51 protein-coding genes (1 of these 51 running past the window's edge) are annotated in these 57,671 nt (G+C 70.4%); 26 read left to right on the top strand and 25 right to left on the bottom strand.

Annotation, left to right across the window (positions count from 1 at the left end; all coding sequences use genetic code 11):
• Nucleotides 1-1,787 carry the 3' portion of an aconitate hydratase gene (locus VHA73_07290; protein ID HVX17821.1) on the top strand. 493 nt of this gene lie to the left of the window's left edge, so the window shows 1,787 of its 2,280 coding nt (coding positions 494-2,280); its start codon lies off the left edge, out of view; the stop codon is at nt 1,785-1,787.
• A 24-nt stretch (nt 1,788-1,811) separates the two neighbouring features.
• Here VHA73_07290 and VHA73_07285 read toward each other — a convergent pair whose 3' ends face one another.
• Nucleotides 1,812-2,432, bottom strand: a complete 621-nt coding sequence (locus VHA73_07285) for a disulfide bond formation protein DsbA (protein HVX17820.1) — start codon at nt 2,430-2,432, stop codon at nt 1,812-1,814.
• A gap of 111 nt (nt 2,433-2,543) precedes the next feature.
• On the opposite strand from VHA73_07285, the gene VHA73_07280 reads away from it, so the two are divergent.
• A complete protein-coding gene (locus VHA73_07280; protein ID HVX17819.1) occupies nt 2,544-3,386 on the top strand; it encodes a mycofactocin-coupled SDR family oxidoreductase in 843 nt (280 codons plus the stop codon).
• A gap of 112 nt (nt 3,387-3,498) precedes the next feature.
• Here VHA73_07280 and VHA73_07275 read toward each other — a convergent pair whose 3' ends face one another.
• Complete coding sequence (locus VHA73_07275) at nt 3,499-4,929, bottom strand: HAD-IB family hydrolase (protein HVX17818.1); 1,431 nt, start codon at nt 4,927-4,929, stop codon at nt 3,499-3,501.
• A gap of 247 nt (nt 4,930-5,176) precedes the next feature.
• Between VHA73_07275 and VHA73_07270 the strand changes: the two genes are divergently transcribed.
• From VHA73_07270 to VHA73_07255, 4 genes are all read left to right on the top strand, one after another.
• Nucleotides 5,177-6,088: a LysR family transcriptional regulator gene (locus tag VHA73_07270; GenBank protein ID HVX17817.1), complete on the top strand. Its 912-nt coding sequence runs from the start codon at nt 5,177-5,179 to the stop codon at nt 6,086-6,088.
• A 130-nt stretch (nt 6,089-6,218) separates the two neighbouring features.
• On the top strand, nt 6,219-7,487 hold the full coding sequence (locus tag VHA73_07265) for a citrate synthase (GenBank protein HVX17816.1): 1,269 nt from the start codon (nt 6,219-6,221) through the stop codon (nt 7,485-7,487).
• Nucleotides 7,488-7,562: 75 nt separating this feature from the next.
• Nucleotides 7,563-8,645 (top strand): RDD family protein, encoded by a 1,083-nt coding sequence (locus tag VHA73_07260; protein HVX17815.1) that lies wholly within the window; start codon nt 7,563-7,565, stop codon nt 8,643-8,645.
• A 51-nt stretch (nt 8,646-8,696) separates the two neighbouring features.
• Entirely contained in the window at nt 8,697-9,440 is a 744-nt protein-coding gene (locus VHA73_07255) for a rhomboid family intramembrane serine protease (GenBank protein ID HVX17814.1), read from the top strand.
• A gap of 36 nt (nt 9,441-9,476) precedes the next feature.
• Here VHA73_07255 and VHA73_07250 read toward each other — a convergent pair whose 3' ends face one another.
• Together VHA73_07250 and VHA73_07245 are read right to left on the bottom strand one after the other, a co-directional pair.
• Complete coding sequence (locus tag VHA73_07250; GenBank protein HVX17813.1) at nt 9,477-10,499, bottom strand: NAD(P)H-quinone oxidoreductase; 1,023 nt, start codon at nt 10,497-10,499, stop codon at nt 9,477-9,479.
• A gap of 10 nt (nt 10,500-10,509) precedes the next feature.
• Nucleotides 10,510-11,337, bottom strand: a complete 828-nt coding sequence (locus tag VHA73_07245) for an acyl-CoA thioesterase domain-containing protein (GenBank protein HVX17812.1) — start codon at nt 11,335-11,337, stop codon at nt 10,510-10,512.
• Nucleotides 11,338-11,398: 61 nt separating this feature from the next.
• Here VHA73_07245 and VHA73_07240 point away from each other — a divergent pair, with 61 nt between their 5' ends.
• Nucleotides 11,399-12,511, top strand: a complete 1,113-nt coding sequence (locus VHA73_07240) for an acyl-CoA dehydrogenase family protein (GenBank protein HVX17811.1) — start codon at nt 11,399-11,401, stop codon at nt 12,509-12,511.
• 18 nt (nt 12,512-12,529) lie between these two features.
• On the opposite strand, the gene VHA73_07235 is transcribed toward VHA73_07240, so the two are convergent.
• Together VHA73_07235 and VHA73_07230 are read right to left on the bottom strand one after the other, a co-directional pair.
• The gene (locus VHA73_07235) at nt 12,530-15,295 is read right to left on the bottom strand and encodes a GNAT family N-acetyltransferase (protein ID HVX17810.1); all 2,766 of its coding nucleotides are present in this window, start codon (nt 15,293-15,295) and stop codon (nt 12,530-12,532) included.
• Nucleotides 15,296-15,519: 224 nt separating this feature from the next.
• Nucleotides 15,520-16,155 carry a hypothetical protein gene (locus tag VHA73_07230; protein ID HVX17809.1) on the bottom strand — a complete coding sequence of 212 codons (636 nt, stop codon included), beginning with the start codon at nt 16,153-16,155 and terminating at the stop codon, nt 15,520-15,522.
• A 25-nt stretch (nt 16,156-16,180) separates the two neighbouring features.
• Between VHA73_07230 and VHA73_07225 the strand changes: the two genes are divergently transcribed.
• Nucleotides 16,181-17,683: a hypothetical protein gene (locus VHA73_07225; protein ID HVX17808.1), complete on the top strand. Its 1,503-nt coding sequence runs from the start codon at nt 16,181-16,183 to the stop codon at nt 17,681-17,683.
• 124 nt (nt 17,684-17,807) lie between these two features.
• Here the strand turns inward: VHA73_07225 and VHA73_07220 are convergent, their stop codons facing one another.
• From VHA73_07220 to VHA73_07210, 3 genes are all read right to left on the bottom strand, one after another.
• Entirely contained in the window at nt 17,808-18,647 is an 840-nt protein-coding gene (locus VHA73_07220) for a vWA domain-containing protein (GenBank protein HVX17807.1), read from the bottom strand.
• A gap of 116 nt (nt 18,648-18,763) precedes the next feature.
• Nucleotides 18,764-19,744 carry a MoxR family ATPase gene (locus VHA73_07215; GenBank protein HVX17806.1) on the bottom strand — a complete coding sequence of 327 codons (981 nt, stop codon included), beginning with the start codon at nt 19,742-19,744 and terminating at the stop codon, nt 18,764-18,766.
• A gap of 10 nt (nt 19,745-19,754) precedes the next feature.
• Nucleotides 19,755-20,867, bottom strand: a complete 1,113-nt coding sequence (locus VHA73_07210; protein ID HVX17805.1) for an NDMA-dependent alcohol dehydrogenase — start codon at nt 20,865-20,867, stop codon at nt 19,755-19,757.
• Between the two features lie 341 nt (nt 20,868-21,208).
• Between VHA73_07210 and mftA the strand changes: the two genes are divergently transcribed.
• The 3 genes from mftA to mftC are packed head-to-tail and all read left to right on the top strand — an operon-like array spanning nt 21,209 to nt 22,839.
• Entirely contained in the window at nt 21,209-21,349 is a 141-nt protein-coding gene (mftA, locus tag VHA73_07205; protein ID HVX17804.1) for a mycofactocin precursor MftA, read from the top strand.
• 43 nt (nt 21,350-21,392) lie between these two features.
• Nucleotides 21,393-21,659: a mycofactocin biosynthesis chaperone MftB gene (gene mftB / locus VHA73_07200; GenBank protein ID HVX17803.1), complete on the top strand. Its 267-nt coding sequence runs from the start codon at nt 21,393-21,395 to the stop codon at nt 21,657-21,659.
• Nucleotides 21,649-22,839: a mycofactocin radical SAM maturase gene (gene mftC / locus VHA73_07195; GenBank protein HVX17802.1), complete on the top strand. Its 1,191-nt coding sequence runs from the start codon at nt 21,649-21,651 to the stop codon at nt 22,837-22,839. The genes mftB and mftC overlap by 11 nt, the downstream gene beginning before the upstream one ends.
• A gap of 118 nt (nt 22,840-22,957) precedes the next feature.
• Here the strand turns inward: mftC and mftD are convergent, their stop codons facing one another.
• Nucleotides 22,958-24,133 carry a pre-mycofactocin synthase MftD gene (gene mftD / locus VHA73_07190; protein ID HVX17801.1) on the bottom strand — a complete coding sequence of 392 codons (1,176 nt, stop codon included), beginning with the start codon at nt 24,131-24,133 and terminating at the stop codon, nt 22,958-22,960.
• Between the two features lie 22 nt (nt 24,134-24,155).
• Here mftD and mftE point away from each other — a divergent pair, with 22 nt between their 5' ends.
• From mftE to mftF, 4 genes are all read left to right on the top strand, one after another.
• On the top strand, nt 24,156-25,574 hold the full coding sequence (mftE, locus tag VHA73_07185) for a mycofactocin biosynthesis peptidyl-dipeptidase MftE (protein ID HVX17800.1): 1,419 nt from the start codon (nt 24,156-24,158) through the stop codon (nt 25,572-25,574).
• Nucleotides 25,571-26,518: an acyl-ACP desaturase gene (locus VHA73_07180; protein ID HVX17799.1), complete on the top strand. Its 948-nt coding sequence runs from the start codon at nt 25,571-25,573 to the stop codon at nt 26,516-26,518. Before mftE ends, VHA73_07180 begins: the two co-directional genes overlap by 4 nt.
• Before the next feature lie 49 nt (nt 26,519-26,567).
• Nucleotides 26,568-27,377, top strand: a complete 810-nt coding sequence (locus VHA73_07175) for a mycofactocin-coupled SDR family oxidoreductase (protein HVX17798.1) — start codon at nt 26,568-26,570, stop codon at nt 27,375-27,377.
• A 157-nt stretch (nt 27,378-27,534) separates the two neighbouring features.
• On the top strand, nt 27,535-29,169 hold the full coding sequence (gene mftF, locus VHA73_07170; GenBank protein HVX17797.1) for a mycofactocin biosynthesis glycosyltransferase MftF: 1,635 nt from the start codon (nt 27,535-27,537) through the stop codon (nt 29,167-29,169).
• Between the two features lie 46 nt (nt 29,170-29,215).
• Here the strand turns inward: mftF and VHA73_07165 are convergent, their stop codons facing one another.
• Nucleotides 29,216-29,758 carry a MarR family transcriptional regulator gene (locus VHA73_07165; protein ID HVX17796.1) on the bottom strand — a complete coding sequence of 181 codons (543 nt, stop codon included), beginning with the start codon at nt 29,756-29,758 and terminating at the stop codon, nt 29,216-29,218.
• Nucleotides 29,759-29,931: 173 nt separating this feature from the next.
• On the opposite strand from VHA73_07165, the gene VHA73_07160 reads away from it, so the two are divergent.
• From VHA73_07160 to VHA73_07140, 5 genes are all read left to right on the top strand, one after another.
• On the top strand, nt 29,932-31,368 hold the full coding sequence (locus VHA73_07160) for an aldehyde dehydrogenase (GenBank protein ID HVX17795.1): 1,437 nt from the start codon (nt 29,932-29,934) through the stop codon (nt 31,366-31,368).
• A gap of 84 nt (nt 31,369-31,452) precedes the next feature.
• A complete protein-coding gene (locus VHA73_07155) occupies nt 31,453-32,880 on the top strand; it encodes a hypothetical protein (GenBank protein ID HVX17794.1) in 1,428 nt (475 codons plus the stop codon).
• A gap of 19 nt (nt 32,881-32,899) precedes the next feature.
• A complete protein-coding gene (locus tag VHA73_07150; protein HVX17793.1) occupies nt 32,900-33,916 on the top strand; it encodes a branched-chain amino acid ABC transporter permease in 1,017 nt (338 codons plus the stop codon).
• The gene (locus tag VHA73_07145; GenBank protein HVX17792.1) at nt 33,909-34,841 is read left to right on the top strand and encodes an ABC transporter ATP-binding protein; all 933 of its coding nucleotides are present in this window, start codon (nt 33,909-33,911) and stop codon (nt 34,839-34,841) included. Before VHA73_07150 ends, VHA73_07145 begins: the two co-directional genes overlap by 8 nt.
• Nucleotides 34,841-35,605: an ABC transporter ATP-binding protein gene (locus tag VHA73_07140; GenBank protein HVX17791.1), complete on the top strand. Its 765-nt coding sequence runs from the start codon at nt 34,841-34,843 to the stop codon at nt 35,603-35,605. The genes VHA73_07145 and VHA73_07140 overlap by 1 nt, the downstream gene beginning before the upstream one ends.
• 124 nt (nt 35,606-35,729) lie before the next feature.
• Here VHA73_07140 and VHA73_07135 read toward each other — a convergent pair whose 3' ends face one another.
• From VHA73_07135 to VHA73_07120, 4 genes are all read right to left on the bottom strand, one after another.
• Nucleotides 35,730-37,055: an ABC transporter substrate-binding protein gene (locus VHA73_07135; protein HVX17790.1), complete on the bottom strand. Its 1,326-nt coding sequence runs from the start codon at nt 37,053-37,055 to the stop codon at nt 35,730-35,732.
• Between the two features lie 234 nt (nt 37,056-37,289).
• Entirely contained in the window at nt 37,290-38,447 is a 1,158-nt protein-coding gene (locus VHA73_07130; GenBank protein ID HVX17789.1) for a DEAD/DEAH box helicase, read from the bottom strand.
• 71 nt (nt 38,448-38,518) lie between these two features.
• Nucleotides 38,519-39,493 (bottom strand): bifunctional riboflavin kinase/FAD synthetase, encoded by a 975-nt coding sequence (locus VHA73_07125; protein ID HVX17788.1) that lies wholly within the window; start codon nt 39,491-39,493, stop codon nt 38,519-38,521.
• A 59-nt stretch (nt 39,494-39,552) separates the two neighbouring features.
• The gene (locus VHA73_07120; protein ID HVX17787.1) at nt 39,553-40,290 is read right to left on the bottom strand and encodes an alpha/beta hydrolase-fold protein; all 738 of its coding nucleotides are present in this window, start codon (nt 40,288-40,290) and stop codon (nt 39,553-39,555) included.
• 481 nt (nt 40,291-40,771) lie between these two features.
• On the opposite strand from VHA73_07120, the gene VHA73_07115 reads away from it, so the two are divergent.
• Nucleotides 40,772-41,368 (top strand): hypothetical protein, encoded by a 597-nt coding sequence (locus VHA73_07115; GenBank protein HVX17786.1) that lies wholly within the window; start codon nt 40,772-40,774, stop codon nt 41,366-41,368.
• Here the strand turns inward: VHA73_07115 and VHA73_07110 are convergent.
• Nucleotides 41,361-42,263: an ABC transporter permease gene (locus tag VHA73_07110; GenBank protein HVX17785.1), complete on the bottom strand. Its 903-nt coding sequence runs from the start codon at nt 42,261-42,263 to the stop codon at nt 41,361-41,363. The genes VHA73_07115 and VHA73_07110 overlap by 8 nt on opposite strands.
• Entirely contained in the window at nt 42,263-43,258 is a 996-nt protein-coding gene (locus VHA73_07105) for an ATP-binding cassette domain-containing protein (protein HVX17784.1), read from the bottom strand. The genes VHA73_07110 and VHA73_07105 overlap by 1 nt, the downstream gene beginning before the upstream one ends.
• Nucleotides 43,259-43,319: 61 nt before the next feature.
• Here VHA73_07105 and VHA73_07100 point away from each other — a divergent pair, with 61 nt between their 5' ends.
• Complete coding sequence (locus tag VHA73_07100; GenBank protein HVX17783.1) at nt 43,320-44,138, top strand: hypothetical protein; 819 nt, start codon at nt 43,320-43,322, stop codon at nt 44,136-44,138.
• Nucleotides 44,139-44,175: 37 nt separating this feature from the next.
• Here VHA73_07100 and VHA73_07095 read toward each other — a convergent pair whose 3' ends face one another.
• From VHA73_07095 to VHA73_07085, 3 genes are read right to left on the bottom strand one after another with little or no spacing between them, the layout of a single operon-like run.
• On the bottom strand, nt 44,176-45,462 hold the full coding sequence (locus tag VHA73_07095; protein ID HVX17782.1) for a cytochrome P450: 1,287 nt from the start codon (nt 45,460-45,462) through the stop codon (nt 44,176-44,178).
• 32 nt (nt 45,463-45,494) lie between these two features.
• Nucleotides 45,495-46,238, bottom strand: a complete 744-nt coding sequence (locus tag VHA73_07090) for an SDR family NAD(P)-dependent oxidoreductase (protein ID HVX17781.1) — start codon at nt 46,236-46,238, stop codon at nt 45,495-45,497.
• Entirely contained in the window at nt 46,235-47,521 is a 1,287-nt protein-coding gene (locus tag VHA73_07085) for a cytochrome P450 (GenBank protein HVX17780.1), read from the bottom strand. Before VHA73_07085 ends, VHA73_07090 begins: the two co-directional genes overlap by 4 nt.
• A gap of 91 nt (nt 47,522-47,612) precedes the next feature.
• On the opposite strand from VHA73_07085, the gene VHA73_07080 reads away from it, so the two are divergent.
• Nucleotides 47,613-47,933, top strand: coding sequence for a putative quinol monooxygenase (locus tag VHA73_07080; protein HVX17779.1), 321 nt, complete (start codon nt 47,613-47,615; stop codon nt 47,931-47,933).
• Here VHA73_07080 and VHA73_07075 read toward each other — a convergent pair.
• Nucleotides 47,925-49,481, bottom strand: coding sequence for a long-chain fatty acid--CoA ligase (locus VHA73_07075; protein ID HVX17778.1), 1,557 nt, complete (start codon nt 49,479-49,481; stop codon nt 47,925-47,927). The genes VHA73_07080 and VHA73_07075 overlap by 9 nt on opposite strands.
• Nucleotides 49,482-49,555: 74 nt before the next feature.
• On the opposite strand from VHA73_07075, the gene VHA73_07070 reads away from it, so the two are divergent.
• A complete protein-coding gene (locus tag VHA73_07070; GenBank protein ID HVX17777.1) occupies nt 49,556-50,176 on the top strand; it encodes a TetR/AcrR family transcriptional regulator in 621 nt (206 codons plus the stop codon).
• A gap of 15 nt (nt 50,177-50,191) precedes the next feature.
• Nucleotides 50,192-52,183, top strand: a complete 1,992-nt coding sequence (locus VHA73_07065; protein ID HVX17776.1) for a dehydrogenase E1 component subunit alpha/beta — start codon at nt 50,192-50,194, stop codon at nt 52,181-52,183.
• Between the two features lie 123 nt (nt 52,184-52,306).
• Here VHA73_07065 and VHA73_07060 read toward each other — a convergent pair whose 3' ends face one another.
• From VHA73_07060 to VHA73_07050, 3 genes are read right to left on the bottom strand one after another with little or no spacing between them, the layout of a single operon-like run.
• Entirely contained in the window at nt 52,307-53,455 is a 1,149-nt protein-coding gene (locus VHA73_07060) for an acyl-CoA dehydrogenase family protein (protein ID HVX17775.1), read from the bottom strand.
• Between the two features lie 2 nt (nt 53,456-53,457).
• Entirely contained in the window at nt 53,458-54,324 is an 867-nt protein-coding gene (locus VHA73_07055; GenBank protein ID HVX17774.1) for an SDR family NAD(P)-dependent oxidoreductase, read from the bottom strand.
• A gap of 32 nt (nt 54,325-54,356) precedes the next feature.
• Nucleotides 54,357-55,601: an amidohydrolase family protein gene (locus VHA73_07050; GenBank protein ID HVX17773.1), complete on the bottom strand. Its 1,245-nt coding sequence runs from the start codon at nt 55,599-55,601 to the stop codon at nt 54,357-54,359.
• Nucleotides 55,602-55,700: 99 nt separating this feature from the next.
• Between VHA73_07050 and VHA73_07045 the strand changes: the two genes are divergently transcribed.
• Complete coding sequence (locus tag VHA73_07045) at nt 55,701-56,759, top strand: cyclase family protein (protein HVX17772.1); 1,059 nt, start codon at nt 55,701-55,703, stop codon at nt 56,757-56,759.
• A 64-nt stretch (nt 56,760-56,823) separates the two neighbouring features.
• On the opposite strand, the gene VHA73_07040 is transcribed toward VHA73_07045, so the two are convergent.
• Nucleotides 56,824-57,671: hypothetical protein (locus VHA73_07040; GenBank protein ID HVX17771.1), on the bottom strand; the 848-nt coding region annotated here is incomplete at its 5' end.

The raw sequence follows: 57,671 nt of genomic DNA, 5'->3' as shown, positions 1-57,671 counted from the left end.
ACACGCCCAACGCCGGCGGGCTCGGCATGGTCGCGATCGGCGTCGGTGGGGCCGACGCGGTCGACGTGATGACCGGTTTCCCGTTCAACGTCCGCTTCCCCAAGGTCATCGGCGTCCACCTGACGGGGCGCCTCTCGGGTTGGAGCGCGCCGAAAGACATCATCTTGGAAGTCGCGCGCATCCTCACCGTCAAGGGCGGCACCGGCGCGATCGTCGAGTACTTCGGTCCCGGCGCGGAGTCCATCTCGGCCACCGGCAAGGGCACGATCTGCAACATGGGGGCCGAGATCGGCGCCACCTGCTCGCTGTTCGCGTACGACGACAACATGGCCGACTACTTGCGGGCCACCCGCCGCGAGGAGATCGCCGCCGCTGCCGACGCGGTCCGCGCCGACCTGCGACCCGACTCCGAGGTCTACGAGCGCCCGGCCGACTTCTACGACCAGGTCATCGAAATCGACCTCGACCAGCTCAAGCCGCTCATCAACGGGCCTCACTCCCCCGACTTGGCGCACTCGCTGGCAGAGGTGGCCGACGACGCCGAGCGCGAGGGCTGGCCCGTCGAGATCTCGGCTGCACTGATCGGGTCCTGCACGAACTCGAGCTATGAGGACATCACGCGGGCGGCGTCCATCGCCCGTCAAGCGTCCGCCAAAGGTCTGCGAGCCAAGACGAAGCTGCTGATCACACCGGGCTCCGAACAGGTGCGAGCAACGATCGAGCGCGACGGGCTGCTCGCCGACTTGGAGTCGATCGGCGGCGAAGTGCTCGCCAACGCGTGCGGGCCGTGCATCGGCCAGTGGGCCCGGCCGGACATGGACCCGAACACCAAGAACACGATCGTCAACAGCTACAACCGCAACTTCCCCAAGCGCAACGACGGCTCTGCGAACACGTTCGCCTTCGTCACCTCGCCCGACACGGTGATCGCGTTGGCGCTGGCCGGCACGCTCGACTTCGACCCGACCTCCGACGCGCTGACGACGGAGAGCGGTGAGGAAGTCCGCCTCGACGAGCCGGTCGGCGAGATGTTCCCCGAGCAGGGCTTCGACCCCGGCTCCAACACGTTCGAAGCGCCGCCGGCCGACGGGTCCGCCATCACCGTCGAGGTCTCGCCGACCTCCGACCGCTTGCAGCTCCTTGCCCCGTTCGCGCCGTGGGACGGCAACGACTATGTGGCGCTGCCCGTGCTGGTCAAGGCCAAGGGCAAGTGCACCACCGACCACATCTCGCCGGCCGGTCCGTGGCTGAAGTACCGCGGTCACCTCGAGAACATCTCGGGCAACTTGTTGAACGGGGCGATCAACTCCTTCACCGGTGCGGCCGGTGAAGGCAAGGACCCGCTCGACGGCGAGACCAGGCCGTTCCCCGACATCGCCAAGCGCCTCCACGAAGCGGGCGTCGCGTGGTGTGTCGTGGGTGACGAGAACTACGGCGAGGGCTCCTCGCGCGAGCACGCAGCGATGGAGCCACGGTTCCGGGGTGGCCTGGTGGTCCTGGTTCGGTCGTTCGCGCGCATCCACGAGACGAACCTGAAGAAGCAAGGCATGTTGCCCCTGACGTTCGCCGACCCGGCCACCTACGACCAGATCGACGAAGGCGACAAGCTCTCGTTCCTCGGCCTGGCCGAGCTGGCCCCCGGCAGGCCCGTGCAGTGCCAGATCGTCAAGGCCGATGGCTCGACGGTCGACTTCGAGGCCAACCACACCTTCTCCGACGAGCAGGTCAAGTGGTTCCGCGCGGGGAGCGCGCTGAACGTGATCCGCCAGGAACTGCAGGCCGGCTGAGCCGGCGGGTCGTCGGCCGCTCGGTCAGTCGAAGATCGGGCGGGAATCGCGGGTGCGCTTGAGCTCGTAGAAGCCAGGCGTACCCGCGACGAGCAACACGCCGTCCCACAGCCTTCCGGCTGCCTCGCCTTTGGGCGCGGGGGTGACGACGGGACCAAAGAATCCCACGCCGCTCACGGAGATCACCGGCGTGCCCACGTCGAGCCCCACCCGGCTCATGCCGTCCTCGTGCGAGGCGCGGAGCGCCTTGTCGAACTCGGTGGAGGTGGCCGCGTCGGCCAGCTCGGGCGGGAGGCCGACCTCGGCGAGCGCCTCGGCGATCACCGCTTCGAGATCCTTACGTTGGCCGGGGTGGATGCGGGTGCCCAGCGCCGTGTAGAGCGGCTCGAGGATGCCGAGTCCTTTGGCCTGCTCTGCCGCGATGCACACGCGGACCGGCCCCCACGCCCGCTTCATCAGGTCCTTGTACTGCTCGGGCAGGTCGTCCCGCCCCTCGTTCAGCACCGCGAGGCTCATCACGTGGAAGTGCGTGTCGACGTCGCGGACCTTCTCCACCTCCAGCATCCAGCGGGAGGTCATCCACGCCCATGGGCACATCGGGTCGAACCAGAAGTCAGCGGTCTCGCGGGCGGGTGTCTCGGCCACAGTGGTCTCCTTCGCAACGACAACGTCCGCCGCGCCACCCCACCACGCCGGACCGACCCATTGTGCCGGGCGTGATCGTGAACCACGCCTTCGCACTACCGTCGGCCTGCGATGACCGACGGATCCCCATCACACCCACGCAACCGCCCGGACCGCTTCACGGACCGGGTCGTCTTGATCACCGGCGCCGCCCGCGGCCAAGGCCGGGCGCACGCCGTTCGCCTGGCACGCGAGGGAGCCGATGTGGCGCTCATCGACGCGTGCGCCGGGTTCGAGACCACCGGCTACGAGGCGGCGACGCCGGACGATCTGGCCGAGACCGTGGCCGAAGTGGAAGCCACCGGGCGCCGCGCCATCGCCCACGTCGGCGACGTCCGTTCGGCCGCTGCGCTCGATGACCTGGTTGCCGAGACGTCCTCGACGTTCGGTCGCCTCGACGGGGTCGTGGCCAACGCCGCGATCTGCTCGTACGGGCGGCTGTGGGATCTGTCGCCCGAGCAGTGGCGCGAGATGATCGATGTCAACCTCACCGGCGTGTGGCACACCCTGCGCGCCACGGTGCCGGCGATGATCGAAGCGGGCAACGGCGGCTCGATCGTGCTCACCAGCTCCGGCGCCGGCCTGAAGGGCCTACCCCTCCTCGGCCACTACGGCGCCACCAAGTGGGCGCTCGTCGGCATGGCCCGCACGTTGGCGAACGAGGTGGCGGAGCATTCGATCCGGGTGAACACGATCCACCCGACCGCGGTCCGCACGCCGATGGGGCGCGACCCGGACCTTCGTGCGGCGTTCGACGCCTACCCGGGCTTCACCCGGTCGTTCGGCAACATGTTGCCGATCGGGTCGGTCGAGCCCGACGACATCAGCGACGCCGTGCTGTGGTTGCTGTCCGACGAGGCCAAGTGGGTGACTGCCGCGACCATCCCCGTCGACGCCGGCGCCGCCGAGGTCTGACCCCGCAGGAACTCTGAGGTTGGGCGGAAATGCGACCGGAACGGTGGGATCGTCGCCCAGCCGTGGAGAACGGGTGTGCCCACGCGGGCGGCGGCGGTACCGGGGCGGGCTCTCAGTCCGTGCCGGGGCGGCGGCCGACTTCGGCGTCGGGGTCGCCCTTGTAGCCGGGCGGGAAGGTGCGGGCGAGCTCCTCAGGGGTGGGCTCGTGCCGCTGGCGCGCCTCGGCGGGCAACAGGGCGGAGATCGCTTTCATCATCCGCTTGGTGTCGGCGTCGGGGGAGCGGTGCTTCACGTCGACCGATGGGCCCACTCGAACCCGAACCGTGGGGGGGTTGGCGAGGGCCAGCACGTTGGGCGTGCGGCTGCTCCTCGGCCATACCGCCTCGGTGTTCCACAGCCCCATCGGGATCACGGGCACCTCCGACAGCGCCGCCAAGCGCGCCGCCCCCCACCGCCCCTCGAGCTCCGGCTCGAAGAACGCCCGGCCCCGGGGGATGGTGCCCTGCGGCAAGATCACCACGATCTCGCCGCCCTCGAGCGCCCGAGCAGCCGCAGCGAGGGGCTCGTCAGAACCCGACCCTCGGTCGACCGCGATCCCGCCGATGGCGGCAGCGAGCTGGCCCACGACCGGCGCGTCGAACACTTCCTTCTTGCCGAGGAACCGCACCGACCGCTTTGCCCGCGCCATCGCGAAGCCGATCGCCAGCGGGTCGAAGTAGCTCCGATGGTTGGCGACCACGATCGCCGGGCCTTCGCGCGGGATGTGCTCGACGCCGTCGATGTCGAAGCGCACCCAAGGGAACAGCGCCGGCTGGGCGAAGAGCTGGAGCACGCGCTGGGTCTCGATCGGGCCGACCTTCACCACCCCTTCGGGCACGTCGAAGTGCTGGATCGGCCAGCGGCGCGCCAAGGCGACGAGCGTGAGTCGCGGGTCGGGGTTCACGGCGACTGCGCGGCCGACGGCCGACAGGAGCGGGACGTCGAACACGGAGTCGCTGTACGCCCAGCTGTCCGCCATCGACACGCCGTGGTCGGCGGACCAGTCCCGTACCGAGGCCAACTTCCCCGTGCCCCACACGAAGTTGCCGACGATGCCGCCCGTGTAACGCCCGCCCGATTCCGTGTAGCGCGTGGCGATCACGTCGTCGAGGCCGAGCGCGTCGGCCAGCGGCTTCACCAGGTCATACGGCGTGGTCGTCGCCATGACCACCCGGCGGCCGGCGGCCTGGTGCTGGGCGATCGCCATCTTGGCGAAGGTGGGCACTTGGTCGACCAGGTGCTCCGCGGCCTTCCGGCCGGCCTCTTGGACGGACGCTCGGTCCCAGCCATTGGCGGCGCGGGCCAGCTGCCGGGTCACGACCATCGCCGGCAACGTCTCTCCCACCGCGTCGAACACCCGGTACAGCAGCTGCTCACCCGGCACCGACTTGCCGCTGACCACCCCCACCGCGCGAAGCGCCTCGGAGATCACCGGGCCCGACGCCCCACGCAGCAAGGTGCGGTCGAGGTCGAAGAACGCCGCGCTGTTCGCTTCGCTGGCCACGAACGGAACCGTACCCTCGTCCACCGGGTTCGACCGCCGGGAAGGTGCGACGAAAACAAACGAAGCGGCCGGTGGGGGAACCGGCCGCTTCTCGGGTCTTCGGGGTGGGGGAACCCCTCGACCGGCGCTCGAGGGGCCAGCGGGGGAACCGGCATCTCCTCGGCGTTTTGTGTTGTGCCTCCCAGTATGCGGGCTGCTGCACAATCTGTCTAACAGTTTGTGGCGATAGGTGGCATCATGAACAGCGATGGACCTTCGACAGCTCGCGGCGCTCACCGCCGTTGCCGACCACGGCTCGTTCTCCGCCGCCGCCCGCGCCCTGCACACCGTCCAGTCCAACGTCTCCACCCACATCGCCCGGCTCGAGAAGGAACTGCGCGCCTCCCTGGTCGATCGCGCCACGGGCACGCTCACGGAGGTCGGCGAGATCGTGGTGGCCCGCGCCCGGATCGTCCAGGCCGAGCTCGATGCGCTCGCGGCCGATGTCGCCTCGGCGTTCGATGAGATCTCCGGCACGGTCCGCTTCGGCATCATCAGCACGACCGGCCGCTGGCTCGCTCCCCTGCTGCTCGAGACCATGGACGCGGCGCACCCCAACGTCCGCATGGTCCTGGTCGACGCCAGCACCACGTCGCTGCTCCCCCAAGTGGCGTCGGGCGCCCTCGATCTGGCGTTGGTCAACCTCCCGGTCGACGACCCCGACCTCGTCACCGAGCCGCTGTTCGACGAGGACCGCATGCTGGTGTGCCCGCGCGACCACCCCCTCCATGGCCGAGAGCACCTCACGCTCGGCGACTTGGCGGAGTTCCCGCTGATCCTCGAGCCGCCCGGCACGTCGTTTCGCGACGAGCTCGACATCGAGGCCGCGCGCGCGGGGGTGACCTTGCAGCCGCTCGCCGAAGTCGACGGCATGCGCCTGGTGGCCTCGCTCACGTTCGAGGGCGTCGGCCCCTCGGTGCTCCCGGCGAGCGCGTTCCGCCCCGACGCCGCGGTCTGGTCGGCCTCACTGGAGGATGTCGCGCCCCGCTCGGCCGGGATCGTGCAGCGACGGAGGGCGATCCTGTCCGCGCCGGCACGGGCCCTGCGGGAAGTGCTGGTCCGAGTGGTGCGCTCCGAGATCGGCCGCCTGCCCGGCCTGCACCTCACCCACGAGCCATGACGCGGAGCGCGGGCACACCGCCACCGTTCCCGACGAACGGCTCGTACCGGTACGCTCGGCTTGCACGTCTTGCCCCTGACCGCCACGGTTGCGGGTACATCACCGACACACGAGGGCTACGGGAGCAACGTTGGCCGAGAGCGTAACCATCACCGACAACCGCACAGGCGAGACGATCGAAGTGCCCATCGAGAACGGTGGGATCGACGCCGCCGCGGTGCGCAAGCTCGTCGGCAACACCTGGTTCTACGACCCCGGCTTCACGCAGACGGCGTGTACGAGCAGCTCGATCACCGAGATCGACGGTGACAACGGCATCTTGCGCTACCGCGGCTACCCGATCGAACAGCTCGCCGAGCAGTCGACGTATCTCGAGGTCGCCTACCTCCTCGTGCACGGCGAGCTTCCCACCGAGCAGGCCTACGAGCAGTGGGTGCACGACATCACGTACCACACGTTCATCCACGAGAACGTGCGCAAGCGCTTCATGGAGGGCTTCCATCACGACGCCCACCCCATGGGGATGTTGGTGTCGGCACTGGCCGCGCTGTCGACGTTCTATCCCGAAGCCAAGCAGATCTTCGACGAGGACGTTCGTGACAAGCAGATCGTCCGGCTGATCGCCAAGCTCCCCACGATCGCCGCCGGCGCGCACCGCTTCAGCGTCGGCCAGCCGTTCGTCTACCCCGACAACACGCTGCCGTTCGCCACGAACTTCCTGTCCATGATGTGGAAGGTCGCCGAGCCCCACTACGAAGCGGACCCAGTCCTGTCGCGGGCGCTCGACGTGTTGTTCATCCTCCATGCCGACCACGAGCAGAACTGCGGCACCGCCGCCATGCGCGTCATCGGCTCCTCCCACGCCGACCCCTACGTGTCGGCCGCCGGCGCCGCAGCCGCGCTGTACGGACCCCGCCACGGCGGCGCCAACGAAGCGGTCATCCGCATGCTCGGCGACATCGGCTCACTCGACGCGGTCCCCGCGTTCATCGACGGCGTGAAGGCCGGCAACGGTCGCCTCCAGGGCTTCGGCCACCGCGTGTACAAGAACTACGACCCCCGGGCGAAGATCATCAAGGACATCGCCTACCAGGTGTTCGAAGTCACCGGGAAGAACCCGCTGCTCGACATCGCCTTGAAGCTCGAGGAGACCGCGCTGAGCGACGAATACTTCGTCAGCCGGAAGCTGTATCCGAACGTCGACTTCTACTCGGGGCTCATCTACCAGGCGATGGGCTTCCCGATGGAGATGTTCACGGTGCTGTTCGCCATCCCGCGGGTGTCGGGCTGGTTGGCGCACTGGAAAGAGCTGCTGGAGCAGGACCAGAAGATCGCCCGACCCCGGCAGCTGTACGTCGGGCAGGGCGAGCGCCCGTACACGCCGATCAGCGCCCGCTGAGCGGCAACCGCGACCGAACCAGGGGGCCCGACCTTGGCGAGTGGTGGCTGGGGACCTGCCGGGTCGCCCGCTGGTGTGGCGCCCCCCGGGGCGCGCGGGTGGGGCGGCAACGGCTGGGGTTCGAACGGTTGGGGCTCGAACGTCTTTCACGACCCCCGCGCCGCGCTGATCGCCAGCCTGCCGACCGGCCCTGAAGCCAACATCCGCCAGCGCATCGGCGCGCGGGCGATCGACCTGGTGCTCGAAGGTACCGCCACGATCATCGTCGCCGTGAACGGGCCGGCCGGGCGCCCCCTGCTGTCGGGCGTGATCGCGTTCGCTCTCGTGTTCGCGTACGAGACGATCTGCGTCGCGGCCGGCGGCGCCACCCTCGGCAAGCGCCTGGTCGGTCTCGAGGTCGTACCGGTCGGCCGCACCGGACCGATCACCTGGTCCGCTGCGGCCCGGCGTGGTGCGGCCGTGGCGAGCGTCGCACTCGGATTCTTCGCGGGCGCCGGTCCGGGGATCCTCCTCGGCGTGTACCTGCTCGTGTCGACCAGCTCGTCGCTGCATTACCGCGGCGGCCACGACCGTGCCGCGCGCACGTACGTGGTGGAGGCCAAGCGCCGGCCTCGGATCGTCACCCAAGACGACCTCGACCAGTGGATCGACCTGCGCCATGCCCGCACGTGGATCGACCTCGGCTTGCTGGCGACCTTCGCCGAGCGACGTCGGGCCCGCGCGCAACGCCTCGAGCACGCACCCTTCCTGCTCGCCTACCTGGTCGGCTCGGCGCTGCTGTTCGTCACGATCTGGCAGACGTTGGCCGCGTTCGTCTGGCTGACCCTGGCATGGATCGTCGTCTTCACGGTTGACGAGACCATTCGCGTGCACCGCTCGGGCACGACCTCGGGCCACACCGCCTTGGGTCTCGTGATCGTCGATCGCCGCACCGGACGGCCGCCGGGGTGGTGGCGGTCCACGTTGCGAGCGTTCGTGCTCGGCCTCGGCATGTTCACGCCCTTCCTGCCGGTGCTGGCGCTGTGGACCAAGGTGGCCGACGAGCAACGCGGCCCGCACGACCTCGCCGGCCGCACCGTGGTGGTCGCCCACCCCGCGCTGAGTGACCGGGTGAGTCGGCTCCCCGTCCCACCCACGGCGCCCGTCGAGCGCTTCTGAGCCATGGCCACGCCGTTCCTCGACCCCGCGCCGACGCGCAGGTTCCCGATCGTGACCGCGTGTCTGATCGGCATCTGCATCTTCGTGTTCCTGGTGCTGCAGTCGTCCGCCTTCCAGCGGCCAACCCTCGACACGACGCGTAGCGGTGACCGCACCGCGGTGCTCGAGGCCAACCGGTTCGTCTACCGGTGGACGGCGATCCCGTGCGAGGTCACCTCGGGCGAGACCGTGGAACAAGGCGCCAAAGAGTGCGACGGCACGCTCCCCTTCTACGCCGACGAGCACGGCAAGAACGTCTGGCTGTCGGTCTTCTTCTCGATGTGGCTCCACGCGAACCTGCTGCACATCGCCGGCAACATGCTCTACCTGTGGATCTTCGGACGGTTGATCGAAGACCGACTCGGACCGCTCGCCTTCCTGGCCATCTACCTCGTTGGCGGCATGATCGCCACGTTCACGTTCTGCTACGCGCACTACCACTCGACCGGACCCGGGCTCGGCGCGTCCGGCGCCATCGCGGCGATCATGGGCGTAGCCGTGGTGCTCCAACCACGACGGCGACTGCTGAGCGTGCTGCAGACGCCCGGCGCCCAAGTCGCGTACGTCCCTGCGTGGGCGGTGCTGGGCTTGTTCTTCGCGTCGCAGTTCTTCTACGGCGACGACACCGTCGCGTGGCAGGCCCACGTGGGCGGCATGTTGTTCGGCGTGCTGTGCGGCCTCGGTATCTGGCTCTACGGTCGCCGCCGGGGCCGTACGCAGCCACTGCCCACGGTCGCACTCACCCCGACCGGCTGACGTCCGGCCCCGCTGCGACCCGCGCAACCCGCTGGCTCACGGCTGGATGTCGAGCACCAACTTGCCGACGTTCTCGTTGGCTTCCATCCGCTCATGCGCGGCCGCGACCTGTTCAAGTGCGAACCGCTGATCGATCACCGGGCGCAGCGTGCCGTCCGCGAACCGGGGGCCCATGGCGGCGGCGAACCGCTGCGAGACCGCGATCTTCTCCTCGAGCGGGCGGCCCCGCAGCACGGTTCCCACCAGATGGGCGCGCTTGGGGAGGAACTTGCCCAGTGTCACCTCGGTGCGACCACCGCCCATGACGCCGACCTGCACGATCGTGGCACCCACGCGGATCACGTCGAGGTTGCGGTCGAGGTAGTCGCCACCGATCACGTCGAGGACCACGTCGACGCCGCCGGGCACCGCCGTGGCGACCGCTGCCACGAAGTCGTCGACCTTGTAGTCGACCACGAGGTCGGCCCCGAGCGACCTGCACGCGTCGACCTTTCCCGTCGAAGTGGTGACCGCCACGCGCGCGCCCACCGCTCCGGCGATCTGGATCGCCGCGGTGCCGACGCCGGACGCACCCGCGTGCACCAACGCCCAACCGCCCGAACCGAGGCCGCCTTGGAGCACCAGCGCGTCGAACGCCGTGATGAACACCTCGGGGATCGCGGCCGCGTCGGCAACTGCGACGCCGGCTGGCACGGCGATCGCCTGGCGCTCGTGGACGCACAGCCGCTCGGCGTACGCGCCGCCGGCCACGATGCCCATGACCTCGTCGCCCACCTGCCACGCGGTGGCACGCCGGCCGAGGGCGGCGACCCGGCCGGCGAACTCCATGCCGAGGATCTCCGGCGGCGGCGCGACACCTGGGGTTCGCTCGAGCGCTGCCAGCAGCCGTTGGCGGTCGGGGTCGGGATAGAACCCGCGGCGTTGGATGAGGTCGGCCCGGTTCAACGCGGTGGCCACCACGTCGACGAGGATCTCCTCGGGGCCAGGCTCGGGGTCGGCGACGTCGGCCAACTCCAACACATCGGTCCCGCCCACGCCGTTCAGCACGATCGCACGCACAGCAGCCGCCTCAGGCCTTCGGTGGCCGGCGGAGCAGCACTTCTTGAGCGATCGTCGCCACGTGCGACCCGCCGAGGGTGAACACGTGGCCGACGGCCAGCCCCCGCGAGCTGAGCAGCCCGTGACAGGTGAAGTCGTAGAGATGCCATTCGTCGGCGCGCAACGGTCGGTGGAACCAGATCGCGTGGTCGAGGCTGGCGCTCCACCAGTCGTGCTCCTCGCCCTTCAGCCGGTCCGGGTGTTGCGCGACCACCGCGTCGGTGGGGATGTCGTCGGACAAGTAGGCAAGGGCGCATGACTGCAGGCCGGGTTCGTCCGCAACGGGCTCGGTGTTGCGCAACCATGCCGCCGCCCGTCCCGGGCCGAGCCGCCGCCCTGCCTCGGACTCGGCCTCCCCCGACCACGTGGAGCGCGTGACGAACCGGCGGCTGAACATCGTGCTCCAGCTCTCGCTGTCGTCGAGCTGGTCGGGCAAGGGCACGTCGGGCAGCACGGCCGTCTGCACCTCGGCACCCGGCTCGGGCCGTTGGAACGAGGCCGACATCGACAAGATCGCACCCACGGCCTGGCGGGCGACCACGCGCCGCGTCACGAACGACCGGCCGTTGCGCACCCGCTCGACCTCGAACCGGGTGGGCTCGTCGTGGTCGCCTCGGCGGATGAAGTAAGCGTGCAGCGAGTGCACCTCGAACTCGGGCTCGACGGCGAGCGTGGCGGCACGCAGGGCCTGCGACACGATCTGGCCGCCGTACAGCCCGCCCCACGGGTACTGCGGCCCGACACCGACATACGTGTCCGGGCCGTGCGGTTCGAGGTTCATGATCGACGCGAAGTCCACGTGCTGCAGTTTCGGAGATGCCGTGTCGGGACGCCAACCGGGCGGCGACTAAGAAGGAGCGATGGACTTCGCCGTCGACCCCGCGTTGGCTGATCTGCAAGCCGAGGCCACCGCGTTGGGCCGCGAAGTCGGCGCGCGCCTCGACATGCGCGAAGACGCCTGGATGGTCGGCCACGACGAGGAGTTCGCTCGCCAGCTCGCCGCACGCCGTTGGCTCGGGCTGACGTGGCCCACCTCGGCCGGCGGGGGTGGGCGGCCGCCGATCGAGCGGGCGCTGATCTTCGAAGCGCTCATCGGCGAAGGCGCTCCGGTGGCCGCGGCGTGGTTCGCCGATCGCCAGATCGGCCCCACGTTGTTGCAGTTCGGCACCGACGAGCAGCAGCAGCGATGGCTGCCGGGGATCCTCGCCGGCACCGACATGTGGGCGATCGGCATGAGCGAGCCCGACGCGGGATCCGATGTCGCGTCGCTGCGCACCCGAGCGGTGCGCGACGGCGACACCTGGGTGGTGAACGGCGCCAAAGTGTGGACCAGCGGCGCCGCGCTGGCCGACTACTGCTACCTCATCTGCCGAACCGATCCCGATGCACCGCCCCACCAGGGGCTGTCGGAGTTCGTGGTCGACCTGCACAGCCCCGGCGTGGAAGTGCGCCCGATCGTCGACGCCACCGGCAACCGCCACTTCTGCGAGGTGGTCTACACCGACGTGCGCGTGCCGGCCGACCACCTGATCGGCGAGCCGAACGGCAGCTTCCGCCAAGTGATGCGCCAGATGGAACACGAGCGCGGGGGCATCGACCGGCTGGTGTCGAACCGGCGGCTGTATCTGGACTGCCTGGCGCTGGCCGACGGCGACGACCCGCTGGTTCGCCAAGAGATCGCCGCGCTGGAGACCGGCTACCAGATCGGTCGGCTGCTCGTGTACCGCGAGGTCGTCGGTCAGGCACCCCGCTCGTTTTCGGCTGCGACCAAGACCTTCTGCACCGAGTACGAGCAACGAGTGGCGACGTTCTGCGGGCGGGTGCTCGGCCCTGCCGCGACCCTCGCCGAGCCCGGGTTGCCGGCGCGGGTGTCGCGCAACCTCGTCTATGCGAGCGCCTACACGATCATGGGCGGCACGACGCAGATCCTGCGCAACATCTTGGGTGAGCGGGTGCTCGGTCTGCCTCGGTAGCCGGCACGCCGCCGGCCATCAGGTCTCGGGTAGTGGCTGGGCTTCGAGGCGCCGGTACGGGCTCACCGGATCGCGCGGCACCCGCCAAGGGGCCACGCGCACCCGGGCGTCGGTCACGAACGCTCCTTCGCCCGACACGATCACCGGGTTGCAGCGGATCACGGCCAGCTCCGGCCGCTCCTGCGCGATGGCGGCGACACGCAGCAGCGCTTCGGCCATCGCCGCTGCGGCCTGCGGGCCTTGCTCGGCGATCAGCGCAGCGACCGGTGACATGGCCACCAGGCGTCGGGCATCGGCGTCGGTGAGCGGCAGGACCTGCATGGCCGTGTCGAGACCGCGAGCGCTCACCCCGCCGAGACCGAAGCGGATGACCGCGCCCAGCGAGGGGTGCTGGTGGACCTCGACCAGGCAGTCGACCCCCGGCGGGGCCATCTGCTGCACGAGCGCCGGCTCCATGGCCGTGCCGAGCAGTTCGACCATCCGCCCGAAGGCCTGGCGCACTTCGTCATCGTCGTGCACATCGATCGCCACGCCACCCGCCTCGGTCTTCGCGAGGCGAGGCAGACCCGTGGCCTTCAACGCGATCGGGTAACCGACTTCGGCTGCCGCCGCCACGGCCTCGTCGGCGCCGCGCACCGCGGTCTGGCGCACACCCGCCACACCGGCCGCGTCGAGCACCGCCCGCGCCGTCGCGGCGTCGAGCCAGGCGCCCGCCGGGGCGTCGGCCAACGCGCGGTCGACCAGCCGTTGCACCGCATCGTGGTCGACGTCGTCGTACTCGGGCACTGCGCCGGGGTCCTGCGCCCGCCACTGGCCATAGGCGGCGACGCGCCCCAGCGCCTGCGCAGCGGCCTCGGGGAACTCGAACACCGGGAGGCAGCGAACCGGGTGCTGGACGAGGCGCTCCCCCAACGCCAGGAACGTGGCAACCACCGGGATGTCGCCGGTCGCCGCCACGTCGGCCAACGCCGCGTGCACCGCCTCGCTGCCCTCGGGCACCGGGGGTGCGTGCACCACCAGCACCGCGTCGACCCCCGGGTCGTCGAGCACCGCGGCGACCGCGGCCTGGAAGTCGTCCGGACCGGCGGCGTAGCCGAGGTCGACCGGGTTCGCGGCGCGGTTCGCCGGCCCGCCTGACAAGCCCTCGACCCGCGCTCGCATCCGGGCGCTGGTCTCGGGCGCCAGGTCGGCGAGCTGCAGACCCGCGCCCACGCACGCGTCGGCCGCCAGGACCGCCGGCCCCCACGAGTTGGAGATGAGCGCCACCCGTCGGCCGTTGGGGACCGGCTGATGCGTGAGGACTCGAGTGACGTCGAACAGCTGCTCCAACGTGTCGACCCGGATCACGCCGGTCTGTCGCAGCATCGCGTCGATGGAAGCCTCGGCGGGCCAGTCGTCGTCGGTTGCGGCCTCGCGCGCGCCGGGCCCGCGCGACATCCCCCGGCCACTCTTGACGGCGATCACCGGCTTCGATCGGCACATGCGGCGGCAGATGCGGGCGAAGTTGCGCGGGTTGCCGAAGTTCTCGAGGTACAGCAGCACGAGGTCGGTCTCGGGGTCGTCTTCCCAGTACTGCAAGAGGTCGTTGCCCGACACGTCGGGCCGGTTGCCGACCGACACGAACGTGGAGATGCCGAGGTCGAGTTGGCGGAGGTGGCTGAGCACCGCTGCGCCGAGGGTGCCGGACTGCGAGGAGAACCCGATCCGGCCGCGCTTCGGAAGGTGGCCGAGGTATGTGGCGCCGAGCTGCACATCGGGGTCGGTGTTCACGAATCCCATCGAGTTCGGCCCCACGAGACGCATGCCGTGACGATGCGCGAGCTCGACCACCTGGCGCTCGAGGTCCGCGCCGGCCGGGCCCGTCTCGGCGAAGCCGGCGCTGATCACCACCAGGCCTTGCACCCGCTTGCGGGCGCAGTCACGGACCACGTCGAGCACGGCCTCGGCCGGCACGCAGATCACGGCCACGTCGACCTCGTCGGGCACGTCGCTCACCGTGCGATGGGCACGCACGCTCGCCACGTACGACGCGTGCGGGTTCACGGGATACACCGGGCCGTGGAATCCGCCGAGCACGATGCGGCGCACCAGCTCGTTGCCGATCGTGCCGGGCGTCCGGGACGCGCCCACGACCGCGATCGAGTGCGGCCGCAAGATGCGCCGAACCGAGCGCGCGTATGCGAGTCGGGCGCGCTCTTCGATCTTGGCCAGTGCCTCGGGGGTCGGTTCGATGCCGAGCTCGACTTCGATCACGCCGTCGGCGAACCGGCTCTTGGTCTCGAAACCCACTTGGTGGAAGACGCCGAGCATCTTGCGGTTGTTCGGCAACACGGTGGCGGTGAACCCGGCGATGCCGACCTCACGTGCCGCTGCCGCGAGGTACTCGAGCAGGACGGTGGCCATGCCGCGGCCGGCGTGGCGGTCGTCGGTGAAGAAGGCGACCTCGGCCACGGACTGGGTGGGCAGCCGGTCGTAGCGGGCGATACCCACCAGCTCGTCGCCGATGAGGCCGACGAACGCCATGCGGTCGGCGTAGTCGAGGTGCGTGAGCCGCTCGATGTCGCGGGGCGTCAGCCGCGGACGTGGGCTGAAGTAGCGGAAGTAGATGCTCTCGGGCGACTGGCGGGCGTGGAACGCCTCGAGCCGCTCGCCGTCGTCTGGCCGGATCGGGCGGACGTGCATGGTGCCGCCGTCGGACAAGACGACATCGGCTTCCCAGTGCGCCGGGTAGCCACCCGACGGGCTGGTCGCGATCGACGTCGACGGATCCGCGGGCTCCGGCACACCCGCAGGCTACCGACGAGGACCCCGGCGGTCCGGGTGTCGACCGCCACGGCGGCGACGCACGACGGGCCTCTCACCGCGGACAGTGTTGACCCGGTAGGTGGTAGCTTCGAGCACGTTCCGTGAGCGGACACGGACACGGCGCCGGGCGGCGTCAGCGGTGACCAACAGAGGGGCTTTCGGGTGCCACACCACCCAACGCGGGCCGCGGGCTCGTCCAACAGCTACAGCGGCCAGCTGCTTGTGCGGGCCATCCGAGCCGCGATCCTGACCGGCGCAGGCGGCGCCGTCGGCCTGGTGGCCACGGCTGCTGCGTCGCACGCGGCCACTGCCCCACCGAGCCCGACCGGGTCGTCGGCCGCCACATCGCCGGCTGCCGGCGGTCGGGTGGCACGCCCGAGCGCCGCGCGGTCCGCCGATCCCACCGTCCGCAGGGTCGCCGTTCGGGCAACCCACGCACGTGCGACGGCTCCGCCCGCGACGGCTCCGGCCACGAGCCCCGCGCCGGCCGATCCCTCAGCGGGACCCGAATCGGCCTCGGTCTCGTCCAACGTCGTCGACCGCACCGAAGGCGGTGCCATCGGGGGCATCGAGGTGGCCGGCCCAACCTCGACGATGTCGCCAGGCCCGGACACCGCGCCCGGGCCGGCCGTGAGCGCCCCCGGCACCCCGGCATCGACCGCCGCCAGCGAAGCCGCCCCGGCCACCATCGTGGCAACCGACCCGGCGTCTCCGACCACCGGCGCCGAGCCTCCGGCCACCACCGACCCGGCCACGACCGGCTCGGACACACCGGCCACGACGGGCTCGGCTCCGGCGACCACCGGCGACTCGTCGGTCGGCAACAACTCGTCCAACACCGCGGTCGCAACCCAGCCCGTGGACGTGACGGTCGTCGATCAACAGCCGATCGTGATCGTCGGCGCCACCGGCGACACCACGATCAACATCACCCTCGGCGGCACGGTCACGACGACCGTCACCGCGGTGGCGACCAACACCTCTGACGGCTCGGCGTCGGTGACCACCGGCATCGAGGCCCAGACCACTTCGCAAGTGCAGGTCACCAGCGCCCAGCCGGTCACCGTCAGCAGCCAGGCCGGAGCAGTGCGCGGCACGTCGGTGGTGACCGGCAACTCGTCGCGCAACGTGGCCGTCGTGAGCCAGGCGCCGCATGTGGTCGTGGTGCAGTCGATCCCCATCGTGCTGGTGCACCCCGACGGCCGGGTGACGATCAACACGGTGATCGCCGGCGTGGTGATCACCCGGGTGGTCGGTGTGGGCGCCAACACCTCGAACGGCCAAGGCGCGCTGGCAGGTGGCGGCGCCGGGACCGCGCTCGCCACGGGCAACGAGTCGACCAACCGCGTGATCGTGATCCAGACGCCCGACATCACCGTCGTGTTCGAGATCCCGATCACCATCATCGACCCGCAGGGCCCGGTCGACATCCACGCCCTCATCGCCGGGGTGGTCGACACGCAGATGGTGGCCGTCGGCACCAACGAGTCGAACGGCACGGCCATCACCGACGGCACCAGCACGGGCGGCTCGCCCACCGGGGTGAACGACGGCTCGGTCACGGACCGCTCGAGCAGCTCGGTGATGATCGTGCAGGCGCCCCACGTGTCGCTGCAGCAGCAAGTGCCGATCACCATCACCAACCCGGTCGCGCCGGTGCACATCGACGCCACGATCGCGTCGCTGATCACGACCACATTGCAGGCCGCCGCGGGCAACTCGTCGTCGGGCACGTTGGTCGCCGGCGGCGCGACGTTCACGACCCACTCGACCGACGGCACGATCCAAGTGCTGCAGGACCCCACGGTCGACGTGCACAGCGCCATCCCGGTGACCGTCGACAACCCGTCCGCACCGGTGCAGATCTCGACGCTGGTGGCCGACGTCGTGCGCACCGTGGTCCACCAGACGCTCGCAGCCGGCGAAGGCAGCTCTGTCCCGGTTGCCACCCCACCGACCGTCGGCGACCCTTCATCGGGCGGGATCGGGGTCGGCGCCCTCCGGCCCGGTTCGGTCGGTCCAACCGGACGGTCCGACTCGGCGCCAGGCGAGCCCGGTCACCAGTTGCATGCGGTCTCGACGCGACTCACGGCGACCAGCATGGACCTGACGCCCGCTGCCGCCGCCAACACCGTCAGCGCCGCGCACGCCCTTGCCGGCAGACCGCTCGCCACCCAGGCGGCGTCGCCGGCGAGCGGGGAGCGCCCGGCTACGCCGACCGCGAGCCTCTCGGCGAACGGGGCCTGGTGGCAGCGCGCCGTGCGCACGCCGTACCTCCCGGTTGCCGTGTTGGCCGCCGGGCTCGCGGTCGCGGGCCTCACCCGGCGACACCACCTGCTCCGCCTCTTACGTCGGCCCGGCCGCTGAACCGCGGCGCGTCAGCGGTTCCGCGCGCGAAATGTGACCGCAGCGGTCCGATTCCACGCGCAGTACGGCTGCAGATCAAGACGATGGAAGGCGCGACCGCACATCGAGACTGCCGCTCGATCGCTCAGCGGGCGAACAGGGCGGCGAGCGCGGCGGGAACCGACGACGGGCCGGTGACGGGCTGGCAACGACCACCGACCGACTCGGCCAGGGCCCGGGCCTCCTCCGCGTCGTCGTGAGGGGCGAGGACGGCGAGCTCGCCGACGGCGGTGAGCGACCGGGCGGCCTCGATCGGATCGTCGCCGGCGGTCGGCCGCCCGTCGGAGAGCAGGATGGCCAGGCGGCGATGTGCTCGGGAGCGGGCGAGCTGGACCGTCGCCTCGTGCAGCGCGCCGGCGAGGTCGGTGGTGCCGTGGCCACGCAACGACAGCAGGTCGCCGATCACCTCGTCGGTCGAACGCAGGCCGCCTTGGCGTTGCAGCACGAGCGTGCGGTCGCTGAATGCGAGGACGCTGTGGTCGTCAGGTGCCCGCAGCGCCAAGCAGGCCGCGGCGACCGCGGCGGTCGCCAGGCGCTCACCGCCCATCGACCCCGACCGGTCGACCACAAGGCACAACGCCAACGACCGCTCCGCCCACCACCGGCCGCGCAGGTCGTCGACCGACGGCGGCCGCCCGCCGGCCCGCGCCTCGATGAGCGGGCCCAGGCTGGCGTCGAGATCGAGGTCGCCACCGGTGTCGGGCAGGCGGGTGGTGCGCAGCCGGCCGGCTGAACCGCGGCCCTCGCGGCTGACGGGCGCTGCGAGGTCGATCACCACGCGTCCGGCGAGTTGGCGGGCCAGGGCGCGAAGCCGGGGGTCCGTCGCGCCGCTCAGGTCGGCCAACAGGGCGAGCGCGGCGTCGAGGTCGTCGGTGGCCAGCTCGTCGAACGCGGCCTGGTCGAGCGCGCCGGTCTGTGGGGACACCTGCTCGAAGCGCTCGTGCCGGCGGGACAGATCACGGCGGCTCTCGGTGCGCCGCTGCGCGTCGTCGACCGCGTCCTGGCGCTCCTGGTCACGGTCGGCGTCGTCGGAAGGGGGTTTCAGCCCCGGTGCGGGGCCGCGGCTTTTCCCGCGTCGGCCGCCTCGCCGTCACCCGCCTCGTCCCGGCCCTGCCGGGCAGGGTCGAACACTTCGGCCCACAGCTCTCGGATGATGTCCTCGGCGGGGCGCGCCACGCCTTCACGCACCCGGATGCGGCCCGACAACGCCACCAGCGCGGCGTCGAGGCCGAGCGCGGGGTCGGCCGGCGTGCCACCGCGCAACGCCGCGAGCGAGGTGGCGACCATGGCCGTGTCGATCGCGCCACGGACCGACGACCCGACCCGCACTTCGGGATGCGTGCGAGTGCGCCGGACGACTTCGACCACCTTGGCCAGCCAGTTCGCGTCGGCCCGCAGCGGGCTCGGCGACGGGGCCTCGTCGGGCTCTTCACCGCTGAGCGCGAACGCCACCACCCGCGCTTCGTCGGCCGCGGGTTGGTAGTCGACCACGAGGCGGCACGTGCGGTCGTAGACCGCGGACGAGATGCGGGCGGTGCCGACCGCGTCGAACGGGTTCATGGCTGCCACCAGGCGGAACCCCGGCGCGGCGTGCACCACCCCGAGGCGTGGGACGTGGAGCTCGCGCTCGCTCATCACCGTGATCAGCGCGTTGAGCGTCTCCTCGGGCACACGGTTCAGCTCCTCGACGTACAGCAGGGAGCCGTTGCGCAACGCCGCCACGAGCGGACCATCGACGAACACGTCGGGCGAGTAGCCCTCGGTGAGCACCAGCGCGGGGTCGAAGTGGCCGACCAGGCGCGCCGGGGTCAGCTCGGCGTTGCCCTCCACGAACTCGAACCCCACACCCGTCTCGATCGCGATCGCGCGCAACAGCGTGGACTTGCCCGTGCCGGGCGGGCCCTCGAGCAAGATGTGGCGGCCGGCGTCGAGCGCCGCGAGCACCAGCTCGACCTCGCGGTCGCGGCCGACGACGCGGCTCGCGAGCCGGGCCCGGAGCCCGGGCGAACGGAGGTCGGTCAACGGTGCTGCGTCACTCGTAGATCAAGACGCCACGGATGTTCTTGCCGTCACGCATGTCGGCGTAGCCCTGGTTGACGTCTTCGAGCTTGTACGTGCGGGTGACGAGCCCGTCGAGGTCGAGCTGACCCTGGCGGTACAGCTCGAGCAGCTTCGGGATGTCGTAGCGCGGGTTGGCCGAACCGAACAGCGATCCGACCAGGCCCTTCTCCATGAGCGTGAGGTCGAGCATGCTGAGGCTCGCCGACATCTCGGTCCACGGCGTGATGTTGGTGATGATCGCCCGCCCGCGCTTGGCGACGAGGCCCATGATCGCGGCCATCTGCGAGCCGTCGCCGACGCCCATCGTGACGATGACCTTGTCGCACATGCGACCCCACGTCTCGCCTTGGACCAGGTCGAACGACTCTGCCGCGGTCGTTCCGGTGTGGGTGGCGCCGAACTTCTGGGCCTGCTCCCGCTTGAACTCGACGGGGTCGATGGCGAAGATCCGCTCCGCGCCGGCGAGCTTGGCGCCCTGGATGGCGTTCATGCCGATGCCGCCCGCGCCGATCACCGCCACGTTGTCGCCCGGCGAGACGCCCGCGGCGTAGACCGCGGAACCCCACCCGGTGGTGACGCCGCAGCCGACCAGGCAAGCCTTGTCGAGCGGGATGTCGTCGTCGATCTTGATACACGACGCCTCGTTGACGACCGTGTACTTCGCGAACGTGCCGAGGCAGCACATCAAGTTGAGGTCGCGGTCGTTGGCGTGGTGGCGGCTCGTGAGGTCGGCGATCTGCTTGCCGGTGGCGAGGAACTGGCCGAGGTCGCACAAGTTCTGGTGACCGGTCGAGCACGACGGGCAGCGACCGCACGCGGGGATGAACCCGAACACCACGTGGTCGCCGACTTGGAGGCTGGTGACGCCTGGGCCGACCTCCTCGACCACACCGGCGCCTTCGTGGCCACCGATGATCGGCAGCTCGAAGGGCAGGTCGCCCGTGACGAGGTGCTCGTCGGAGTGGCACATGCCAGAGGCGGCGAGCTTCACGCGCACCTCACCCGCCTTGGGATCGTCGAGCTCGACCGTCTCGATGCTCCAGTCAGCACCGGTCTCCCACAACACTGCGGCTTCGGTCTGCACCTGCGTGCCCCCTTCGGTTCGTCGCCTGTCGCCGCATCCTAGTGGTGCGTCTGGCAGTTGGCGGGCGGCCCAGGCGGCCCTCGCCATCGCTGGACGGCGTCCCCGTCCTGACCGCTGCTTCGGCTACGCCTTCGTCGTGCGTCCCTGCCAGCGGCGCCGAACGACGAGCCTGACCACCAGCTCACCCTCCTCACCTACCCGACAGACCACCTGGGCAGATCTGACCGGCCGTTCAGGCCCCGAGCCTGTGGCACGTCGCACGTCGCTGCTCGTACCGGCGCGAGGCCGGCGGCCGGTAGTGTCCGACGTCGACGGGGCGATCGTGTTCGACGCTCCGCACGATGACGGCACTCCTCAGGGGGAACAACGTGAGCCCAGACACGACGACGGCCGACCAGGTCACGACCGACGACACCGACGAGGCCGTCGAAGAGGTCCTGGTCGAGGAGATCTCGATCGACGGCATGTGCGGGGTCTACTGAGCCCGGCACTCGAGGCTGGCTCCCCGCTGCGGCGTCGCCACCCATGACCGTCACGCTCGACCGCGCGTTCGCGCTCGACCCGCAAGTCGCCCTCCGGCCCGAACCGTTCGGTGCGCTCGCGTACCACTACGGCAACCGCCGGCTGGTGTTCCTCCGTTCGCCCGACATGGTCCGGGTGGTGGAGGGGCTCGCCGAGGCGCCGACGGTGGCCGACGCCCTCCGCACCGCTGCGGTGGCCGAGTCGCGCTGGCCGTCGTTCCTGTCCGCCCTCGACCATCTGGCGTCCTCTGAGGTGATCCGTGCCCGTTGACCTTGCCCCCGAGCCGACCACCGGCCGCCCTGCCGCCGGCCCGGCGCGCTTGGCGCATGACCTCAAGGGTGGGCTCGACGCGCCCATCTGCCTCACGTGGGAGCTCACGTACGCGTGCAACTTGGCGTGCGTGCACTGCCTGTCCTCGTCGGGTCGCCGCGATCCCCGCGAGCTCACCACGACCGAAGCGAAGGCGGTGATCGACGAGCTGCGACGCATCCAGGTCTTCTACGTCAACGTCGGCGGGGGCGAACCCACGATCCGGCGCGACTTCTTCGAGTTGGTCGACTACGCCATTGCCAACGACGTCGGCGTGAAGTTCTCCACGAACGGCAGCCGGATCACGCCCGAGGTGGCGCGCCGACTCGCCGGCACCGACTACCTCGACGTGCAGATCTCGATCGACGGCGCGACCGCCGGGGTCAACGACGCCGTGCGCGGCGAGGGTTCGTTCGCCATGGCCCGCACCGCCATGGACAACTTGGCCGCGGCCGACTTCGGACCGTTCAAGATCTCGATCGTGGTCACCCGCCACAACGTCGATCAGCTCGACGACTTCGAGGCGTTGGCGGCGTCGTACGGCGCGCAGCTGCGCGTCACCCGCTTGCGGCCGTCCGGTCGCGGCGCAGACACCTGGCACGAGCTGCACCCCACCAACGACCAGCAGCGCACGATCTACCGCTGGCTGCTCGACCGTCCCCACGTGCTCACCGGCGACTCGTTCTTCCACTTGTCGGCCCTCGGCGAGCCGCTGCCGGGCCTCAACTTGTGCGGCGCAGGACGGGTGGTGTGCCTGATCGACCCGGTCGGCGACGTCTACGCCTGCCCGTTCGTGTTGCACGACGAGTTCCGCGCCGGCTCGGTGCGCGACCCGGGCGGGTTCACCAAGGTGTGGCGGGAGTCGGAGCTGTTCCTCAGCTTGCGCGAGCCGGAGTCCGAGGGCGCCTGCTCGTCCTGCGGCCAGTACGACGCCTGCCAGGGCGGCTGCATGGCAGCCAAGTTCTTCAACGGCATGCCGCTCGACGGACCCGACCCCGAGTGCGTGAACGGCCACGGCGAAGCCGCGCTCGCCGCCTTGGTGGCCGACGGGGTGCCCGTCCCGTCGCCCGGCCCAGGTCACTCCAAGCCGGCCGGCGCCGGCCCGCAACCCGTCGCCTTCACCCGTCGCGCACCTGCCTGAAGCCGCCGCGCCACCTCGCATGACCGAACGGGGGTGGTGATCTGGCCACTGGGGCCACCACCACGCTCCCCGGCTCGGGATCTTGGGCTTGGGGATGGGTGCGGGGCGGTGGTGAGGATCAGCTGGTGCCGAGGGCGACGTGGAAGCCGTCGGGGATGACGATGTCGGCGGGGGTCAAGTCCGCGATCGACGGCTTCGACAAGCCGAGCAGCACGGCGTCGATGCCGCTGCGCAACAGGTCGAGGACGTTCTCGACGCCTGCTTGGCCGTTGGCAGCCAGCCCCCAGAGGTACGCCCGACCCAGCATCACCGCTCGGGCGCCGAGGGCCACTGCCTTGACCGCGTCGGCGCCGCGCCGCACGCCGCCGTCGAGGACGATCTCGATGTCGTCGCCCACGGCTGCCTTGATCGCCGCCAGTGCACGGATCGGTGCGGGCGTGGTGTCGAGGTTGTTGCCGCCGTGGTTCGACACCGAGATGCAGGTGGCGCCGAGGTCGCGGGCGCGCCGGGCGTCGTCGACGCGGATGACGCCCTTGATCATCAGCGGGCCCTCCCACTCGGCACGCAGCCAGGCGAGGTCGTCCCACGTGGCGGGCGGCGTGCCCATCCACTCGCCGTACGCCTCGAAGAAGGTGGGGGCCGGCTGCCCGTCGAGCTGCATGTTGGGCACGGTCAGATCGGGCAGCTTCTTCGTCTTTGCCCAGTCGAGCAACCAGCGAGGGCGCAGCGCCACCGGCACCGCGTAGCGCTTGGCAGCCTCGACGTCGATGTGCTCGGGGATGAACGGGCTCCCCCAGTCGCGGCCGTTGGCGAACGACCAGTCGAGCGTGACGATCAGGCCGGCCGCACCTGCGGCGCGGGCGCGGGCGATCCGTTGCGCCATCTGGTCTTTGGTGCCGCACCAGTAGATCTGGAAGAACGTCTGCGGGTTGGCCTCGACCACTTCCTCGATCGGCTTGCTCGCGAACGAGCTGAGCCCCATGGCGGTGCCGCGCGCCGCAGCGGCGCGGGCCACGGCCACTTCGCCGTCGGGGTGGACCGCCTGCACACCGGTGGGCGAGATCATGACCGGCATCGAGATCGGCTGGCCCATCACGTTGGTGGCCTGGTCGCGGGTGGCCGGCTTGTTGGCGACTTCCGGCGCGAAGCCGAGGCGGGAGAACGCCTCGACGTTGCCGTCGCGCGACACGCCGGCTTCGGAGCCGGCCAGCAGCGCGCCGTACACCGGCGCGGGCAGCCGCTTCTTCGCCCGTCGCTGCGCTTCGGCCACCGTCTCGAACCATGCGTCTGCCATGGCCGGACTATATTGACACTCAGTGTCAAAGTCCAACGCACCCAGCGGGCGACCGCCGGCCACCAGCCGCGCCGAGCTGGAGGCCGTCGCGCTCGACCTGTTCGCGGACCAGGGGTTTGAGCGCACGACCGTCGACGACATCGCCGACGCGGCCGGCGTGTCCCGCCGCACGTTCTTCCGCTACTACCCCTCCAAGAACGACGTGGTGTGGGGCGCGTTCGACGAGCTGCTCGCGTCGATGGACCACTGGCTGGGCGCCGCACCGCCCTCGACCCCGGTGCTCGCCGCAGTGGCGGGAGCCGTCGTGCGGTTCAACTCGCTGCCCGCCGGCGCCGTACCGGAGCACCGCCAGCGCATGGCCCTGATCTTGCGGGTCCCGGCGCTGCAAGCCCACGGCACCCTCCGCTACGCCGACTGGCGCGCCGTGATCGCCCGCTTCGTGGCCGGGCGCCTCGGCACCGACCCGTTCGCGCCGATCCCCCAGCTCGTCGGGCACGTGTCGCTCGCGGTGTCGGTGGCCGCGTACGAGCAATGGCTCGCCGACCCGGACGCCGACCTCGCCGGGCTGCTGCAAGCCGGCTTCGCCACCCTCGGCAGCGGCCTCGACTTCGACCAGCTCGACGGGGGCGACACAGCGGCCGACGGGGTCGGCAGGGGCGACACGGCTGGCGGGCGCGCTGCGGGCGCCGCCAGCCCCCCGAGCCACCTGGCGGAAGCCCGCAGCCCAGACCTGGACGCGTCGCACCCGGTGCTGCTCGTGCCGCTCGGCAGCGTCGAGCAACACGGGCCGCACTTACCGCTCGACACCGACACCCGGGTGGCCGTGGCAGTTGCCGAGCGGGCTGCCGACGACCTCCGTCGCCGCGGCCATGCCATCGCCGTCGCGCCGGCGATCGCGTACGGGTCGTCAGGCGAGCACGCGGCGTTCGCCGGCACCTTGTCGGTTGGTCAGATCGCCCTCGAGGCCCAGCTGGTCGAGTTGGGGCGGTCGGCCGACCACTTCGCCGGCATGGTGATCGTGAACGGTCACGGCGGCAACGTCGAAGCGCTCCGCCGGGCGGTCGACCGCCTCCGCCACGAGGGCCGCAACGTCGCCGGCTGGTCGCCTCGCCCCGCCGGAGGCGACGCCCACGCAGGGCGAACCGAGACCTCGCTCCTGTTGCACCTCGCGCCCCGCTCGGTCCGCCCCGACCTGGCCGAGGCGGGCAACACGGCACCGCTCGGCGAGCTGCTCGCGGACCTGCGCAAGGGCGGGCTCGCGGCCGTGACCCCGAACGGCGTGCTCGGGGACCCCACCGGTGCGACGCCTGGCGAGGGCGAAGCGCTCCTCGACGCCCTGGTGGCCGACCTGTCCGCCGTGGTCCATGCGGTGGTCGATGCGGTGGTCGATGAGGCCTCGACCTGCCCACCAGGCGGCTCGGGCACTACCCTTCCGTCGTGACCTCTCCGAGCACGGCGCTGGCCGCCGAGCTGACCCCGAAGGTCGAGGAACTCCTCGACCGCCACCTCGACATGGCCAAGGAGTGGTTCCCCCACGAGCTGGTCCCGTGGGACCGCGCGGCCGGGCGCGGCATCGACGATGCGGATCGCGACTGGAAGCCCGACATGTTCCCGATGTCGGACGGGGTCCGCAGCGCCTTGTTCGTCAACCTCCTCACGGAGGACAACCTGCCGTACTACTTCCACACCATCGACCGGATGTTCGGCCGCGACGGGGCGTGGGGCGAGTGGGCGCGGCGGTGGACGGCCGAGGAAGGTCGGCACTCGATGGTGATCCGCGACTACCTCACGGTCACCGATGCGCTCGACCCGGTCGAGCTGGAGCGATCCCGGATGGTGCAGGTGTCGCGGGGTGTCGTGCCCGAGCCCGCCGACCCGGTCGACGGACTGGTCTACGTGGCCTTGCAGGAGCTGGCCACCCGCATCGCCCACCGCAACACCGGCAAAGCGCTCGACGACCCGGCCGGCATGGCCGTGATGTCACGGGTCGCCGCCGACGAGAACCTGCACTTCCTCTTCTACCGCGACCTCGTGGCCACCGCGCTCGAGATCGACCCGTCGACCGTGCTGGCGTCGATCGAGCGCCAAGTCCGCGACTTCGAGATGCCCGGAACCGGCATCCCGGCGTTCACCGAGCACGCCAACGCCATCGCCCGAGCGGGGATCTACGACTTCCTCTTGCACCACGACCAGGTGCTCGTGCCGGTCGTGTTGCGCCACTGGGCCATCGAGAAGGTCACCGGCCTCACCGACGCGGCCGAGCAAGCCCGCGACCGCGTGCTCAAGCGCATCGAGCGCATCGGGAAGGCCGGCCAGCGCCTGGCCCGCCGGGCGGCAGAGCGCGCTGCGGAAGCCGCCGGCGGCGCCACCCCGCGGCTCGTCTGAGCCGGCGACGGGCTTCCCGGCCCATCCGTTCACGTCCTAAAACGTGCCCATGGCTTCCGACGACGGCAGGTCCGACCCGCCCGTTGCACTGGTGACCGGCGCCGCGCGCGGGATCGGCGCTGCCACCGTCCGAGCGCTGCTCGCCGGCGGGTGGGCGGTCGTGGCCACCGACGCGTGCGCAGACGACCCGGTCCTCAGCTATCCCCTGGCCAACCAGGCCGACCTCGAAGCTGTCGTGGCCGACGGCGGCGACCGGTGCATCGGCGTGGTGGCCGACGTGCGCGACCAGGCCGGCCTCGACGCAGCGGTGAAGACCGCGGTCGACACGTTCGGCGGCCTCGATGCCGCGGTGCCGGTCGCCGGCGTGTTGCGAGGCGGCCACCCTGCCTGGGAGACGACCGAGGCCGCGTGGCACGTGCAGCTGGACGTCAACCTGACTGGCGCCTGGCGACTGGCGCGCGCCGCGGTCCCGGCCATGCTCGCCCGGCCCGAGCCGCGCCGCGGCCGGTTCATCGCCGTGTCGTCCGCCGCGGGCGTGAAAGGGCTGCCGATGCTGGCCGCCTACTCGGCGTCCAAGCACGGGCTCGTCGGACTGGTGACCTCGATGGCGGCCGAGCTGGGCCCATACGGCATCTGCGCGAACGTCGTCTGCCCCGGCTCCACGGTGGGCCCGATCCTCGATGCGAGCGCGGCGGTCTACGGCCTCGACTCGCCGGAGGAGTTCGCGACCCACCACCTGTTGCCCCGGCTCTTGCGCCCCGAGGAGATCGCGGGCGTGATCGCCTTCTTGTGCGGACCTGGCGGGAGCGGCATGACCGGCGCCGTCGTCCCAGTCGACGCGGGCATGGACGCCCGGTGAATACGGCAACCCGACGCCGCCCGCGACGAGGCGGACGGCAAGACGGACGTCGACGCGGGCATGGACGCCCGGTGACCACGGCAACCCCCGTGGTGCCGGTGTCGGCGAGGGGGGAGCCGTCTGTCCGGCACATCGGGGCAACGGTCGCGAGAGCTGGGTGGCGGACCCGTCGGGTCGCTCGCCCGAGCGTTGCCCCGGCACCGCCGAGCCGACCTCCGTGGCGCTGAGCCGCTGGGTGCTCGACCGGGCGACACGCCTCCTGCCCGTCCGAGGCGGGGGCACCGCGCTGCTCGGCGGCTCGCCGTTGTCGCTGCTGCGTCTCACCCCGGCGGGGGCTGCGCTGGTGCGGCGGGCCGAGCGTGGCGAACCCATCGCGGTCGAGTCCCTGAGCGAACCGGCGCAGGGGCTGCTCGACCGGTTGGTCGACTCCGGCGCGATCGTGCCCGTGTGCTCGCCGGAGGACGGCCCTTCGCCCGGCGAGGTGGCGGTGGTGATCCCGGTGTTCGATCGCCCGGATGGGCTCGCGACCACGCTCCGCTCGCTGGCCCGGGTCAGTCCTGACGTGGCCGAGGTGGTGGTGGTGGACGACGCCTCCACGGACCCCGACCCGGTGCGCGAGGTGGTGGCCGGCACCGCAGCCATGACCGGCGCCCCACCCGTGTCGCCGCGCGTCACCACGCCAGCCTCCGACGTGGACGGCCGGGTGTCACCCACCCGCGCCCGGGCTCCCGGCTGGCCGTGGCACATCCAGTTGGTGCGGCGACCCGTGAACGGCGGCGCCGGCGCGGCACGCAACACCGGGCTGGCCGCCGCCCAATCGCCTTTCATGGCGTTCGTGGATGCCGGGTGCGAGGTGCGTCCGGGTTGGTTGGAGGCGCTGCTCCCCCACTTCGCCGACGAGCGGGTGGCCTTGGTCGCCCCGCGCGTGCGTGGTCGCGAGGCTGGACCCCACACCCGCACCGGCGCGGCCAGCTGGGCCGGCGAGTCGCGCACCGCGGTGGCTCGCTACGAAGCCGTGCGCTCGGCCCTCGATCTCGGGGCCGACCCCGCACCCGTCCGGCCCCGGTCACGGGTGCCGTACGTGCCGTCGACCACCTTCGTCGGCCGCGCCACCCACCTCCACGAGGCCGGTGGGTTCGACGAGGAACTGAAGGTGGGCGAAGACGTCGACTTGGTGTGGCGCCTTCACGAGGCCGGGCATCGGGTGCGCTACGAGCCGGCGGCGGAGGTCGGCCATGACCACCCGACCCGCCTCGGCCCGTGGCTGCGGCGGCGGGTCGACTACGGCACGTCGGCGGCACCCCTTGCCGCGCGCCACACCGGCATGCTCGCCCCGCTGGGTGTGTCGCCCTGGAGCGCCGCCGTGTGGGCACTGACCGCGGCGGGACATCCGGTCGCGGGGGCCACCATCGCCGGTGGAACGGCCGTCGCCCTCGGCAGGCGCCTGCGCGACCGCGGTCTCGTCCACCCGATCGCCGAGGCTGCCCGCCTGACCGCGCGAGGGCATGTGGGTGCGGGACGGTTGATCGCCCGATCACTCACCCGCGCGTGGCTGCCGATCACCGCGGCCACCATGGTCCTGTCCGGCCGCGGCCGGCGAGTGGCGCTGGCAGCGGCCGTGGTGCCGGCACTCGTGGACTGGTGGACACTCCGCCCCGCCCTCGACCCCGCCCGGTTCGTCGCCCTCGCCACCGCCGACGACATCGCGTACGGCGCCGGCGTGTGGCTCGGCGCCGCCCGGACCGGCACCTGGGAGCCCGTCACCCCCGCGCTCACCCCCTGGCGCCCCTGACCCACCCTGCTGTGCGCGCTCAACCACCCACCAGGTGGCCAAGTGCTCACAGCAGGGGTTTTTGCCAGGGATCGGGGGAGGTGGCGGGGTCGAAGTCCGCGGCGTCGGCGCGGACTTGACGCAGGAGGTGACTCAGGTCTCGGGCCGCGGCGTCGTCGAGTGCGCCGAGGCCGAACTGGGTGTCGTTGAGCACGAGCGTGGCGTCCTCCACCAACTTGCGCCCGTCGTCGGTGAGGACGGCCAGCGTTCGACGCCGGTCCGCCTCGTCGGTCTCGCGCACCACCAGGCTGCGTTCTGCGAGACGGTCGATGGTGTTGGTCACGCTCGCCGGGTGCACCATCAGCCGCTCCCCCATCTTGCCCATGGGCAACGAGCCATGGCGCGTGAACGCCAGCAACCGCAACGCCTCGTAGCTGGCGAAGGTGAGATCGAACGGCTGCAACGCCCGCTCCACGGCCGCCAACACGAGCTGCTGGGCCCGCATGATCGACGTGATCGCCGCCATGTGCTCGGCTGCGTCGGGCCAGGCACCTCGCCATTGTCGCCACGCCTCCGCGATGGGGTCGAACGACAACGGTTCCGGCGCCACGGGGCCGACGGTAGCCCGCGCACCGAGCCGCATCGGGGCTGCCAGGGCCGCCGGATCGCCGCCGGCCCCCGAGCTCGGGACTCGAGCACCCCGTCACCCCCGCCGGCGCCCTGCCGCAACTGGAACGTGTTCCACTACAGTCAGCTCTACCGCAGCAACGCTCAGGGGGACGCATGCACGCGTACGACAAGCTCTACATCGGAGGCGAGTGGGCCGCGCCCGCCGGCAGCGACACGATCGAGGTCATCTCGCCTGCCACCGAGGAAGTGGTGGGCCGGGTGCCTGACGGCACCACCGCCGACATCGACGCGGCGGTGGCTGCGGCCCGCAAGGCGTTCGACGAAGGCCCGTGGCCCCGCCTGTCCCCCACCGAACGGGCCGACGCGGTGGAGAAGTTCGCCAACCTCTACGCCACCCGCCTCGACGACATGGCCAACATCATCAGCACCGAGATGGGGTCGCCGTTGCTGTTCGCACAGCTCGCCCAGGCGCCGATGCCGTACATGATGTTGAACTACTTCGTGGGCCTGGCACGCGAGTTCCCGTTCGAGGAAGAGCGCCAGGGCATGCTGGGCAACGTGCTGGTGCGCCACGAGCCGGTCGGCGTGGTCGGCGCGATCGTGCCGTGGAACGTCCCGCAGTTCACCACCATGTCGAAGCTCGCCCCGGCGTTGGTTGCCGGTTGCGCGGTGGTCCTGAAACCCGCTCCGGAGACCCCGCTCGATGCGTTCCTCATGGCCGAGATCGCCCATGAAGCCGGCATCCCAGCCGGCGCGATCAACATCGTGCCGGCGGGCCGCGAAGTCGGTGAGCACCTCGTGACCCACCCGGGTGTCGACAAGATCGCGTTCACCGGCTCCACTGCTGCGGGCCGCAAGATCGCGGCGCTGTGCGGTGAGAACCTGAAGCGCTGCAGCCTCGAGCTCGGCGGCAAGTCCGCGGCGATCGTGCTCGACGACGCCGACCTAGGCCAGCTCACCGAGGGCCTCAAGATGGCGTCGTTCATGAACAACGGGCAGGCCTGCGTTGCCCAGACCCGGATCCTGGCGTCGCGGAGTCGCTACGACGAGGTGGTCGAAGCGCTCGCCGACCTCGCCAACGGCTTCAAGGTCGGTGACCCACTCGACGCCACGACCGAGATCGGCCCCTTGGTGTCCGCCCGCCAGCGCGAGCGCGTCGAGGGCTACATCAAGATCGGCCAGGACGAGGGCGCCAAGGCCGTCACCGGCGGCGGCCGCCCGGCAGGGCTCGAAAAGGGCTGGTACGTCGAGCCGACGATCTTCGCCGGCGTCGACAACGACATGCGCATCGCCCGGGAAGAGATCTTCGGCCCGGTCCTGGTGGCGATCCCCTACGACGACGAAGCCGACGCGCTCCGCATCGCCAACGACTCCGACTACGGCCTGGCCGGCACCGTGTGGACCGCCGACGTCGACCATGGCATCGACATCGCCCGGCAGGTGCGCACCGGCACGTACGGCGTCAACGGCTACCTGATGGACATCAGCTCGCCGTTCGGCGGCTACAAGGCGTCGGGCATCGGCCGGGAGTTCGGCCCCGAGGGGCTGAGCGGTTACCTCGAGCACAAGTCGATCGCGCTCCCCGGCTGACCGACCTCCGAGCGTCGACCCGATCCGTCGGCCCCCTCGAGGTCACGGCACCGCGCCCGAGCGGCGCCATAAGCTCGCCCGATCGTGCAACGTGCATCGGGGCACGCGGCTGGTGACCGCGACGACGCGAAGCTGGGAAGGCTGATCGGGGCCACGCTGCGGGCCGCGCTCGGCGCGGTCGCGATCGCCGTCGCGCTGGCCAGCGCGAGCACCCCCGTCGGTGCGCAGCCGGCCGCCGTGAGCATCCCCGTCGGTGCGCAGCCGGCCGCAACCGGGGAACCCGCCGCCACCTGCCCGCCGCTGCCGACACCTGACACCGGTCGGGTGATCTTCGGCCAGTTGTGCCAAGTGATCGACGGGCGGGCGCAGTTCGCCAAAGGCGTCCGGATCACGGTGAGCCACGACGGCACCCCGATCGGATCGGTGCGCACCGACCGTCAGGGCAAGTGGCAAGTCGACGTCCCGGACGCCACCACGTACCGCGTCGTCCTCGACGTGTCGACCCTCCCTGAACCCTTCGGCCTCACCGACAAGTCCAAGACCGTCCTGCCGGCCGTCGACACGTCGTTCGGGAGCACCCGCGCACTGTTCCCGCTCGGCCAGGCGGCGAGCGGCCCTGGAACGCTGTCCGAGTTGCTGAAGCTGCTCGGCACCGGCGTGAAGCTCGGCTTGGTCATCGGTGTCGCGGCGTGCGGGCTGTCGATGGTCTACGGCGCCACCGGGTTGATCAACTTCGCCCACGGAGAGCTGGTCACGCTCGGTGCCCTGTTGACGTACCTGCTCTCGACGACACCGGGGTTCGGGCACCTCTGGCTCGGCCTCGCCGCGCTGATCGCCGTGCTGCTGGTGGCCTTGTTCGGGACCGCCACCGACGTTGTGTTGTGGGCGCCGTTGCGCCGCCGGCGGGCCGCCTTGCTGTCGATGATGGTCGTGTCGATCGGCTTGTCGGTGCTGTTGCGGAACGTCTTTCAGATCTTCTACGGACCCACGGCCCGGCTGTACGGGCAGTACTCCGTCCAACGAGAGTTCGGGATCGGCCCCTTCTCCCTGGTGCCGAAGGACTGGACGATCATCGTGGTTGCCACCGGCGTGCTGCTCGCCGTCACCGCCCTGATCAAGTACTCCCGGCTGGGCACCGCAATTCGGGCGGTCGCCGACAACCGGGACTTGGCCGAGGCCTCCGGTATCGACGTCGACGTCGTGATCCGCTGGGTCTGGTTCATCGGCTCGGCGCTGGCCGGCCTGGGCGGGATGCTGTACGGGCTGACCCAGGACGTGAAGTTCGACATGGGTTGGCTGCTGCTGCTCGCCCTGTTCGCGGCGGTGGTGCTCGGCGGGCTCGGCTCCGCCTACGGAGCGATCCTCGGCGGCCTGTTCATCGGCATCGTCCAGGAAGTCGCCACGTACTGGCTGGACACGAGCTACCAGTTCGCGGTGCCGCTCGCAGTGCTGGTCGTCGTGCTGTTGTTCCGGCCACAAGGGCTGTTGAGCCAGCGGGAGCGGTTCGGATGATCCGGCGAGGGGCGCACTGATGGACGTGTGGGGCGTGTTCCTGATCGCGTTGACGTTCGCGGTGGGATCGAACGGGGCCACGTACGCGCTGTCGGCCGTCGGCCTGAACGTGCAGTTCGGCTACACGGGCCTGTTGAACTTCGGTCACGTCGCCTCGATGGGCCTCGGCGCCTACGGCGTGGCCATCGCGGTCCACCAATGGCACTGGTCGCTGTGGGCGGGCGTGGCGCTGGGCTTCGGACTGTCGATCGCTCTCAGCCTGCTCGTGGGCTTCACGACCCTCCGGCTGCGCGCCGACTACCTGGCGGTGGTGACGATCGCCATCGCCGAGATGCTGCGCATCGTGGCCAACGCCGCACCGAGCAAGAGCGTCACGAACTCCGCCGAGGGCATCAACTTGTTCAACGGGACGTACCGAAGCCTCGACCCGTTGTCGACCGGCAGCTACGGCTGGGGCCGCTTCTCGTTCACCAGCACGGAGCTGTGGACGATGATCGTCGGCTGGGGCCTCGTGGCATCGAGCTCGCTGCTCGTGTGGGCGTTGATGCGCAGCCCGTGGGGCCGGGTGCTGCGGGCCATCCGCGAGGACGAAGACGCGGCGCGCGCGCTCGGAAAGAACGTCTTTGCCTACAAACTCCAGAGCCTCGTGCTCGGCGGCGCCATCGCCGCGCTGTCGGGCATGCTCATCGCGCTGAACGACGACTACACGGACCCCACGAAATGGGTCGCCGGCTTCACGTTCTACGTGTTCACCGTGGTGATCCTGGGCGGGCCCGGCCGGATCCTCGGTCCGATCGTGGGCGCCATGCTGTTCTGGTTCCTGCTCGAGTTCAGCGAAGGCCTCCTCAACACGGTGACCAGCCACCACTTCGCCGGCCTCTGGGGCTGGCTCGACCCGGTGCTGCACCATCCGATCGATGCCGGCACGCTCGCGGCGGTCCGCTTCGCACTCGTCGGTCTCGGGCTCATGCTGTTGATGATCTTCCGACCCCAGGGGATCTTCGGCGACAAGGCGGAGATGATGCTCCATGACTGACGTCGCGCTCGCCGGCATCGCGCCCGAGCCGGGCGTCGCCAAGCCCGACCCGGTGCTGGTGATCGACGGCGTCCGCCGCCGCTACGGAGGAGTGCTCGCGGTCGACGTCGACCACCTCGAAGTGCAGCAGGGCCTGATCACCGCGTTGATCGGACCCAACGGCGCCGGCAAGACCACGCTGTTCAACGTGCTGACGGGGTTCGACCACTCCGATGAGGGTCATTGGTCGTTCGGGGGCCGCGGTGTCACCGGAGCTCGGCCGCACCGCCTCGCACAGCTCGGCATGGTGCGCACGTTCCAGCTCACCAAGTCGCTCAACCGGATGACGGTGCTGGAGAACCTCCTGCTGGCGGCCCCCGGGCAGCGCGGCGAACGCTTCTGGTCCTCTCTGGTGCCCGGATCGTGGCGCGGCCAGGAGCGCGCCAACGCGGCGCGGGCACGAGAGCTGCTCGAGCGGTTCAACCTCGGTCACATGGCGGACGAGCTGTCGGGAGGCCTGTCCGGCGGCCAGCGCAAGCTGTTGGAACTGGCTCGGGCGTTGATGGTCGGCCCGCAACTGGTGATGCTCGATGAACCCATGGCCGGCGTGAACCCGGCGCTCACCCAGTCGCTGCTCGGTCACATCAAGGCGCTGCGCGACGACGGCCTCACGGTGATGTTCGTCGAGCACGACATGGACGTGATCATGTCGATCAGCGACTGGGTCGTCGTGATGGCCGAGGGTGCGATCATCGCGGAGGGCCGACCGGGCGATGTGGCGGGCAACGAGGACGTCATCGCCGCGTATCTCGGACGGCACCACGACGAGTCGATCGAGCAGCTCGAAGCCGAGTCGCAACCCGACGGCCGGACCGGCCGCGCCCCCGAGGCGCGGCCCGACGAGCCGTCCGCCGACGACGATCCTGATGCCGGCGGGCGAGTGTGATGCGCGACGCCGCCGAGCCGCGCCCGGCGCATCACGAGGCGCTGTTGGAGGCCACCGACATCGTCGCCGGCTACCTGCCCGGGGTCGACATCCTCCACGGCTGCTCCCTCACGCTGCACGAGCACGAAGTGGTCGGCGTGATCGGCCCCAACGGCGCGGGCAAGTCCACGCTCATCAAGGCGCTGTTCGGGCTGGTGCCGGTCCGCAGCGGAACCGTGTTGTTCCGCGGCCATGACATCGCCCGGGCCAAAGCTCACGACCTCGTCGCCCTGGGCGTCGGTTACGTGCCGCAGACGCAGAACGTGTTTCCCTCGCTCACCATCGAGGAGAACCTCCGGATGGGTGTGTACCTGCGCCCGAAGGCGTTCGCGGCACGGCTGGCGGAAGTGGCCGAGCTGTGGCCCATCCTCTCCGACCGCCGCCACGAGCGTGCCGGCCTGTTGAGCGGCGGGCAGCGTCAGATGGTCGCGATGGGTCGCGCCCTGATGATGGAGCCCGAGGTGTTGCTGCTCGACGAGCCCTCGGCCGGCCTCTCCCCGATCAACCAGGACGACGTGTTCCTGCGGGTGAAGGAGATCGCCGACGCGGGCGTGTCGATCGTCATGGTCGAGCAGAACGCACGGCGCTGCCTGCAGATCTGCGACCAGGCTGTCGTACTCGACCAGGGACGCAACGCCCGGGTCGGCACCGGCCAGGAGCTGCTCGACGACCCCAAGGTCGTCCAGCTCTACCTCGGCACGCTCGCCGCGGGCCGCCGCGACTGACCCGACCCACCGTCCGTCCCCCCGTCCGACCCACCGTTCTGGGCTGCTTTCTACGCGTCCCAGCGCGTAATTCTCAGCCCAGAACGGTCGGGAGGGGGCCGGCGGTCGGCGTCAGCGGTCCTCGTCAGCCGACGGCGACGTGCTGCAGTGTCTTGTACGTGCCGTCGGCTTGGAACTCGTACAGCTCGTAGTCGCCCTTGCTGGGCTCGCCGTACTTGTTCAAGTTGAGCTGGCCGGCCGCGCCGACGTAGTTGATGGTCTTTCCTTGCGCCAAGAGGTCCTTGCACTGCTTGAACGACGTGCACTTCTCGCCGTTCTTCGACGTCACTGCGGCGAAGTTCTTGGCGATGTCGTACGGGGCGTTCGACTTGGCCTTCTCGGCGGCCAGCGCGGCGATGGTGACGCAGTCATAGGACTGTGCCGAGTAGATCGGTGACGTCACCTCCGGCGCGAACGCCTTGAGCTGCGACGCGAAGTCCGGCGTGCCACCTTCGGGTGCGGCCGACGCCGCGGTCCCCTTGATGCCCGCCACCGACGCCGGGTTGTTGGGATCGACGTTCTTGTAGAGGTCGTTCGACTGCAAGCCGTCGGTCACGTACGTGGGCAGCACCTTGGGGCCCTTGCCCTTTTGCGCCAGCGACTTCAGCACCGCACCACCCGTGTCGGGGTACGCCACGATCACGATCGAGTCGGGGTTCGACCGCAGCGCCTTGTCGACGTCGGCGTCGAACGACGAGCCCTTCGGGTCGATCGGCACCGTGGTCACGATCTTCGCGCCCGCACTCGACAACCCTTGTTGCAGGAAGGGCACGAACCCTTGGCCGTAGTCGTTGTTCAGCGCGATCACCGCCACCTTCGAGTGGCCGTCGTTGGTGATGGCCTTGGCCAAGGCGGGGCCTTGGAGCTCGTCGGGCGGAGCTGTGCGGAAGTACAGGCCCTTGTCGGGGTACTGGGTGAGGTCGGCACCCGTGTTGGAGGGCGAGCACTCGACCGTGCCGCTCGAGACGATGTCGCCTATCACTTCTTTGGTGGTGGCCGACGACGCGGCGCCGAGGATCATGTCGACCTTGCTCTGGTTGATGAGCTGGCCGACGTTCGCCTTGGCGAGGTCGTTCTGCGAACCGCCGCCGTCATCCTTGGCGACCACGGTGATCTGCTTGCCGTTCACGCCACCAGCCGCGTTGATGTCGCGCACCGCCATCTCGCCGGCCTTGACCATCGGCGGGCCGAGCTGCGACAGGTCGCCAGTGAGGGGCAACAGGGTGCCGAGCGTGAAGCCGGCGCTGTTGCCCGTCTTGCGTCCACCGTTGTCTGCTGGGCTCACCGCGGCGACGGTGGTGGTCGCCGCAGTGCCACTTGACCCGGTGTCGCCGGTCTTGGTCGTGCTCTTGCTGGAGCTGCACGCGGCGGCGACGAGCGAGATCGCCACCACCGGAACCAGCCACTTCACCGACACACGTTTGCTACGCACCACACGCCTTTCGGTCGATTGCAGAGCTGCGGCGTCCACCCCTGGGACGCACGCGGGGATGGTAACCCCCACGTGCGCGGCGAGGCGGGCCAACTGCGCTCCGTAGCCGAGCCGGCACCGCCGACACCGGAGCGACCGTGGGCGACCTTCGACTGTGACCGTCGGCGTGGCAATGGCCGTGGCCGTGGCCGTGGCCGTCAAGCCACGGGTGGCTCAGCTGACCAGGGTGTCCCAGCTGGTGAGGTCGGACAAGCGTTTGTCGTTCGAGAAGACCTCGACGATGGGCTCCTCGAGCCGCAAGCGCGTGCGCAGCCGGCGGACTGCCAGCTCCTCGTTCCACAACAGCAACGTGGCCACCGCGCCCGACGCGCCGGCTCGGGCGGTGCGCCCGGAGCGGTGCAGGTAGTTCTTCGGGTCGTCGGTGGGGTCGTAGTGGATCACCACATCGACGTCGTCGATGTCGAGTCCACGTGCCGCCGCGTCGGTGGCCACCAGCGCGTGGACCTTGCCGCTCGAGAAGTCGGCGACCGCCCGGGTGCGATCGCGTTGACGCAGGTCGCCGTGCATCGCGGCGACGTCGAAACCGAGGTCCTCCAAGTCGCGCACCAACCGGTCGGCCGCGCGCTTGGTGTTGCAGAAGACGATCGTGCGGTGCGCGCTGGCGATGATCGCGCCGGCGACTTTCGCTTTGTCCATCTCGTGTACCAGCAAGAAACGATGCGTCATCGCCTCGATGCTGACCTGGGCATCGCCGACCTCGTGACGGACCGGATCGGTCTGATAGCGGGTGACCAGGGCTTGCACGGCGCCGTCGAGGGTGGCGGAGAACAGCAGGGTCTGGTGTCCACGCGGCGCGTGGCGCAGCACCCACTCGACTTGGGGAAGGAAACCCATGTCGGCCATGCGGTCGGCTTCGTCGACCACCACGAACGAGAGGTCGGCCAACGACACCTCGTCGCGGTTGATCAGGTCGATGAGCCTGCCAGGCGTCGCCACCAGGACTTCGACCCCGCGCTCGATGGCCCGGATCTGGCGGTTGATGTCGACACCGCCGTACACCGGCTCGACGCGCCGTTCCACCGCGGCGCCGAGCGGCTGGAGGACCTCGCAGACCTGCATGGCCAGCTCCCGTGTGGGCACCAGGACCAGCGAGGTCGGGCGCCCTTTGTCGGCCGGCGTCGTGCGCTGCAGCAACGGGATGCCGAACGCGAGGGTCTTGCCGGAACCGGTCTTGGCCTTGCCACAGACGTCTGTACCGGCGAGCCCGTCAGGGATGGTCTGGGCCTGGATCGGAAAGGGCTCGGTGATCCCGGCCCGGTTCAGGGCATCGACGATGCGTGGGTCGACGCCCAACGAGGCGAACGTGGGCAAACAACGCTCCTGCTTCAGGGGAGCCGGACGCGTGTCGACGCGCCTCGTGGCATCCCGTGGATCTCCCCAGGCTACCGACCGTCGCCCTCGACCACCGCATCGGCGGCCAGCACCGAGCGGGTGTCGTCGACGTCGCGGTGCATCTGGGCGACCAGGTCGGCGATGTCGTCGTAGCGTTCCTGGCCTCGCAGCCGGCGGACGAACCGGACGTGTGCAGCTTCGCCGTACAAGTCGCCGTCGAAGTCGAGCAGGTGCGCCTCGAGCAAGCGGAGACCGTGGTCGGCGTACACCGTGGGGCGGCGACCGAGCGACAGAGCAGCCGGGTGCACGCTGCCATCGGGCCGCACGTACCACCCGGCGTAGACCCCGTCGTCGGGCAGCGCGGTCGAGTCCGGCAAGGCGATGTTGGCCGTCGGGAAGCCCCAGTCACGCCCGCGCTTGTCGCCGTGCTCCACCACGCCGCGAACTTCGTGGGGTCGCCCGAGCAGCTCGTTGGCGCGTGCGAGGTCACCTGCAGCGAGCGCCGCGCGGATCGCAGTGGACGACACGCTCGTACCGCCGCCGGCCGGCTGCCCGTCGAGCCCGACCAAGTCGAGGACCTCGACGTCATAGCCCCGGGTCGCGCCCAACTCCCGCAACAGCTCGACGTTGCCCTCGCGCTTGTGGCCGAAGTGGAAGTCGGCGCCCACCGCCACGAGCCGGGCGCGCAGGCAATCGACCAGGACCTCGTCGACGAACTGCACGGCCGGCTCTTTCGAGCGGGCCTCGTCGAAGGTGAGGACGAGCACGTAGTCGATCCCGGTGGCGTCGAGCAGCCCGAGCTTCTGGTCGAGCGTGCTGAGCAGCAGGGGGGCCGAGTCGGGCCGCACGACCGTGGCGGGATGGCGATCGAACGTGACGACCGCGGTGGCCAACCCACGCTCCGCGGCCCGCCGCCGCACCTCGGCGATCACGAGCTGATGACCGCGGTGCACGCCGTCGTACGCGCCGATGGTGACGGCACAGCCGTCGACGGGGCGCGGGCACGCACGGAGGTCACGGATCACGTCCAAGCGGGCACCAAGCTACCGCCGCCTCTGCTGGTCGCCCGACTCCGAACCGGCGCTCAGCTGCCGGTCCACCCCTGGGCGAGAAACGCCACGGCGGCACCCATCTGCGGGTTCCAGGTCGCGAACGTGTGGCCGCCTGGTGGATGGCGGACCACGTAGGTCATGCCGTACCGGTGGAGGATCGCCGCGAATCGGTCGGCCTCGCCACCGATCGTCCCCTGCTGGAGCGGGGTCTTGTCGTCAAGGCCCTCGACCAGGAACCACCGCAGCGACTTCGCGGCCGGTCGCACCAGCACGTCGGGTGCGTGGAGGGCGTCATGGCCCTTGAACACCCCCGCCGGATCGTCGACGTGGAAGTAGCCGCCGAACGTCAGGACCTGGCGATACAGGTCAGGGTGTCGCAGCGCGATCGACGCGGCGCCGAAGCCGCCCATCGAGATGCCACCGATCGCGCGCAGCTGTGGCGTGCGGGGATGGTCGCCTTCGACCTCGGAGATCAGCCGCTCGGTCACGAACGTCTCGATCATGAACCGGTGGTCGTCCGCGTCGGACCATTCCGTGTCGGTCCCGTCGGCCACCTCTCCGTCGGGCATCGCCACCACGAACGGCACGCCGGTCTGGCACATCCCCGCGTCGAGCGCCGCGACCGTACCGAACTGCACGAACGTCGACGGGTGGGTGGTCGAACCGTGAAGCAGGTACAGGATGGGGATGTCGCTGCGGTCCGGCCCGGGCGGGCGATGCACGAGGACGACCCGGACGCCGCCCACGGCGGTGGGGTCGGGTACGCGCACGACCTGATCGCGGCCGGGTCGCGTGCACTCCGGGGCCTTGCCGCGGCCGACGCGTGCGACTCTCGTGGGCAGCGTCGTGGTCGTTGGGCGCCGCGCAGGCCTCGAATGATCGGCTGTTGCCACCCGGCCCTGCGCGCCGGGACTCGACCGCGCGAGCTCGCCCCCCGCGCGGCCGCACCCCGCCACGGCGAGCGCCAGCGCCGACGCCACGAGCAGGCCCCGGACCGTCCGAGCTCGGCGGCGCGGCTGACAACCGGATCGGGCGGACACCGCGACCACGGTACCGTCCGACCCGCGCACCGACCCGGGCTTGATCGGCATACCTGTATCAGTTAGTAAGGTATCCCTAACAGTCCCGAGTCGGAGGTAGCCCTGTGCACCTGATCGCCGAGCGCCCGCCCCGCCCCCGGCCTGGCCACCGCGCCGATCGCCGCTCCAGCGACCTACCACGGCCCACGACCAACCGTCGATCGGCGGGCCGGTGATCACTCCCCGCGCGCTGCGCGCGCTGCGAAAGGCCGCCGCGCTGTCGATGATCGCGCCCGCCCTGCGGGTCCGCGTCGCCGACGGGCGACGGACGTTGATCGAAGTGCGACGCCCACCGTTCCCCGATGGCTGCGCCCGCTACGTCCCTCCCTGCGCCTTCAACCGAGCAGTGGGTCGGGCGCACCGGGCGATGGCCGCGGGCCAGGACCTCGCGTTCGCCGGCCTCGAGGAAGGTCACGACCCACGGGTGGAGATCGGCCTCCCCCCAGGTGACCGCGCCTTCCCGGGCGGCATCTACCGGGTCACCCGGGGATCGGAGTGGACGCACGTGCTGCCCACCACGTTGACCCAGGAGGCCATCGTCGCCACGCTCGAGGCGCGGCCGACCGACGTGACGTTCCCCGCCGCCACGACCCGGGCCATCGCGGTCCACCGTGACGACGAGACCGATGTGCTCGTGCTGCACTTGAGCTGCGAGGCGGGCGACGAAGTGAAGTCGGCGGAGCTCCACGACGCGCTGGTGCAGGTGATGGCCTGCTGCTCGGTGGTCGAGCTGCTCGACGACCTGGGTCTCGCCGATCCGGTCAGCTGAGCACGCGGCGCCTGAAGCCGCGGATGCCGAGCCACCACAAGCCGGCCGTCAGGCCCACGACCACCGGGTACACGACGTACAAGTGCATGTGCGGCACCGTGGTGAACGCGGCGCGCAACCCCTCGTTGATGTAGATCAGCGGGTTGACCAGCACCAGCACCTGCAGCCACGAGAACGAGCCGACCTTCACCCCCTCGAGGCTCACCCACGGGTAGTACGTGCCGCCGAGGAAGGTGATGGGCAGCACCACGAACCCGAACATCAAGCCGAGGTTGCGCGGCTCGAAGATCGTGCCCAACAGCAGGCCGAGCGCGGTCATCGACAGGCACGCCAGCGGGATCAGCGTGATGGCCACCGCCCAGTGCACGTCGAAGTGTGCGTGCACGCCTTTGGCGTGGACGACCGACGCGATCGGGAACACGATCACCGCGGCGATCACGCCTTGCACCGCGCCCGAGATGACTTTGGCGGCCGCCACCATCCACAGCGGGCACGGCGCCTGGACGCGGTCCTCGATCTCCCGCGTGTAGCCGAACTCCTGCGCGAGCTGCATGGCCACGGCCTGGATGCCCTGGAACATGACCGAGATGCCGACCACGCCGGGAACCAGCACGGTCGCGAAGGCGGCCGTACCACCGCTACCCCCGCCGATCCCCTGGCCGATCGTCGGGAACACGTACAAGAACGTGAACACCAACAAGAACGGCTGGACCAGGGTGCGGGTGACGAACTCGATGAGGTTCTTCTCGAGCACCACGAGGTCGCGACGGATCAGCGCCGTGAAGGCGGCGCGGCTGGCCGCTCCCACCGATCGGGTCGGCGCGGTTGCGATCGAGGGGGTGGTGTCCGGTGGCACGGCGCCGGCTGTGGCGGGCGCGGTCGAGAGCTCGGTCATCAGTCGCGCAGCTCCTTGCCGGTGAGGTCGATGAACACGTCCTCGAGCGTGGGTTCGGCGATGCTCAGGTCGACCAGGTCGACGCCGGCTTCCTCGGCGACGGCGACCAGGCGTGGGATCAGCCGCTCAGCGCCGCGGACGCGCAGCTCGTAGCCGCCGTCGACGGGACGGATGCCGGTGACGCCGTCGAGCTCGGCCTCGAAGCGGCGGTCCAGGCCACCCGCGTCGCCGTCGACCTTCACGGTCGCGATGGTGTCGGCGCCGACACCGGCCTTGAGTCGCGCCGGTGTGTCCAGGGCGAGGATGCGACCGTGGTCCATGACCGCGACGCGATCGCAGAGCTGATCGGCCTCTTCCATGTAGTGGGTGGTGAGCACGATGGTCTGGCCTTGGGCATGGAGGTCGCCGAGGATCTCCCACAGCGCGAGCCGCGACTGGGGGTCGAGGCCCGCCGTGGGTTCATCGAGGAAGAGCACGGCCGGCCGGTGCATGATCGAGCGCGCCACCATCAGCCGTTGCGCCATGCCGCCCGACAGCGCGTACACCGACGCTTTGGCCCAGTTCGCGAGGTGGAACTGCTCGAGCAGTTCGGTGGCCAGCCGCTTCGACTCCGACGTGCCGAGCCCGAACAGCAGACCGTGGAAGTAGAGGTTCTCCCAGACGTCGAGCTGGCGATCGAGCGTGTTCTGCTGGCTGACCACACCGATCAGCTGCTTGGTGAGGGCCGGCTGGGTCACCACGTCGATCCCCGCGATGCTGGCTCGGCCCGAGGTGGGGATCACCCGGGTGGTCAACATCCCGGCGGTGGTGGTCTTGCCGGCACCGTTGGGTCCGAGCAGTCCGAAGATCTCGCCGGTGTGGACTTCGAGGCTCAGGGCGTCGACGGCCCGGAAGTCCGAGCCTGCGTACACCTTCGTGAGGTCGACCGTGCGGATGATCGGCGCTCGCTCGGCGACCGCGGTGGCCGCGCGGTCGGCATCTGGTCGTGGCGTCATCCGCACCAGTCAACCCGCAATTCGGCGCGCATGTGCGCCAGGCATCCGCGACACTCGGGGCATGCACCGCTGGCGCGTGGGTGAGATCGACATCGTCCGGATCGAGGATGCCTCGTTCTCGCTTCCCACGACGTATGACGTGCCGGGCTGGATGGTGCCGGACCTCGCGCCCACCCCCGACGAGATCGGACTGGCCTTCAGCGCGCTGGCGCTGCGGACGGCCGACGGGCAGCGGGTCGTGATCGATCCATGGCTTGCCGACGACAACCCGCGGTCACAGCCCGATGCCGCCGACCACGCGGCGGGGCTGCTGGACCAGCTCGCCGCCGCCGGGTTCCCCGCCGACGACGTCGACCTCGTGATCAACAGCCACATCGACGGGATCGGGTGGAACACCCGACCTGACGCCTCGGGCGGATGGGTGGCCGCCTTCGCGAATGCGCGCTACGTGTACCCCGCCGACGAGCTCGCCTCCGTCGACCGGGGCGACCCGGTGTACGGCGGCGACGAAGTGGGCGTGTTGCGAGCGGCCGGGGTGATCGACTCAGTGGTCGCGCCGGCCACGCTCGCGCCCGGCATCGAGGTGGTCGACGCTCCCGGGCACAACCCCGGCCATTTCGCGGTGCGCATCGAGTCAGGCGACGACCTCGCGATCGTGCCAGGCCACCTGGTCCTGTCGCCGATCCAAGTCGACGACCCGGGGTTCGACGTGGGCGACGCCGACTTGGCCCTCGCCACCGTGACTCGCCGGGCGATCCTCGGCGAGCTGGCCGACCGCGGCGGCCTGTTGCTCACCACGCTGATGGGTGGGTCCGGCGGTGGTCGGGTGCGGGCCGACGGCGACGGCTACGCGCTCATGGCCGACCACCTCGCCGTCTGACGCAACCCGATCTGACTCCACCCCCAGAACGGGGGTTTCAGGGCGTGGCCGGGGTGAAGTCCAGGTGCAGCTTCTGCAGACCGCGCAAGATGAAGGTGGGCGCGTACGCGTAGCGCCGGTCGCCCGGCGGGCCGTGGTGCTCCTCGGAGATCGTGATGTCCTCGAGCCGATCGAGGAGCCGCTCGATGCTCACCCGGGCCTCGGCGCGCGCCAGCGGCCCGCCCGGGCAAGAGTGGACGCCCCGCCCGAACGCCACGTGCTCCCGGGAGTTGGGACGGTCGGCGCGGAACTCGTGTGGGCACTCGAAGCGAGCGGGGTCGCGGTTGATGGCACCGTTCACCAACATCACCGTCGTGCCAGCCGGGATGTCGACGCCACCGATCGTGGTGGGCACCCGGGACAGACGGAAGTCGCCCTTGACCGGGCTCTCCCACCGCAGCGTCTCCTCGACGAAGTCGGGGATCCGTGACCGGTCTTCCCGCAACCACTGCTGGAGGTCGGGCCGCTCGGCGATGAGCTGCAGCGCCGACGCGAGCAGGCGAACCGTGGTCTCCTGACCCGCCGCGAACAAGTTGGCCGCCACCCGGACCGCGTCGATCACTTCCGGCATCGAGCCGTCGGGGAACGTTGCGCTGGCGACTTTGGTGAGCACGTCGTCGCGCGGGTTGCGCCGCCGGTCGCTGATGTAGTCGCTGAACCGCTCGTACAACCACTCGAGAGGGCTCCGCGCAAGGGACTCGGCCCCAGTGCTGCCCACCGCTTGGCCTTGCCGGTGGCGATTGCCCTGCAGCTCGGCCCGGAACATCTCGTGGTCCTCCTCGGGCACCCCGAGCAGATCGGCGATCACGAGCAGGGTGTAGGGGCCCGCGAACTCACGGATGAACTCGCAGTGACCGGCCGCGGCGAACTCGTCGATCTGGCGGTCGGCCAGACCCCACATGAACTCCTCGTTCTCCTTGAGACGTTTCGGGGTGAGCAAGCGCATGAGGAGCCCGCGGTGTGCCTTGTGCATCGGCGGGTCCATGGTCGGGAGCTGGTCGCTCATCGGCATCTCGTCGCGGTGCGCCTCGATGAGCTCGCTGACATCGTCGCCCACCAGCGGCACGGGGAAGCCGGGGAACGGGCCGCTCACCGAGTTGCACGATGAGAACCGCTCGACGTCGCGGTAGATCTCCCAGGCCTCGTCGTAGCCCGTCACCATCATCACGTCGTGGTGCGACTCGCGGACCACCGGGCACTTGGCGCGCAAGTACTCGAAGTACGGGTACGGATCCGCGACGAGGTCTTGGTCGCGGAAGAAGTCGATTGCGTCGAAGTCGGCCATCGGGGTCCCCCGTGCGGTCGGCGTGGAACTGGTCAGATGTACATGCCGCCGTTGACGCCGAGCACTTGCCCGGTGACGTAGCTGCCGTCGGCGGAGCACAAGTACGAGCAGGCGGCCGCGATGTCGTCCGGCGTGCCGGCCCGTCCGAGCGGGACCATCGGTGCGACCACGTCGATGCCGGGGAAGTCACCAGTCTCCTCGGCGTGGCGGGCCATCGGAGTGTCGACCAGGCTCGGGGTGATCGTGTTGACGGTGATCTGCTGCTTGGCGAGCTCGACCGCCAACGCTCGGGTCAGGCTGATCACGCCGCCTTTCGACGCGGCGTAGTGCGCCATGTGCGGCGCGCCGGACTGGGCGCTCGACGAGGCGATCGTGACGATCCGTCCCGCGCCTGCTTCGAGCATGTCGGGCAGTGCGGCCTGCACGCAGCTGAACGTGCCGGTGAGGTTCACGGCCACGATGTGGTCCCACAACTCGGGCGTGATCTCCAGCACGGGCGTGAACGACTCGATCCCCGCGCTCGTCACCAAGAACCCGACGGGCCCGAGCTCGGCACGCACGTGCGCGAAGGCCGCGTCGACAGCGGAACGGTCCGCGACGTCGACCGTGGCCGCGACGGCCGACGCTCCCCCGCCGCGAAGCTCGGCCGCGGCCGCTTCGGCCCCGTCGCCGTCGCGGTCGAGCAAGGCGACAGGGTGGCCGTCGGCGGACAGGCGCTGAGCCACGCCCAGGCCGATACCCGACGCGGCGCCCGTGATGACGGCAACTGGGCTCACTTCGCAACCTCCATGGGGTCGAACTCCAGGTGCAACTCGGTCAGGCCGCGCAGGATCCACGTCGGCTCGTACGTGAAGCGCCGTGCGCCGGGCGGGCCGTGGTGCGCTTCGGACAGCCGGATGTTGCGCATCCGGCTCAAGATCCGCTCGATGCTGATGCGAGCCTCCGCACGCGCCAGCGGCGCGCCGGGACACGAGTGGATGCCGCGCCCGAACGCGATGTGGGCCTGCGCGTTCTCGCGGTCAGCACGGAACTCATGCGGACACTCGAAGCGGCGCGGATCGCGGTTGGCGGCACCGTTGAGCAACATGACCGGCGTGCCGGCGTGGATGTCGACGCCGCCCACCGTGGTGGAGCGCGTGGCCAGGCGAAAGTCGGTCTTCACCGGGCTCTCCACGCGCAGCACTTCCTCGAGGAAGGCTGGGATCTGCTCCCGGTCGGCGCGCAGGACCTCTTGCTGGTCGGGGTTCTCGGCCAGGTACTTCAGCGCCGCGGCCAGCAGCCGTGCGGTGGTTTCCTGGCCCGCAGCGAACAGGAACGTCGACGTTCGCACGACCGACACGACATCTGGCGTGGTGCCGTCGGGGTACGTCGCCGAAGCGAGGCTGGTGAGCACGTCGGACCGCGGGGTCTTGCGCCGGTCCTCGATGTACTCCGCGAAGACCTCGTCGAGCCACGACAGCGGGTTCTCCGACGTGGCGCCCTCTTCGCCGGCACCGACCTCCCCCGGCGTCTCGCTGAGCCCGAAGCCCTCGACGAAGCGTTGGTGGTCCTCGGCGGGCACACCGAGCAGGTCGGCCACCACCAGCATCGCGAACGGCTGCGCGTACGACGAGATGAACTCACCGCCGCCCGCGGCGACGTACGTGTCGAGTTGCTGGTCGGCGAGCCGCCACATGAAGTCTTCGTTGTCACGAAGCCGCTTGGGCGTGATGAGGCGCATGAGCAGCGCGCGCTCGCGCGTGTGGTCGGGCGGATCCATCGTGACCATGTGCTCGTGCATCGGGAGTTGGTCGCGGTATTCGGCGACGATCGCACCGACGTCGTCGCCGTCGAGCGGCACCGGGAACGTCGCGTACGGCCCGATCACCGAGTTGCACGACGAGAACGCCTCGGGCTCGCGGTACACGTCGGCTGCTTCGTCGTAGCCCGACACAGCAACGACTCCGAGGTGCGGGAGCGCCAGCACCGGGCACTCGGATCGCAGCTCGTCGAAGTACGGATACGGGTCCTCGACCAACGACTGGTCGGTGAAAAAGTCGATGGTCTTCCAATCCGGCACAGCGCCCCTCCGAGGTGTGGATGAACAAGTTTCTCAGATCAGGCAATCATCTTGCTAGAAAACGAGAAGATTGATTTCACCGGGAGGGCCCGTGATCCTGATCGTCGTCAAACAGCCGGTCCGCGAGAAGTACGCGGACGACTTCCCGTCGCTCGTCGCGGACTTCACCACGGCGTCGCGCGCCGAGCCGGGCTGCATCTCGTTCGACTGGTGCCGCAGCGCCGACGACCCCAACCTCTGGATGTTGATCGAGGTGTTCCGCGACGAGGCTGCCGGCCAGGTCCACGTCGACTCCGAGCACTTCCGCACGGCGTCGGAGCAGATGCCGCGCTGGCTCGCGGCTGCGCCCGAGATCATCCACGTCGAGGCGCCGGGCGACGGCTGGACCGGGGTGAGCGAAGGATCATCCTGATCCGCCCGTCCCGCGCCCGGCCCGCAGCTCGCGCTTGAGGACCTTGCCCGAGGGGTTGCGCGGCAGTTCGTCGAGGAACGTGATGGCCTTCGGGGTCTTGAACCGGGCCAGGCGCTCGCCGCAGTGGGCCAGCAGATCGTCGGCCGACGCCAAAGCGCCGTCTCGGAGCACGACGAACGCCACCGGCACCTCACCCCACTTGTCGTCGGGTCGACCGACCGCTGCTGCCTCACGGACCGCGTCGTGCTCGTACAGGACCCGCTCGATCTCGGACCCGGCGATGTTCTCGCCGCCGGACACGATCATGTCCTTGAGCCGGTCGACGATGAACAGGTAGCCGTCGGTGTCGACGATGCCGACGTCACCGGTGTGGAACCACCCGCCGGCAAATGCCGCGGCGGTGGCGTCGGGATCACGCCAGTAGCCCTTGAACACTTTCGGGCCGCGCAACACGACCTCGCCCGGCTCGCCCGGTGGCACCGGCTTGCCGTTGCCGTCCCAGATGGCGACGTCGAGGTGCAGGCACGGCCGGCCGACGCTGCCCAGCTTGGTGATGATGCTGTCCCGGTCGAGGAACGTGTCGCCCGAGACCGTCTCGGTGAGGCCGTACGCGTCGGCGAACCACGCAGAGGGGAAGGTCCGCTGGATCCGTTCGATGAGGGGGACCGGCATCTTCTCACCACCGTTGATCACCACTCGTACCGACGAGAGGTCGCGCTGGTCGATGCCGGGCAGGGCGAGGATCGCGTTGACCATCGCGGGGGCCAGCCACACGGTGGTGACCCGCGAACGTTCGAGCTCGTCGACTACGGCTCCGGCGTCGAACACGCGATGCAAGATCGTGGTGGCGCCTGCTGCGATCAACGTGGTGGTGGTGAGGTCGAGCGCGCCGACGTGGTACAGCGGGCCGCAAGCCAAGCCCAGGTCGTTCGCGTTGAACCCGAACTCCACCAGGTGGGCGAAGTTCTTCCACGCCAGGTTGGCGTGCGTGAGCATCACGCCCTTCGGGTGGCCGGTCGTGCCGGACGTGTACATGAGGCGGTGCACGTCGTCGGGTGCCGCCATCGCCGGCGCGAGGGAAGCGGCCGCACCGCGCAAGTCGGCCACCGCCTCCCACCCAGCGGCCGAGGTGGACGTGGTCGTGCCCCGGACCACCAACGCGTCGGATCCCTCCGACGCCGCCGCGCCGAGCTCGACGAGCGCCTCGTCGCACACGAGTGCCCGCGCCGCGGAGTGCTCGAGGATGTAGCGCACTTCCGGCGCGGCGAGACGCCAGTTGATCGGCATGGCGATGGCACCGAGGTAGTTGGCCGCGAACAGCACTTCGAGGAACTCGGGGCAGTTGTACGACAGCAGCGCCACCACGTCGCCGGCGCGGACGCCGCGCGCATGGAGGCCCGCAGCCAGACGACCGGCCCGGTCCGCCATCTCGCCGTACGTGACGGTCTGCCCCTCGAAGATGGTGATGGCCTTGTCCGGTGCGTGGCGCGCGTGGTGGGCCAGCACTGCGAACCAGTTGACATCGACCTCTACGTGGGGCTCCGCCATCACCGTCCTCTTCGACCAAGGTTCTGTACCGACCAGTCAGTCTAGAGAAGTGGGCAACCGCTAGCGTGGGGTCGATGCCGCGAGCGGAGGCCCGGAACGGAACCGGGCACAACGCCAACTGGAAAGCGCGCCACGACGCGATCGTCGACACGTCGGCTCGGCTGTTCGCGGCGAAGGGGTACCACGCGACCGGCATCGTCGAGCTCTGCGAGGCGAACGAGCTCGGCAAAGGTGCCCTCTACCACTACATCGGCTCCAAAGAAGCGTTGCTGGTCGCGATCCACGACCGGGTGATGGACGAAGTGCTCCAAGGCGCGGCCCAGATCACCGACGAAGGCGGCGCGCCCCCCGAGCAGCTCCGGCGACTCGGTCGCGCGCTGCTCGACACGATCCAGCGGTACCCCGACCACGTGTGGGTCTTCCTGCACGACTTCCCGGCCCTCACCGGCGAGCGCGCCAAGCACTTCCGGCAGCGTCGCCGGGAGTATGAGGCCACGATCGAAAAGGTGCTCCAAGCAGGTGTCGACGCGGGCGACTTCCGGGCGCTCGACCCCTGGCTGACGTCGCGGGCCTGGCTCGGCATGCACAACTACACGTACTTGTGGTGGCAGCGCGGCCAGCGGCCGCTCGTCGACGACATCGCCGACCCGTTCGCCGAGATCTTCATGCGCGGCATCGCGCGCCGCGCCGAGTAGCAGAGCCCCATCCCCGTGACCGCCACGCCCGTCCCCCCGCTCGAGCTCACCCGCCACGACCTGCTCGAGCTCCACCGCCGCATGCTGGTGATCCGGGGCTTCGAAGAGCGCGTGTCGCGCTTGTACCGCGGCAACGAGATCCCGGGCTTCGTCCACCTGTCGATCGGCCAAGAGGCCAGTGCGGTCGGCGCGTGCTGGCCGCTGCGGCCGTCCGACGCGATCACCTCGACACACCGGGGCCACGGGCACTGCCTGGCCAAAGGCCTCGACCCGCTTGCGATGTTCGCCGAGCTGATGGGCAAGGACGCCGGCACCAACCGCGGGCGGGGCGGATCGATGCACATCGCCGACCCCGAGCTCGGCATCTTCGGTGCCAACGGCATCGTGGCTGCCGGCGTGCCGCTGGCCGTCGGCGCAGCGACCGCTGCGAAGCTGCGCGGCGACGGCGGCGTGGCCGTGGCGTTCTTCGGTGACGGCGCACCGGCGCAGGGCGCGTTCCACGAGGCCGTCAACTTGGCTGCGGTCTGGTCGTTGCCGGTCGTGTTCTTCTGCGAGAACAACGGCTATGCCGAGTTCTCGCCGGTAGCCAACCAGCACGCGGCGCCGCTGGCGCGGCGGGCGGCTGGCTACGGGGTCGCCTATGCGGCGGTCGACGGCAACGATGTGATGGCCACCACCGCCACCATGGCCGACGCGGTGGCTCGGGTCCGGGCCGGCGAGGGGCCCATCGTCGTCGAAGCGGCCACGTACCGCTGGCACGGTCACTACGAAGGTGACCCTGAGCGGTACCGGTCGGCCGACGAAGTCCGCGAGTGGGCCGAGCGCGATCCGCTCGTGATCCACGCACAGCACCTGCGCGATGCCGGCATCACCGACGACGAGCTCGAGGCCATGGAGGACGCCGTGGCCACGGAGCTCGACGAAGCGGTCGAGACGGCACGCCGACTCGCCGATCCCGACCCGCAGACATTGCACGACTTCGTGGTGCGCGAGCGGCCCGCACCGCCAGAGCCGCCTGACCCTCCGCCCGATGCCCCCGTCATCCGCACCATGGACGCCATCCGCAGCGCCATCGAAGTCGAGATGGCGAACGACCCCGAGGTGTTCGTCGCCGGCATCGACGTCGCCGAGGGCGGCAACGTGTTCGGCATCTTGCCCGGCTTGCACGAGCAGTTCGGCGAGCGGGTGCGCGACACACCGATATCGGAGACCGCGATCGTGGGGCTGGGCGTCGGCGCCGCCATGGCGGGCATGCGCCCGCTGGTCGAGGTCATGTACCTGGACTTCCTCGGCGTGTGCTTCGACCAACTCCTCAACCAGGCGGCCAAGCTGCCGTTCATGACCGGCGGCGCGGCGCGCATGGGGCTCACCGTTCGCACCCAGTTCGGCGCCGGCCGTTCGTCGGGCAGCCAGCACTCCCAGAGCCTCGAGGCCCTGCTGGCCCACGTACCGGGCCTGACGGTGGTCATGCCGTCGACCCCGGCCGACACGTACGGGCTGCTGCGATCCGCCATCCAGGACCCGAACCCGGTGATCTTCATCGAGAATCGGCTGCTGTACGGCAAGAAGGGTCCGCAGCCGCCGGTCGACCACCTGGTGCCGATCGGTCGCTCGCGAGTGGTACGCCACGGCGACGACGTGACCGTCGTGTCGGTGTCGCGGATGGTGCACGAGGCGGTGGCCGCAGCCGAAACGCTCGCTGACGAGCACGTCTCGGTCGAAGTCATCGACCTGCGGACCGTCGCTCCGCTCGACCTCGTGCCGGTGCTCGAGTCGGTGCACAAGACGAGCCGCCTGGTGATCGCGCACGAAGCCGTGGTGCCGTTCGGCATCGGCGCCGAGATCGCGGCGACAGTTGCCCGCGAGGCCTTCTGGGACCTCGACGCACCCATCCATCGGGTGGGCGCCGCAGCCACGCCGCCCCCGTACGCACCCGGACTCGAACGGGCGTGGCTGCCCGACCGCGACACGATCGCCGCCGCCATCCGCGAGGTCGTCCACACCTGACCCCGCACCCCACTGCTGTGAGCACTTGACCACCTGGGACGTGGCTAGGTGCTCACACCACAACCGGGGCACGACCGGGGCGGCCGGGGCGGGCGGCCGGGGCGGCGGGAGGAGGGTGGTGGGTCAGCAGCCGAGGGCGCGGGCGATGACCAGGTGCTGGATCTCGTTGGTGCCCTCGCCGATCTCGAGCACTTTCGAGTCGCAGTAGAACCGGGCCACGGGAGTGTCGAGCATGTAGCCGATCCCGCCGTGGATCTGCACCGCTTCCGACGCGGCCCACGCGGCCAGCCGGCTGGCCTTGAGCTTCGCCATGGCCGCTTCTTTCATGAACGGCTGGTCGTGGTCGCGCAGCGACGCCGCTCGATATGTCAGCCAGCGGGCGGCTTCGAGCTCGGTGGCGATGTCGGCGAGCTTGAACTGCACGGCTTGGAACCCGGAGATCGGCTGGCCGAACTGCACCCGGCTGCGTGCGTAGCCGGTGGCCAGGTCGAGCACGGCCTGGGTGAGGCTGAGCGACAGCGCGGCGATCGAGATGCGACCCACTTCGAGGGTGCGCAGGAACTGGCCGAGCCCCATCGCCGGGTCGCCCACGAGGTGGTCCTCGGGAACCCACACATCGGTGAAGTACAGCTCGCGGGTGTCGAGCCCGCGCCAGCCGATGCCGCGCATCTTCGGGCCCATCGTGAATCCGTCGGTGCCCCGTTCGACCACGAAGCTGCCGTACCTCGCCGCGCCGCCGTCGCCGTCGTCGGTGCGTGCGAGAAGCGTGACGCCGAAGGATAGATCGGTGCCGGCGTTGGAGATGAACGTCTTCGTGCCGTTGATCACCCAACCACCGTCGCGGCGCTCAGCCCGGGTGCTGATCCCACGGGCGTCGGATCCCGCGCCGGGTTCGGTGAGCCCGAACGCGCCGAGGGCACGGCCTTCGGCCAGCGGGCGCAGCCACCGCTCACGTTGCTCGTCGGTGCCGAACAGCAACAGCGGGAGCGACCCGATCGTCACATGGGCCTGCCAGGCCGCCGCGACCGACTGGTCGGCCAACCCGATCTGCTCCATCGCCGCCACGAACCCGACGGTCGACATGCCGATCCCGCCCCACTGCTCGGGCACCAACATGCCGAGGAGCCCGAGCTCGCCCATCTCGCGCAACAGGTCGGTCGGGCAGCGAGCTTCCTCCCATGCGGCCGGGGCACGGACGGCGATCTGCTCTTGTGCAAACGTGCGGCACAGCGCCACGAGGTCGCGCTCGATCTCGTCGAGGGAGAAGTCCATGGTCAACCCTGCTGGTCGAGGTGGGCGGTGAACGAAGCGGACCAGTCCATGAGGCTGTCCGGGCACGAGTACCCGGTGTCGTCGACGACCTCGTTCCAGTGCGCCACGACGTCCTCGATGGTCGGCGCCTCGCCACGGTGGACGTAGCCCGGCGTCGACGCGAGGAAGATGCGGGCGAAGCGGCCCGCTCCGGCGGTGTAGATCTCGCCGTTCGACGGGCAGTCGTCGTGGGCGAGGAACGCCACCAGCGGGGCGACGAGGTCCGGTGACATCGACCCGTCGTCGTCGGTCTGCCCACCGGCCAGGCGGGTGATTGCCGCCGGCGCGATGAGGTTGACCTTGATGCCGTCAGTGGCGCCGGCCGTCGCCAGGCTCCGGGTGAGCCCGATGACGCCGCCCTTGGCCGCCGCGTAAGCCGTGTTGTCGGGGAGCCCGAAGACGCCCGCCGACGTGGTCATGACGATCCGGCCGGTGCCCCGCGCGGCCAAGTGGGGCCACGCGGCGCGCGCCGTCAGGAACGAGGCGCCGAGGTGCACCGCGAGGTGCCGCTCGAAGTCGTCGTCGGACACGTCGGGAAACCGCGCCCAGCGCATGATCCCGGCGTTGTTGACCAAGACGTCGAGGCGTCCGAAGCGCTCGACGGCACCTTCGACCAGTGCGGCGGCCCCGCCGGGTGTGGCGACGTCGTTGGTGTCGGCGACGGCCGTCCCACCGCCCGCGGTGATCTCCTCGACGGCCGCGGTGGCCGGCTCGTCGCCGACGCCCACCCCCGTCATCGAGCCGCCGAGGTCGTTGACCACCACGGTGGCGCCGCGCGCGGCGAGGAGCCGCGCGTACGCGCGCCCGATGCCGCGTCCGGCGCCGGTCACGACGGCGACGCGCCCGTCGAAGCGAAGCTCGCTCAGCTCGACACCGCGGGAGCGAAGCCGAGCAGGTCGCCGAGGGTGCCGCCCACGATGGCCTTGCGGTCGTCGTCGGGGAGGTCGCCGAGCTGGGTGGCGAGCAGCTCCCGGCTGGCACGGAACGTGCCTTCCGCGTGGGGGTAGTCGTTGCCCCACACGATGGTCGACAGGCCGGTGATGTGCCGGCACGCGACCGCCACGGGGTCGTCTTGGAACGACACGTGGAACTGGCGCCGGACGTACTCGCTCGGCATGAGCGGGTAGGGCCACTTCTCGTTGAGGCGGAACAGCTGCGCCATGTTCGGTTGGTCGGACGCCGGACGTTCCTCGTCCCACACGCCGAGCCACCAGTCGGCATCCTGGCCGAGCCCGGTGATCCAGCACTTGTCCATCGAGCCGACCAACGACGACAGCCAATGCGCGTTGAACTCGATCAGCGAGAAGTGCAGGTCGGGGAACCGCTCCGGCACACCGCCGCCGATCAGCTGACACATGACCTGCTGCGGCACGATCGGCTGGTACACCGCCTGGGTGATCATCCGCTTGGCGGCGGCCTTCTCGGTCATCGGCTCGTTGACCTGGCGGGCGTTCTCCATGACCACCCGCAGCGTGGTCGACTCCGCGTCGTCGACCTTGATCCCGCCGGTCTGGGTGTGCACGAACACCGACAGCTGGGCGTCTTGGATCGCGGCCCAGATCGGGTCGTACTCGCGGGAGTGGTACGGCTTGGGCGGGGTGGCAGGAAGCAGCACCGCACGGAACCCGCCATCGGCGACCCGCTCCACTTCGGCCACCGCGTCGTCGATGTCGGTGATCGGGATGGGGGCCGTCGGCGCCAAGCGATGGAAGTACGGCGAGAACCGCTCCATCACGTAGTCGTTGTACACGCGGGCGTGGGCCATCGACAGCTCGTGGTCGTCGGAGTACAAGCCGAACAGCGACAGGTTCGGGTGCAACACCTGCGCGTCGACGCCGTCGAAGTCCATGTCCTCGAGGATGAGGTCGGGGTCACCCTCGGGCATGCGCCCCCGGGTCTGGCGGTACCGCGAGATCGTCCAGCCTTCGAACCCGGCCGTGTGCAGGCGACGGAAGATCCGGGCTCCGCCCTCCCATGGCTCGTCGAGCTCGAAGTCCTCCTCCCACACCGCCCGGTCGCGCAAGTGCGCGGGCATCCGGGTGCGGAAGAGGTCGGGCGGCTCCAGCAAGTGCCCGTCGGCCGATACAACGAAATCCTTCGCCGTCATGGCTTGACCTTCTCGGTGACCACTCGCGCCGACGTTAGACCAACCGGTCGGTACATACAATGCGACGGATCGGCCCGCGACAGGCACAAGGGGGAAGCCGTGACCAAGCGATGGGCGCAACGCCCGGACGGCTCGACTTGGGGTGATTGGGGCGACGACGACGAGCTCGGACGCATCAACCTGCTCACCCCTGAAAAGGTCCGCCAAGGCGTGCACGAAGTCGAGGCCGGGGTCACGTTCTGTCTCAGCCTGCCGCTCGACTTCCCGGGCGGCACGGCGCTCAACCAGCGGCGCCACCCCCCGGTGCTCGCACCCACTGAGGACATGGATGGCAACGCGGACACCTTCTACAACATCCACATGAGCGAGATGCCCGACTTCGGCGACCCGAAGTACGTCGACGTGTGGGCCGACGATGTGGTCACGCTCTCGTTGCAGTACTCGACGCAGTGGGACTCGCTCGCGCACGTCGGCGCGGAGTTCGACGCCGACGGCGACGGGGTTGACGAGGGCGTCTACTACAACGGCTACCGGGCCGGCACCGACCTGGTCGGCCCCGGCGACGACGTGGCGGGCGACGGGATCGGCCACCGCTGCTTCGCCCGCCACCTCGGCCTGGAGCACATGGCCTTCCACGGCGTACAGGGCCGGGGGGTGCTCGTCGACTTGGCGCACCACCTCGGCGACGAGTGGCGGGCCGTCGACCTCGAGCTCCTCCAGGAGATCCTCGCCGCCGACCAGGTGGTGGTCGAACCGGGCGACATGTTGCTGTTCCACACCGGGTTCGCGACCCGAGTCCTCGAGTGGGACCGCAACCCCGACCCGCGCAAGATCTTCACCACCTCGTCGTACCTCGACGGGCGCGACCCCGCGCTGCTCGAGTGGATCGCCGACTCGCAGATCGCCGCGCTGGTGGCCGACAACTACGCGGTCGAGGGCCTGCTGGGCAAGGACCGCGATCCGAGCCGCCACTCGTTCTTGCCGATCCACCACTTGTGCCTGTTCAAGCTCGGGGTGCCGCTCGGAGAGATGTGGTACTTGCACGAGCTCGCCGGCTGGCTGCGCGAGCACGGCCGCAACCGCTTCCTGCTCACCGCTCCCCCGCTGCGCCTGCCCGGCATCGTGGGCTCGCCACTCACCCCGATCGCCACGGTCTGACTCGGCCCGTCATCTTCAGCTCGCCGCGCCCAGATCGCGCGCCGCGCCGCTCGCGGAGGGCCCGTCAGCCGTCGGCCGCCGCCGGGGCGGACGAGCTCGTGAACTCGAACGCGTCGTAGCCGTGGGCCACGACGTCGGCGGTGACCTCGAAGAACTTCGGCCGACCGCCGGTGTTCAGCAAGTACCGCTTGGGTTTGCCCGGGATGTTGCCGCCGACGTACTGGCCGATCACCCCGAACGTGGTCTTGGCGGCGCCCTTGTCGACCATGCGGGTCCAGCGCTCCTCTGACGTGGCGCTCACTTCGATCACGTCGCAGCCGCGGGCTGCTGCGTGCGTGAGCACGTCGGTGAGGAAGTCGACCTGGTCGCCGTTGTAGCGGGGGTTGTTGCCCGCCGCTGCGTGCGGCCCGCCGGGGAAGAACAAGTTCGGGAAGCCGCGGGTCTGCAAGCCCAAGAACGTGGTCGGCCCGTCGGCCCAGTGCTCGGTGAGCGCCAGCCCGTCGCGCCCGTGGATGCCCATCCGGGTGAGCGCGCCGGTGCCGAAGTCGAAGCCGGTGGCCCAGACGACGATGTCGTGCTCGCGCAGGCCGTCGGTCGTCTCGATGCCGGTGTCGGTGACGCGCACGATCGGGGTCTCGCGGAGGTCGACCAACGAGACCTTCGGGTCGTTGAACGCCTCGAAGTAGCCGGTGACGAACGGTGGGCGCTTGCCACCGAATCGGTGGTCGGTGGGGATGAGCTTCTCCGCGACGGCGGGATCGCGCACGATGCCGCGGATCTGCTCGGCGATGAACGCGCACCACTCGTCGTTCACGGCGTCGTTGAACAGCAGGTCGTAGTAGTTGCTCGTGAGTTTCATGAACCCGGGGCTGTTCCACAGCTGCTCGAACAGCTCGCGCCGCTCCTCAGCCG

Source organism: Acidimicrobiales bacterium (assembly GCA_035547835.1).
Taxonomy (GTDB): domain Bacteria; phylum Actinomycetota; class Acidimicrobiia; order Acidimicrobiales; family Iamiaceae; genus DASZTW01.
Note: the sequence above shows the minus strand (reverse complement) of the source record. Positions and strands in the feature narration are given on the sequence as shown.

Coding starts and splice junctions, on each gene's coding strand:
- VHA73_07280 (HVX17819.1), top strand. CDS start 2,544: ATGACCGACGGATCCCCATCACACCCACGCAACCGCCCGGACCGCTTC.
- VHA73_07270 (HVX17817.1), top strand. CDS start 5,177: ATGGACCTTCGACAGCTCGCGGCGCTCACCGCCGTTGCCGACCACGGC.
- VHA73_07240 (HVX17811.1), top strand. CDS start 11,399: ATGGACTTCGCCGTCGACCCCGCGTTGGCTGATCTGCAAGCCGAGGCC.
- mftA (HVX17804.1), top strand. CDS start 21,209: ATGACGGCACTCCTCAGGGGGAACAACGTGAGCCCAGACACGACGACG.
- mftB (HVX17803.1), top strand. CDS start 21,393: ATGACCGTCACGCTCGACCGCGCGTTCGCGCTCGACCCGCAAGTCGCC.
- mftD (HVX17801.1), bottom strand. CDS start 24,133: ATGGCAGACGCATGGTTCGAGACGGTGGCCGAAGCGCAGCGACGGGCG.
- VHA73_07175 (HVX17798.1), top strand. CDS start 26,568: ATGGCTTCCGACGACGGCAGGTCCGACCCGCCCGTTGCACTGGTGACC.
- VHA73_07160 (HVX17795.1), top strand. CDS start 29,932: ATGCACGCGTACGACAAGCTCTACATCGGAGGCGAGTGGGCCGCGCCC.
- VHA73_07150 (HVX17793.1), top strand. CDS start 32,900: ATGGACGTGTGGGGCGTGTTCCTGATCGCGTTGACGTTCGCGGTGGGA.
- VHA73_07145 (HVX17792.1), top strand. CDS start 33,909: ATGACTGACGTCGCGCTCGCCGGCATCGCGCCCGAGCCGGGCGTCGCC.
- VHA73_07140 (HVX17791.1), top strand. CDS start 34,841: ATGCGCGACGCCGCCGAGCCGCGCCCGGCGCATCACGAGGCGCTGTTG.
- VHA73_07110 (HVX17785.1), bottom strand. CDS start 42,263: ATGACCGAGCTCTCGACCGCGCCCGCCACAGCCGGCGCCGTGCCACCG.
- VHA73_07105 (HVX17784.1), bottom strand. CDS start 43,258: ATGACGCCACGACCAGATGCCGACCGCGCGGCCACCGCGGTCGCCGAG.
- VHA73_07100 (HVX17783.1), top strand. CDS start 43,320: ATGCACCGCTGGCGCGTGGGTGAGATCGACATCGTCCGGATCGAGGAT.
- VHA73_07095 (HVX17782.1), bottom strand. CDS start 45,462: ATGGCCGACTTCGACGCAATCGACTTCTTCCGCGACCAAGACCTCGTC.
- VHA73_07075 (HVX17778.1), bottom strand. CDS start 49,481: ATGGCGGAGCCCCACGTAGAGGTCGATGTCAACTGGTTCGCAGTGCTG.
- VHA73_07070 (HVX17777.1), top strand. CDS start 49,556: ATGCCGCGAGCGGAGGCCCGGAACGGAACCGGGCACAACGCCAACTGG.
- VHA73_07060 (HVX17775.1), bottom strand. CDS start 53,455: ATGGACTTCTCCCTCGACGAGATCGAGCGCGACCTCGTGGCGCTGTGC.
- VHA73_07050 (HVX17773.1), bottom strand. CDS start 55,601: ATGACGGCGAAGGATTTCGTTGTATCGGCCGACGGGCACTTGCTGGAG.